Below are 57671 nucleotides of genomic sequence, written 5' to 3'. Positions count from 1 at the left end.
GTGCGGCGGCTGTCGCTGCAGGCGACGCCGACCGAACACAACATCCGCTACCTGCGCGCCAAGCGCGATCGGATGGATCATCAACTCTCCGGCGTCGACGCGGAACCGGCAAGGGTTACCTCGTAGGTACGGATCTTTTCCGATCTTCGGCGACAGCGCCGAGTCGAATGCTGGCTATTTGCCGTGGGATTGCCGACATGTGAGTGTTTCACTGCGTAGATTTTTCGTTCGAGTCATGCGTCGCGGGTCGGTTTGCTTTCCTGATCGAGTCAGGATCGAGAGTCCGCGAGTTGGGTGAGCCGGAAGTCGGGGACAGCGGTGCACCGAATACCGATCAGACAGCGGCACTTCCGTTCGAGGTGGCTGTGGACGTCCATTGGTGTGATGCTCGGCGTGGTGGTATTGGCGCTGTGGATCGCCAGACCCCAGCCGCAGCCGTCCTGCGCTGCCACGCGGTCGCTTCCCGATATCGCGACCACGTCGCGAATGCTGGTGGCCACCAGCAGTACCGACATCGTGAACCGGCATACCGTGGAGGCGTCGATACCCGTGCGGCGGGGGGAGGCGCGGTACTACGCCTTCGGTCCCGGTGTTGCCTGTTCGTTCACCGGGCTGCCGACCGATGGCTTCTATGTGGGGATCTCCACCGCGGAATACGCCCACGCCGATCTGTGTGGCGCCTATCTCGATGTGCACGGCCCACGCGGTGACGTCCGGGTGCTGATCGCCGATCGCTGCCCGGGATGTGCGCCGGGACAACTGGATTTGAGTACCGCCGCCTTCGAACAGATCGCGGACCGGTCCGACGGCGTCGCGCAGGTCCGCTATGCCGTGGTCCGCGATCCCTTCCCCGCACCCGAACTGAACTATGAGCTGAAGCCGGACTCGTCAGCCCATTGGCTGGCCATGTTGATCACCGGATCGGGAAATCCCATCCAGCGGGTGGCATTACGGTCGGTACCGGACAACGGCCCGTGGCTCGAGCTCAACCGCGGCATGGACAACTACTGGACGATCAGCAATGCCGGACCCGGACCGTTTTCGGCGCAGATCGCCGATGTCCGGGGACATCAGGTGGAGATATCCCGGATCTTCCTGGAACAGGGGCCGCGCGACACCGGCCTGAGCCTCTACACCGAGCCGATCCCGGAACCGCCGCCCGCACCGATGACGGCGGTTCCCGCCACCGTGCCGCAGGCGCCATCGAGCGTCGCCGCGACCGGCTGTAAGGGCTAACGGTCAGCCGAGTTTCGCGATGGCTCGACCGGCGGCACGGCCGGAGAAGATGCAACCACCGAGGAAGGTGCCCTCCAGCGCGTTGTATCCGTGCACACCGCCGCCGCCGAATCCGGCCACCTCGCCCGCGGCGTACAGCCCGGGCAGTGGTGTCCCGTCCGGACGCATGACCTGGGAGTCCAAATTGGTCTGCAGTCCGCCGAGGGTTTTGCGGGTCAGGATATTGAGCCGCACCGCGATCAGCGGACCGTGCGCCGGATCCAGGATGCGGTGCGGTTTGGCCACCCGGCCCGCCTTATCGCCGAAGTACTGGCGCGCGTTGTTGATCGCCATCAACTGGGCGTCTTTGGAGTACTTATTGGCGACCTCACGGTCGCGGGCGATGATCTGCCGCTCCAGATCGTCGTGGTCCAACTGCGGACCACGCGCGATCTTGTTCATGCCATCGACCAAGTCGCGCAGCGTATCCGCGACGACGAAGTCGACCCCGTGCTGTTTGAAAGCCTCGACGGGTCCGGGAGCGCCCTTGGCCAACCGGCTCTTGAGCGTCAGCTTGAGATCCTTGCCGGTGATATCCGGATTCTGCTCGGAGCCCGAGAGCGCGAACTCCTTCTCGATGATCGACTGGGTGAGCACGAACCAGGAGTAGTCGTAGCCGGTGGCCAGAATCTCCTTCATCGTCGAGTTGGTGTCGAACCCGGGGAAACACGGTGCGGGCAACCGCTGTCCATTGGCGTCGAACCACAGCGAGGACGGGCCCGGGATGATCCGGATGGCGTGATCCGGCCAGATCGGATTCCAATTGATAATGCCCTCGGTGTAGTGCCACATGCGATCCCGGTTGACGATCGCGCCGCCGGCGGCCTCGGAGATGCCGAGCATTCGTCCGTCCACATGCGCGGGAACACCGGAGATCATGGTCTCCGGCGCGGGGCCGAGCCGTTCGGTGGGCCAGTTGCGGCGGATGAGTTCGTGATCGTGGCCGATGCCGCCGGAGGTCACGATGACCGCCTTGGCACGGAATTCGAAGTCGCCGACCACATTTCGGGAGGAGGCCCGGCCGCGTTCCAGATCGGTCGGCTCCAGCACACTGCCGCGCACACCGACCACCGCGCCGTCCTCGACGATCAGCTCGTCGACCCGATGCCGGAAGCTGAAGCCGACCAGGCCACGCCGCTCGCCCTCGAGCACCGGCTCCTGGAAGACCCGCACCACCTCGGGGCCGGTGCCCCAGGTGAGGTGGAAGCGCGGTACGGAATTGCCGTGCCCGTCGGCGAACGCACCGCCGCGCTCGGCCCAGCCGACCAAGGGGGTTACCCGCAAACCCAATTCGTGCAGATAGTCCCGCTTCTCGGTGGCCGCGAAGCGGACATAGGCCTGCGCCCACTGGCGGGCCCAGAGGTCTTGGTCGTCGCGATCGAAACCCGCCGAACCGAGCCAATCCTGCATGGCCAGTTCGTAGGAATCCTTGATGCCCAGGCGGCGCTGCTCCGGGCTGTCCACGAAGAACAGCCCACCGAGCGACCAGAACGCCTGGCCGCCGAGGTTATTGCGATTCTCCTGATCCAGCACATGCACCTTGCGGCCCGCCTTGACCAGTTCGTGGGTCGCCACGAGACCGGCCAGGCCAGCGCCGACAACGATGACATCCGCCTCTTGCGCGAATTCGGGACTGGGATCGGACATGGTCATCCTTCGGTTTCGGTGCTGTAGGCCAGCACGATGTGGCGGAACAGATCGGTGCGCCGCGTGCGCACCTTGCGGCTACGGGGTTCCATCAGCACCTGAACGGCGGTGCCGTCGTGCACCGCGACCAGGGCCTGACCGAGTCCGACGGGATCGGGAACGGTCCGACCGATGCGCGAGAGTGCGGTGACGATGGTCGGCATGAGTGCCGCGACGATCGCCTCCTCGCGATCGGCCATGACCTGCCGCAGTCCGGGCGTGCGCAGTGCGTGCGTGGTGAACTCCGCGGTGATGCGGTACCAGTCCTCGTCGATCGGCACGGCGCGGTCCAGGCGCTCGACCGCGGTACGGACATCGACGACACCATCGACCGAGAAACCGTCCAGCGTCGCTCGGACACCGGCGATCATGTCGGCCGACCGCTGCTCCCACATGGCCAGGAACAACTCGTCGAGGGAGGTGAAGTTGGAGTAGAACGCCCCGCGGGTGAAACCGGCCCGGTCGCATACGCGCTCCACCGAAGCACGGCCGAAACCCTCTTCGGCGAAGACCTCATAGGCCGCGGTGAGCAGGCGTTTGCGGGTCTCGGTGCGGCGGCGGGTCACCCGGCGCGCCGGGGCGTCCGCATCGGTTGTCGATGCCACTGCGCACCTCCTCGGGCGTCCGTACGGTTCGATACAGAAATGTATTCGATACAGAAATGTATCAGAAGGTCGACTCGCCGTCGGCGAAACGGATGGACCGGTGTGATCGGCAGGGATAATCCGAAAGGACCGTTCCCCTGTCGGTGAGGAGTGATCGGTATGAATGCGAGTGCGGGCACGCGGATGACCGGCTGGCGGGTGCGACGGCCGGGGCCGATCGATGCCGGACCACTGGACGCCGTCCGGGAAGCGGTGCCGGAACCCGCGCTCGGCGAACTTCTGGTCCGGGTGCTGGCGTGCGGGGTCTGCCGGACCGACCTGCATGTGGCCGAGGGTGATCTGCCGGTGCATCGGCCCGGTGTGGTGCCGGGGCACGAGGTCGTCGGGGAGGTGGTTGCGCTCGGGCCTACGGTGTCGGAGTTCGCTGTCGGTGATCGCGTCGGCATCGCCTGGTTGCGCCACACCTGCGGTATCTGCCGATACTGCCTGCGCGGTGCGGAGAATCTCTGCCCGAATTCGGCGTACACCGGTTGGGACGCCGATGGCGGATACGCCGAATACGCCACTGCCCCAGCGGCTTACGCCCATCGACTGCCCACCGGCTACACCGATCTGGAGACCGCGCCGCTGCTGTGCGCCGGCATCATCGGCTACCGGGCACTGCAGCGCGCGGATCTGCCCCAGGGGGGACGACTCGGGATCTACGGCTTCGGCGGCAGTGCGCATATCGCCGCGCAGGTCGCGCTCGCACGCGGCGCCGAGGTGCACGTGATGACCAGGGATGCCTCCGCGCGCGAATTGGCCAGCGATCTCGGTGCCGCCTCGGTCCAGGGTGCGGCGGATCCGCCTCCGGTACAACTGGATTCGGCGATCTTGTTCGCACCGGTCGGCGAGCTGGTGCTGCCCGCACTCGAAGCGCTCGATCGCGGCGGCGTGCTCGCCATCGCGGGCATTCACCTCAGCGATATCCCGTCGCTGAACTATCAGCGGCACCTGTTCCAGGAGCGCGAGATTCGCTCGGTGACCGCCAATACCCGCGCCGACGCGCGTGAATTCCTCACGCTGGCGGGCGAACACCGGATACATGTGACGACAACTGGGTACTCCCTCGGTACAGCAGATCGAGCCCTCGCGGATCTCGCACACGGACGTTTCACCGGCGCAGCGGTTCTCATTCCCTGAGCGCCGAAACTTCCCTGGGCGGAGGGGATTACCTGGACACGATTCAGCGTTGATTAGATCTCGCTTCAGCTGAGTTGCTTGAAGCAACTCTCCATCGTCCTTACCTTGGCGGATATAGCCGGTTGACGCTTGTCACTGACAAGTGTCAACCGGCTTCTCACAACGGCGTGAGAGGTGATCACGATGGAAATCCGGAAGGTAAAAGTCTTCGAGAAGCGGCGGCTGGCGCGGGTATTGGCGGTGCTGTTGCTCGTGGCCGGGGCCGGGGCGGTGACCAGCACGGGCGCACAGGCACGGGCGGCCTGCGCCGATGTCGATGTGGTCGTGGCCAGGGGCACCGGGGAACCCGGGTGGCTCGGCTCCGTCGTCGGCGATCCGCTGTACGACACACTGCTGCAGGCACTTCCGGTCAGTAGCAGCGCCTATCGGGTGGACTATCCGGCGGACCTGCTCGACCCCACCTCGCTCAGCCGGGGCACCCAGGATATGACCGACCATGTCATCCGGCAGTCGCAGATGTGCCCGGATCAGCAGTTCATCCTGGTCGGCTACTCACAGGGTGCGGCCGTCGTGCACGGCGTGGTCGGCACCGGCATCGTGACCGCATTGCCCGGGATCTACGTGCTTCCCGGCGATCTCGAATGGAAGGTGTCCGCGGTTCTGTTGTTCGGCGACCCCCTGCGCCTGATCGGCTGGGGCGTTCCCGGCAACTACGCCTGGAAGACCGCCGACTACTGCACCGCCGGTGATCCGGTCTGCGGCGGCGGCTTGGACCCGAGCCAGCACGGGAACTACGGCTGGGCATTCTGGCCGGCCGCGGACTTCGCGGCGAGCCGGGTGTAGGCCGGGAAATCCGCGCGGCGGGGTCGCAGATCGGCCCCGCCGCCGGTGTGTTCGCATGGGATTCATGCCGATGGCACCCGGGCGTGGGAAAGTCGGAAGCATGACAGCGCACCATCGCATCGGCACGATCATCGCGGGACTCGTGAGCATCGCCCTGGTGGCGGGGTGCGGTACCGCATCGGAGGGTGGCTCGGCCCCCACATCGGTGCCCGGGGTGATCCCCCTGATCTCGACCAACGATCTGCGCGGGGCGCAGTCGAACGAGGTACATCTGTTCGGGCTCAACGATTTACACGGCAATCTCCAGCCGCCCGCCGGTTCCACCGGCAAGATCGCCGGATACGACGCGGGCGGCGCCGCGTACCTGGCCACCCATCTGGCACGGTTGAAGCAGGCCTATCCGGCCAGTGCCGTGGTCGCGGCGGGCGACAATATCGGCGCGAGCCCACTGGTCTCCGGACTGTTCCACGACGAGCCGACCATCACCTTTCTGAACTCCATCGGCTTGGCCGCATCCGCGGTGGGAAATCACGAATTCGACAGCGGCGTTATCGAATTGGCGCGGCTGCGACAGGGTGGTTGCGCGCTCGCGGGATGCTCGCCGGGTGCGCCGTTCACCGGTGCGAAGTTCCCGTATCTGGCCGCCAATGTCGCCGACGCCGACGGCAAGCTGCCGCCGACGCTGCGCCCGTGGACAATGCTCCAGGTCGGCGGACACAAGATCGGTGTCATCGGCACGGTGACCCCGGAGACCGCGAGTATCGTTCTCCCCGAAGGCATTCGGGGCTACACCTTCGGCGATGAGCTCGCGGCCATCAATCGGTACGTCCCCGAGGTGAACGCGGCCGGCGCGGAAACCGTTGTCGCGCTGCTGCACGACGGCGGAGTGCAGAAGCCGGCCCAGAACGCCGCGGTCGACTACAACGGCTGCGCGAATATCTCCGGCGAGGTCACCGCCTTGGCCACCGGCGTGGATCCGGCGGTGCGGGTGCTGCTCACCGGACATTCGCATCAGCCGTATGTCTGCACTATCGACGGCAAGGTGGTCACCCAGGCCGCCTCCTATGGTCGGCTGATCACCGATATCACCCTGCGCTTCGGCGCCGACGGCGTCCAGGCCTCGGCGGTCAACCGGGTGGTGACCCGCGATGTCACCCCGGACGCGGCCACCACCGCCCTGATCGACTTCTATGCCGAGCAGGCCAGGCCCCGCGCGGATCGGCCGGTCGGCATCGCGGCCGCGTCGCTGCCGCACGAACCGGCGGGCTCCGGCGAATCCCCGCTGGGCGATGTGATCGCCGACTCGATGCTCTCGGTCACCGCGGCCGCACCCGCCGCGGCGGTGGCCGCGTTCATGAATCCGGGCGGGGTGCGCACCGACCTGAAGTCCGGTGAGATCACCTACGGCGATATCTATACCGTCCAGCCGTTCGGCAATCAGGTGGTCACCGTCACACTGACCGGCAGTCAGATCCTGCGCCTGCTCGAACAGCAATGGAATATCGCGGGCAAGCCGACCGTCCTGTCACCCGCCGGGCTCACCTACACCTATGTCGAATCCGGTCCGAAGGGCGGCAAGGTGGTGGCCGACAGCGTGCGCGTCGGCGGCCAGCCGCTCAATCCGGTCGCCACCTACCGCGTCACCACCAACAGTTTCCTGGCCTCCGGCGGCGACGGCTTCACCGTCTTCACCGAGGGCGCCGACAAGACCGTCGGCCCCATCGATCTCGACGCCTTCGAGTCCTATCTGCGGGGCCGCCCGCCGCTGGAATCGCCGCCTGCCCGCGCCGAGAAACGCTGAGCCGGTGGCGGTGGTCTCGAGTTGGTAACGGCCATCGCGCACGGGGATACGATCGGAGACAACGACGACGTTCCTCCGATCATCAGGGGGCACCAGATGGATCCCTTCGCTGCCACCCCGAATTTCCGCGCGGCCGACGCCGATCGGGAAGATGTCGTCGACGCGCTGAAGCACAACTTTCAACTGGGTCGTCTCGATGCCGACGAACTGAGCGATCGAATCGGACAGGCCCTGTGCGCCAGGACGTTCGGTGATCTTGCGGTGGCGATGGAGGGGCTGCCGCCGATCCAACGCGCCGTGCCGCAGCCGGTCTATCGGCCCTACCCGCGCGCGGTCAATCGGGCCAATCCGTTGGCCATCGCATCGCTGGTGCTCGGTCTGCTCGGTGTGTGCTGCGGCCTCTCGGCGCCGCTCGCGCTCATTCTCGGCATCGTCGGGCTGACCGAGGAGCGCAAGAACCCGGATCCGCGTCCGGCGACCGCGATCGCCGGTATAACGATCGCCGTGACCTTTGGCATCGTCTGGTTGATCGTGTGGGCAAACGCGCTGTCCTGATTGGGGATTCGCGTCCGGGTATTATCTGAAAACTGTTGTAACACACAATATTCGCGACGCCCGTTGGTGACCAGTCACACATCGCATTCGGCCGCAATTCGCTTGCCGGAGGCTAGCTGTGCCGATTAAAGTTACCGATCAGTAGGCGTGAAGACGTCCCTACTCCGGCCCGACCATTGTTGTCCGGAGGCCGAATCAATGATGTCCGCATTCACTGCTGCATGCCGGGCGCGCATGTGTGACAACTCAATTCGAGTGCGACAGCAGGAGGATGTGCGATGACGACTTTCATCGTGACGGGCGGAACCGGGTTTTTGGGCCGGCGGGTCGTGCAGGGACTCCTGGAGGCCGATTCCGAGGCCATTGTGCATGTGCTGGTTCGCACCGCGTCGGTGGCGAAATTCAGTGAACTCGCCGCCGGCTGGACCGGCGGCGAGCGCGCCTTTCCGATGCTCGGTGATCTGACCGCCGATGGCCTCGGACTGATCGAGGACGCGCCGAAGGCCGATCATGTGATCCACCTCGGCGCGGTCTACGACATGACCGCCGATGAGGAGACGGCGCATGCGGCCAATGTCGCCGGCACCCGCTCGGTGCTCGAACTGGCCCGCGAACTGGGCGCGGTACTGCACCACGTCTCGTCGGTGGCCGTGGCCGGTGACCACAAGGGCAAATTCTTCGAAGAGGACTTCGACCTCGGCCAGCGGCTGACCTCGCCGTATCACCGCACCAAATTCGCGGCGGAGAAGATGGTCCGCGAATCCGAGGGCGTGCGCTGGCGGGTGTATCGGCCGGCGATCGTGGTCGGCGATTCCCGCACCGGCGAGATGGACAAGATCGACGGCCCGTACTACTTCTTCCCGGCCATTTCGCGCCTGGGCGCACTCCCGGCCGAACTGCCGATGCTGCTGCCGGAACTGGGCGCGACGAATATCGTGCCGGTCGACTACGTGGCGGGCGCGATGGTCGAACTGGTGCGCCGCACCGGACTCGACGGGCGCACCTTCCACCTGGTCAACCCGGAGCCGCAGCCGTTCGGCGACATCTACGGTGCACTCGCCGCGGCGGCGGGCGCACCGACCGGCATCGGCACGGTACCCGGTAGCGGGCTCGCGATGAGCACGCTCTCGCATATCCCGGGTGTCGCGACGGTTCGTGATTTCCTGTTGGAGCAGATGGGAATTCCCGCCGAAGTCGCACCGCACGCCTCGTTCTCCGCGGAGTTCGTCGCCGACTCCACCCGGGCGCAGTTGCGCGGAACGGGTTTGGCCGTGCCGTCCTTCGACAGCTACGCCGATCGGCTGTGGCGGTACTGGGCCGAAAACCTCGATCCGAATCGGGATCGGCCCGGCGACAGCGGTGACCCGCTGGACGGGCGCGTCGTGCTGATCACCGGTGCCTCCTCCGGCATCGGCCTGGCCACCGCGCATGCCGTGGCGCAGCGCGGTGCGACCGTCATCATGGTGGCGCGCGGCGTCGATGACCTGGTGGCCGCCGCGGAGTCGGTGCGCGCCGGAGGCGGTGTCGCACACGCCTATCCGTGCGATATCACCGATTCCGACGGTGTCGAGGATTTGGTCGCGGCGGTGCTCGCCGATCACGGTCATGTCGATTATCTGGTGAACAATGCGGGCCGCTCGATCCGCCGTTCGGTGGTGAATTCCACCGATCGCATGCACGATTTCGAGCGGACCATGGCGGTGAATTACTTCGGCGCGGTCCGGCTCATTCTCGCGCTGCTGCCATCGATGCGGGCGCGGCGTTTCGGGCATATCGTCAATATCTCCTCGATTGCCGTGCAGACGAAGGTGCCGCGATTTGCCGCATATGTGGCGAGCAAGTCGGCGCTGGACAACTTCAGCGAAATTGCCGCCGTCGAAAATCGCGATGCGGGAATCACTTTCACCTCGGTCCGCATGCCGCTGGTGCGCACCCCGATGATCGCGCCCACCGACATCTACCGCTCACTGCCGGTTCCGGATCCCGATCGCGCCGCCGAAATCGTGGTGCGTGCCATCGAGGATCGCCCGCACCGCATCGACACCCCGGTCGGCACCTTCGCCCAGGCGGTCGAACTGCTGATGCCCTCGGTCAAGCGGACGATCATGCACCAGGGATTCCGGTGGTTCGGCGAATCGCATGCGGCACAGGGCAAGCCGACGGAGGTGGCCGCCGCCGCCGAAGAAGAAGCGGAGCAGGAATCGGAATCGGGCCGCGGCGCCCTGTCCTACCTCGCACCGGTGGTGCTGCCCCTGATGGCGTTGCCGAGTCCGGCCGCCCGGGTGACCCGCGTCATCCCCGGCCTGCATTGGTGATGACGACCTAGGGGCTGACGACCGAGGAGACAGCCGTTCGGCACCAGGGCGTGGGACGTTCGGCCCTGGTGTGGACGAGGGGTGTTTCGTATTCTGGCGGTGCCGACCCACCGTATTCCCGTGGCGTAGTGGCGGTCCGGTGCCGCAACGGTGACGAATCCTGGGACAGGGGGACCGTCGAACTCGTGGCAGGGGTAACGGTCGTGAGAGTTCCTAGGATTAGCGTGGGGCAGTTCGATCAGTTGACCGATGAGTTCTTCTCGGCCCTCGAGTTTCTGACGAAGCTGTCGGCCGACGGCGGCGGGATGGCCGCCCTGTGCGGCGCCTGTGTTCGGGTGCTGCCGGTGCAGCGTGCGGCCATCCTGATCCAGGAGCGCGATGCCGGACTCCAACCGTGGTGTGCCAGTGATGCGGTCGCGGCGCGGGTGGAGGCGGTGCAGTCCACCGCGGGGCAGGGTCCGGCCGTGGACGCGGTCGCCACGGGGGTGCCGGTGCTGGTCGCCGATCTGGGCGCGACCGCCGAACGGTGGCCGGGCTTCGCCGATGAGTTGAACCGGGTGGCGGCGGCCGGATCGATGGTCGCGGTGCCATTGCAGATGGGGGTGGTGCGCTTCGGTGTGCTCGATCTGTATCGGGCGCATCGCGGGCGGCCGGAACCGGCGGTGATCTCGGCGGGGCTGCATATCGCCGATCTCGTCATCGCCCAGCTGATCGCCGGATCGACGCGATCCGCCCCCGCCGCGCAATGGTGGGATCGGCCGCTGACCAGCCGCATCATCCACCAGGCCGCCGGAATCGTGATCGCGCAGTTGGGTATCGGCGCGCCCGATGCCTACGCGCGGCTGCGCGCGTATGCGTTCGCGCACGGGTTGTCGCTGGCCGAGGTCGCGCAGCTGGTGGTGGACAACCGGATTCGCTTCGATACCTGAATCAGTCCGTCGCCTCGGCGTGCAGATCGACGCGGCCCTCGACGATGTCGGCGGCGATATCGGTGAGACGGCGGCCGGTGGCGCGGGCATGCGCGCGCATGAGCTGGAATGCGAGATCCACATCCCGGCTGCCGTGCTCGGCGAGCACGCCCTTGGCCTGCTCGATGGCGATGCGGGTATGCAATGCGGTGGGCAGCTGCGCGTGGATGGTCGCGCCTTGGGCGAGCAGGACATGATGCGCGATGCCGATCGCGGCGATATCGGCGAGGATCTGTCCGATGCGCAGACCCAGATGGCCGAGCGCGGCGGTGGGGGCGGCAAGGATCGTGAGCGCGCCGATGCTGTCGCGGTGCAGCCGCAGCGGCACGGCGTAGGCGCAGCGGTATCCGGCGGCCAGCGCCGCACGGGCGAAATCCGGCCAAAGGTCCTGGGCGTCACGCAGATCGGGCACGGTTGCCGGACTCTTGCTCTGATAGGCGCGCAGGCCAGGGCCCTCGAAGTGCAACAGCTCCAGCAGTTGCGGAGCTTCGGTGGTCGAGGCCAGTACGTGGAGCTCACCGCGCTGGTCGGCCAGCAGTATTCCGGCATCGGCCGCATCCGCGACCTCGATACCGGCCTCCAATAACTGTTGGCACAGTTCGATCACGTCGAAATCGCTGGCGAGTGCGTCGATCGCGCGCACAAGTAGCCGTAACAGCTGTGTCGACTGCGCTAGTGGCTCAGCGGATCGGTCCAGCTGCCGCTCGTCGAATGCGCGCCCCATTGCAGTCTCCCCGAGTCGGTCGCGGTGCATGCTGCTCGCCGCATTGTCGACACATTTACGCGGAGAGAATTCCGCGAAAATAAGCCCTATCGTGTACCTCGATGTGCTCGATAAGGTCGAGCCTGTCGTCCATGGTGGCATCCGGATAGTGGTCATGTCGACCAGCGTGCGCCGCTCTTGTCCACGGAATCCACAGGGTAGCTGGACATTTCATGACACGACCGCCGCGCCGAATTCCTGGTGTGCGAGTTCGCATAGCCATACCATGGAAATGTCAGCAAGTGCAGCGTGGGACTTGACGGGGACGATCGGCTTTCGCGCGCGCGGGGTGATTCGGGTGGCTGACAATGAGATGCTGGTTGCGGCGCGACTCGCCGAACTACTCCCCGCGATCGGTGATACGGCGGAGATGGTGCGACAGCTGATGCACAGTGCCATGGCCGCACTGGATCTGGCGGGCTGCACCGTCATGTTGATGCCGGACGAGACGCTGACCTCCGATGAACAAACCCGCTTCGCGGCCGCCGCGCCGGAAGATTTCGTGGAGATCGAACTCTGCCAGCACAGCAGCGAACGCGGCCCGAGTGTGGACGCGTTCCGAACTGGTGATCCGATCGCGGTCGACGATATCGGTCGGCGCCGGGCGCGCTGGCCAGAGTTCTCCGCCGAGGCGGTCCGGCGCGGGGTGGCGTCGCTGGCCGAGATTCCGATGCGTGTTGGCGGGACCACCGTCGGCACGCTCGGCCTGTACGGTCCGACGCCGCGGGTCTGGACCGATCGCGACCTCTCGGTGGGCGGCCTGCTGGCCAGCATGGCGACCGGGCACATCCTGAACGCGAATGTCCTGCGCCGCCAACAGCGTTTGACCGCTCAGCTACAGCAAGCGCTGGATTCGCGGATCGTCATCGAACAGGCCAAGGGCGTGATCGCCAATGCCAGGCGGACCACCCCGGAGGCCGCCTTCGAGCTGATCCGGACCCATGCCCGCACGAATCGAGTGGCGGTGCAGGCGGTGGCGAAGGGCATCGTCGAACTCGGCCTGCGCATTTGATCCGATCGATGGCGAAAGTGTATTGGCACATGCGCGTGGCGCGGTATCCTGGCTGACGGCGGATTCCCGGCCCGAGCCCCCGGCCGGATCCCATTCTCCGACAGGTCCGTCCATGCCCTCGACGGTCTGCTTCGACGCATCACTCAACCGTCGAATCACTATCGCTTGTCGCATCATCTGTTCCTCTGGGGGCAAACGTGATCCTGCTCGTATCGCAACGGTCCGAACGAATTCCAAGCACTGTGCGACCCATCGCGCGCTCGGTTCGCGATCCGGTCGACACCGCATCCGGCGAGGTCGATCCCGAATTGGTGCACCGCATCGGCGGCGGCGATCGGGAGGCGTTCGCGCAGCTGTACCGCCGTACCCACGGTCTGGTCTACCGGCGTGTGCTGTCGATCGTCCGTGATCGCGGGTACGCCGAGGAGACCTGTCACGACGTCTATCTGGAGGTGTGGCGCTGTGCGGTCGGCTTCGACGAGCACCGCGGCTCGGTGCTGACCTGGTTGCGCATGCTGGCCCACCACCAGGCCGTGGACCGGGTCCGCCATGAGCGCGCCACCCTCGACCACAACCACTCCTGGGGCAGCCGGGACTATCAGCCGCCCACCGATGTGGTCGCCGAGGAGGCGCTGCGTCGCGACGAACGGGAGGCGCTGCGCAGAAGTCTCACCAACCTGACCGCACTGCAACACGAGTCCATCTCCCTCGCTTACTATTCCGGTCTCACCTACCCGCAGGTGGCCGCCCGCCTCGGCGTCGGCCTGCCGACGGTCAAATCCCGGATCCGCGCGGGGCTCGAACACCTGAAGACCGACCTGGTGGAACCGCAGAACCCGATCACGCCCTAGATCAGGACTTCCGCACACTGCCGGTCCCTCGAGGCTCGCGATATCGAACTGCGCCAGCGTCGTCGGTCCGGTGTCGCTGCTGTCGCTGTCCAAGGCGGGCCATATCCCCGGTGACACAGTCGGTTCGGCCGGCGTCATGACCTGGCTCGATGGATTCGACGACCTACTCATCTGCGAAGTCGTCCCGGGTATCAGGCCTTCGACATGCTGAGCCGGGTCGATCGTTCGCGCGAATCCGGTCAGGCGTTGTCCAGTGTTGTGGCGACGGTGTCGGCGATGTTCGCGCGAAAGGCCTTGGGGGAGAAGGTCATGGCGTGGCTGCGGATGGCGACCGGGTCGTAGGCCGTTGGATCGAAGCGGCGCATTGCCTCGGCGAGGCCGTCGATGACATGTTCATCGCTGCCGTGCGCGACGTACTCGCCGGTTGTGCCCGCCCGCACGGTATCCAGGGCGCCGCCCTGGTCGACCGCGAGAACCGGTGTGCCGCAGGCCATTGCCTCGACTGGGACGATGCCGAAGTCCTCGATGCCCGGCATCAGCAGGGCGCGGCAGCGGCGGTACATATCGAGCAGGACGTCGAACGGGGTCGCGCCGAGGAAAGTCGTCTCGGCGCCCGCGATCGCGTCGAGTTGGGCGCGGAAGCGGCCGTCGCCGAGGACGATCAGACGCACGCCGGCGCGCTGGGCGGCGCGAATGGCGAGGTCCGGGCGTTTGTAGGGGACCAGGCGGCCCGCGACCAGGAAGAAGTCCTCGCGGGCAATGGCCGGGTCCGGGGTGAAGTCGTCGACCTGGACGGGCGGGTTGATGACCGTCGAGGGGAGTCCCCACCAGTCGCGGATGCGGGCGGCGACCGCGTGGGAGTTGGCGACGATATGGGTGAGCCTCGGTGCGGCACGCAATTCGGCACGACGGGCCAGGCGGCCGAGGGCGGTGAGTGTGAGTTGTCCCGCGCGCCCGCCCGCCTCCTGGGCGCGGAACTCGGGATCCCAGGCCCACCGTGCCGGACTGTGCACGTACACGATTGTCGGTGCGTCCGTGGCGAATACGGCCTGGGTGGCGAATGCGTGATGGCTGATCAGCACCGCGTCGAACCGTCCGCGCAGCGGGAGTCGGCGCAGTGCGCGGGGCGCGAAGGGCAGCAGCGGGGCATGCGATCGACGACCGGTCGCGGCGTGCGCGCGGTTCAGCCACGTGTCGTGCACCGTGGTCAACGGTGGCCGAACGCCCGCCGGATCGACAATGGGCGCGAATACCGTTGCGTCCGGCCAGGTTTCGAGGAATTCACCGACCACTGCCTCGGAGCCGCCGAATTCGGTGAACCGCTCGTGCACGATCCCGATTCGCGGCGATCCTGTCCCGTTGTGCGACAGGCTCATTCGGGCACCGAGTCGATGCGGCGCGGCGCGGCCGTGCGCCGGATGGCCGGTGCCACCGGACGGCCGTCGAGCAGCCCGTCCACCGTGCCCTGCTCGATCGCCTTGCGGTACACGCTGGCCGCCTCGCGACAGGCGGTAATGGTCTGCGCGATATCGGATTCGGTGTGCGCGGCCGAGGTGACAAAGGACTGACCGAGGATGCCGCGGTCCAGCAGTTCCTGCAGGAACAGGGTGCGGAACTCCTGGGACGGCTGGCCGTTCGGATCGCGGGTCACGAAGATCAGGCAGGAGGGGCGGCCGAGGACCTCGAGGTAGTCGGCGATGCCGAGATCGGCGGCGACCGCGTTCACCCCATCGGCGAGCAGGCGACCGGCCTGCTCCATCCGCGCGATCGGATCGCCGGTGGTGTACTCGTGCGCGACGGCGCGAAATGCGGCCAGCGAGGCCGACTCCGGGCCGTGTGTGGTGGACAGCAGGAAGACGCGATCGCGGTCGGTGCGCAACCCGCCGAGTTCCATGAACTCGCGCTTGCCCGCCAGTGCCGAGATCGGAAAGCCATTGCCCATGGCCTTGCCCCAGCACGACAGGTCCGGGATGACCTCGTAGATGGCCTGCGCCCCGCCGACCGACCAGCGGAATCCGGTGATCATCTCATCGAAGATGAGCAGGGTGCGGTGCCGATCGCAGAGTTCGCGCACACCCTCCAGAAAGCCGGGTTCCGGTTCGTGCAGTGCGGTGGCCGCCTCCATGACGACGGCGGCGACCGCGCCGGTGTTCAGCACGGCGGCCAGTGAGGGCAGATCGTTGTAGCGGAACTTCATGGTGCCCGCGGTGGCCTCGGTGGGGATGCCACTGGCCATCGGCGTGGTGCCGATGAACCAGTCGTCCACCGAGAAGAACGGTTGGTCGCAGACCGCGATGACGGCGCGCCCGGTGGCAGCCCTGGCCAGCCGCACCGCGGCGGTGGTCGCATCGGAGCCGTTCTTGGCGAATTTGACCATATCGGCGCCCGGTACCAGCGACAGGAAATCCTGTGCGGCGAGCAGTTCCAGTTCGGTCGGCCGACTGAAGCTGACACCGTCGGCGATGGCCCTGGTCACCGCCTCCAAGACCGGGCGGTACCCGTGGCCGAGGGTGACCGAACGCAGCCCCATGCCGTACTCGATATAGCAGTTGTCATCGGCGTCCCAGACCCGGCAACCCTCCCCGCGCACCAGGATCGGGGCCATGAACTCCGGATATTGGTCGGGGCCACGGGCATAGGTATGCGCGCCACCGGGTACCAGATCGTGCAGCCGCGCTTGCAGTTGATTACTGCGCGCGAAACGGTTGCGGCGGGCCGCCGGGCCGTCGCGGTCAACGTGGTCCATCATGAGCTCCTGGGCAGTGATGAGGCACGCGCACACAGCACCCCCGGCACGAATCTGCTTGCGCGCGAGGGGTTCTCCGGTTCACTGTACGTCGGGCGGGCCGCCGTGTCCGCGCAACTCCGTCACCCCCGGTCGATTGGGGCAGTAACCGCCCACAGGTCGTGATCGGCCCTACGTCCGGTGGCGCCGACGAAGCAGCGCATCCGCCCCTCGCGCACCATGCCGACGCGCGCGGCGATATCGGCGGAATCGATATCGCCGGGTTCGATGGCGGTCGCCACCCGGCACAGGCCGAGCGTGCTGAACGCGTGGTCGAGCAGCAGTCGGGTGGCCGTGATCCGGACGCGGTCACCGCCGACGGCCGGATCGGTCCACACGAACATCCGCGCATTGCGATCGAACATGTCCAGATCGAATAGTCGGCATTCACCGGCGTAGTCGCCGTCCACCTCGATGGCCAGCGTCAGCCCGTACGCCGAGCGCAAGCCCGGACGGGCGCGCAGGAATTCGCGCAGCCAGGGTAATCGGCCGTGCTTACGCTGCCATGTCGCAGCGGGTGCGTTCGGATCCGGATCCAGCGCGTCGCGAGTATGGACGCGGGCCGCGCGCCACCGCGCCCAGTCCAGCAGTCGCCGACTGCGCAGCACCACCGCTGGATCCTCCGGATCGGTGAGCCGGACGGTGGGCGGCGCGAGCAGCGGATCGATCAGATGCAGTGCCCGGCCCGCGTAGTACCTGGCCGTGGCGACCAGTACTGTGGCCCGGCTCAGCGCGGTGTCGGCGCTGGTGTCGGCCTCGGCGGGCTGGGGGGTGTCCGGATGCTGGGTCGAATGGTCGTCGATCCAGGCCCGCGCGAAACCGCCCGGCGGAATCGCCGCCTTGGTGATCGCCCACAGCTCGTGGTCGCGCCGGGCCCCGCCGACGTCGAAATACCTTGTCATCATTGCTTCGCGCTGGAAGCCGATCAGGGCGGCGCCCCGGGCGGTGGCGATATTGGCCGGTGAGATCGGGGCGGTGATGCGCTGCAATCCGGCCGGTCCGAATCCGAAGTCCAGCACCAGCGAGGAGGCCAGGCCGCCGATACCGTGGCGCGCCACCGCCGCGTCCACCCAGATTCCCATTTCGGCGGAACCGGTTTCGGCCTCGATGGAGACGAGTTCGATCTGGCCGGCGAATCGCCCGTCGACCTCGATAACCAATGACAGCATGCGGCCCGTCCGCGCCTCGGCGCGCACACCGAGACATTCCCGGACCCACAGTTTCCCGGTGTGCCGCGCCTTCCAGTCCAGCGGCGAACTGGACCAGAAGGGTTCGATACAGCGCTGATCGCGCAGCCGGATGCGCCGCCATTGCGCGTAATCGTCGACCCGCGGCGGGCGCAAGAGGACCGTCGTGGCGTGCAGTGTCATCGGCCCGAGCCGGATACCGGATAGCGAACTGCTCGACATGTTCACTCCCGGGGTCGCTGGTGACCGAGCGAGGCCGTTTTGACCGCGCCGTCCGTGCCGACCGACAGGCGCCAGTAGCCGCCCGCCGCGTCCTTCAGCACGATTCCGCTCTCCGGACGATCGGAAAGCCATGCGCCGCTGGACAATATGGCCGATCGCACGGTGCCGTCGACGGCCTGGGCCTGGAAGATATCGGCATCGCTGTGCCCGGCGCGTCCGACCATGGTGCCGCTGTACTGCGGCGCGTGCATGCCCTCGCGGCCCATCACCTGCCACTTCTCCGGGAACATGCCGGGCGCGAGATCGTCTGCGGCACTGGAGATCAGATTGATCGCGGTGCCCTCCGGACAGCCCTTCGCATCGATGCGCAGTTCGATCGGCGGCTGTTCGGAATCCTTGTCGAACTGCACATTGGCCAGATAGGGCTGACGACAGTAGATGAGGTCGAGGCCGACGGTGCGGGCCGCGACCTTGCAGTTGATCATCCCGAACTGGGCGGGTCCGCCGCGATCGCGCTGACCCACCGACAGTGCGGTATCGGCGCCCTCGAACCAGACATTGGTCAGCCACCAGTCATTGGCCGCGCCGTCGATGGTGATGTGCCGATCGGTGGTGCGCGGATTCTCGTCGGAGACGAATTCGACATTGGTCAGCGACAGTCCGGCATTGTGGTCGTTGCCGGTGCCGAGCACTCCGATGTAGTTGCTGGTGAGTTTGGACGAGGTGACGTAGTTCTGGATGCAGGAGGTGATGATGCCGTAGCCGAAGTTATTGATATCGCAGTTGACGAAGGCCGTTCCGCCGGTGTTGCTGTCGAGTACGACGCCGCGCTGCTGCAGATAGCGCGGATGGTTCTCGCTGAGGTGGTTGCCGCGGATCACCACCCCGTCGAAGGAGCAGCGGAACGACTCCGACAGCTGTACGGCCGTCGAGCGGGGACCGGTCAGGAAGAAGCCGATGCGGGAGAACCGCACGCGGTTGCGCTTGCGCAGGGTGATGAGCGTGACGTCGGCATCGCAGGTGACCAGCGTGACATCGCCGCCATCGCCGAGAACCGTTGCGTAGTCCGGCAAATCGGGCCAGGAACTCACCTTGTACCGGCCCGCGGGCAGATACAGCACGAGGGGTGCGTCTCCGACGGCGGCCGCCGAGCGGATCGCCGCGGTGTCATCGGCGACACCGTCCCCGACGGCACCGAAGTCACGGACATTGCGTGCCGCGGGCGCGTCGGTGACATGTGGTGACCGGAATTCGATATCGGGGGAGTCGTCGGAGGCACAGGCCGCCGCCAGTGGTAGCGCGGCCGCGGCACCGAGGGATGCGGCCAGCAGTCGTCGTCGACCCACGGCCTCGTGACGCCCACTCGCTGCCCGACTGTCACCCTCCGCCGAATCGCTTCGTGATGCAGAACGCCCACCCCGCTCCCGACCGCCACCCCTCATCGAATCGCTTGGCGATGCCGAACTCATATGCGCAGCCCCCCCACCAGCCGCTGTAATCCCGTGCCCAGCTTGCTGTACGCTACCGCGCCGGTGAGCGGGTTGTCCCCGAAGGTGGCCAGCGCGCCACGTATTTGCGGTGCGGTGGTCGCACCGAGTTCGACCACCGCTAGGGTGTGCTCGCACAACGGGGCCAGTGCGATCGCATCGGCGGCATGTGCGACCGGCGCGGCCTGGATCACCACATGGTCGTACTCGGTTCGCAGCTTGGCGACCACGGCCGCGAAGCGGTCGGAGGCCAGGAGATCCACGGTGTGAAGATCGACCTCGCCCAGCGGCAGCACCGTCATTCCGGCCTCTGGCCAGCCGGTCAGCGCGTCGGTGACCGGTATCGACCCGCGCAGCACGCCAGCCAGTCCGGGCACCGCCCCGCCGACGACCTGTTGCGATCCGCCGTGACCGGAGGTGTCGGCGTCGATGTAGACGACGTGGTGGCCGGTATCGGCGAATGATTTCGCCAGTGCCATCGCGATCTCGGGTTCCGATCGCGCCGACAGACTGGACAGCAGCACCGTGGTTGCCTCGCCGTTGCGCTGCAAACGCGTGCGCAGCCTTCGAGTTTCGTTGACGGCACCGGGACGGCCGATATCGATGATGCCGAGGATCGGCACCGGCGCACCCGAACGCGACGAACCCGGAATCGGGGTGGCCAGTACCGCTTCCAGATCGTTGGACGTGCGCAACGTGCGGTCGATGCGATCGCGGACGAAGGCGGCGAGCCCGCCGAGTGCGAGTCCGGCCAGCAGGCCGAGTGCGAGCAGCCGGGTCGACTGCGGGCCGCTGGGACCCGATGGCAGCTCGGCGCGGTCGACGACCTCGGCCCTGGCCGCGGGTGCCGCGTCCTTCTCGATGGATTCGAGTTCGGCGATCAACTGACGGAATTGCGCGACAACGGTATTGGCGATATCGCGAGCGCGTTCGGCGGTGCTGTCCTTGACCGAGAAGACGATCAAGGTGGTGGCGGGCGGTGAGGCCGCGGTGATCTTGCCGCGCAGTTCGTCCACCGACATCTTCAGGCTGAGATCGTCGATGGTGCGCTTGGCCACATTGGCGCTGGTGGCCAGATCGAGATAGGAACGCACGCGCTGCTGGGCGGCCAGTCCACCCTGATACGAATCGTTCACCGAGGTTCCGGTCGCCATCGAGACGTACACGCTGCTCGTCGCCACAAAGTTTTTCGGCTGACTGCGGGTGTAACCGACCGCCGCGACCAGGCACAGCACCAGCACAGCGAGGATCAGCAGCCAGCGGCGCCGCGCGATATGCCAGTAATCGATCAGTCCCATGATTCGGATCCTCTTTTCGCGATAGCGACCAATGGCTGTGGCGGCGGCTGCGCCGGGGCCCGCGGATTCGGTGCCGAAGCCTTTGGCGCGCGCGGTTTCGCGCGGCGCCGGTACTCCTTGACCGCCAGATAGATCAGCATCGCGAGCACGGCTGCCTGCAGGAATTTGCCGAGTGCCTCCATGCTGCCCAGAATTCCGCGCTCGAACAGCGAGGAGGCTCCGGTCAGCGCGAGTGCCAGCACCACCACCGGGAAGTATCGGGAATACAGGGCTTTGGCCCAGGCGAGCAGCAGCACGAAGGTGAATCCGACGCTGATGACGATGCCGGTGTAGCCGCCGATGACGTAGCCCTCGTTGACATTTCCCTCGGCCAACGACACCTGGACCCGAGTCATATCCACCGACGCGCCGCGAATGTCGTCGGCCCATGCGGTGCCGGATTGGAATTTCGGAGCGCCCAGCAACTGAGTGGGGATCAGACTCAACGCGGCGTGCCGGAACTCCTCGGCGGGGGTGAGCCAGTACCCGGTGCCGTGATAGTACGCATCGGTCGCGGCCTCGAGCAGATCGAAGCGCCGCAGAATGCTCAGGAACGGCCGCACCGTCGGCGGATAGGCCGAGCTGATCATGACCGCCTCGGCCTTCCCGGATTCGGTGGTCTTGAACGACTGCAACCAGCCGAACCCGCCGATGCCGAGCACAGCGATCGCCAGCACACCGACGACCTTGGCCTTGGTCCAGCCCAGAATCGCGAAGCGGACCGCCACCGCGAGCGCGGCACCGAGGATCGGGGTTTTCGATTCGACGACCACCGTCCACATCAATTCACCGGCCAGTAGCGCGCCGATCAGCAGTGCGGTGGTCCGCGGCTGGGTCGGCCGGATGAAGATGATCAGTCCCAGCGCGGCGACGGTCGCGAGGATGCCGACGAAGTTGAGTATCGGATTGGCGCTGTCGACATCACCGGCATGGCCGATGGATCCGGTGGCATAGGATGCGCCGCGCCCGAGCAGGCCGATGACATAGATGGTGGCGAGCGCGGGTACGAAGTCCGGGTTCGCGCTCATCGCGGGCGCGGCCGGGATGGGATGGTGTCGCGACCAGATCGCATATCCCACAATGAGTATCGCGTACACCCACAGGCCGAAGACGACATGGTGCAGGACCAGTGCGATGCCGCGGTCGTAGCCGAGTTCGGCCAGTCGCGGATCGGGCACATTGTCGCCATAGTGCGGTTCGGGTTGCACCGCCAGCAGCACCAGGGGACGCGCGAGGTAGGACAGCGACCAGAACGCCGCCTGCGCGATGATGAAAACCCGTGCGACACTGGGCACCCACGCCGCGGCCACCGCCACGGTGAGCAACGCGCATGCGATGGCGACGATTTCGGTGTAGGCGGTCATGGCCGCGCCGCCCCCAACGCGTCCATGATCTCGCGCGCACGATCGACATAGCGGTGCCCGCCGTCGGCGATCCGCCGGTATCCTGCCTCGGCCATCGCATCCGCCTGCTCCGGATGTCGGGCACACCAGTCCAGGATCTCGCGCAATTCCGCCTGTTCGGTGAACAGGAAGCATTCGACGGTATCGCGCAGCAGTTCGGCGTGCTCGTCGGTGCGCTCGCCGACGAAAAGCCCACCCGCGGCGGGCACTTCGAAGGTGCGGCAGGTGTGGGTGTCGCGATTATCGGAGTTGAGCAGCACCAGATTCGCGGTGATTTCGGCGACCACCGCCGAATATCGCGAGCCGTACACCGGACCGCCCACCGCCGCCCGGGTGGTGCGCAGCTCCGGAACCCGCCGCCAGCCCGGACCGCGCACCAGCGCCCGGTCACCGTAATCGCGGGCCAGCGCGACCATTTCGGTGCGGCGATCGGGGCGGCAGACGCCGATGAAGCCGACCAGGTATCGCGGCGTGCGTCCGCGCGCCGCCGGGTAGTGCCACGCCGGATCGTAGGCACTGCGGACGAAACCGACCGCCTTGGCGCCGCGTTCCAGCAGTTCGGGCACATTGTGTCGCTTGGTGGTGACGATCAGATCCCAATCTGGTTCGTGCGCAAGGTATTCCGGGCTGATGTTGTCCGGATTGGCGACATCGTCCGGGCTGTAGTGCACATGCAGCCGTGCTGGAAGATCCAAGAGCCGGCGCTGGTCGAGATGGACGGCCTTGAAGGCGAAGACCATATCCGGACGGAATTGCGCTGCGGCACGGTCGATCTCGCCGTGCAGCTCGGCGACGGTCCAGGGGGCGCGCCGCCGTGCGAACTTGGTGTAGATCCATGGCGGCGATAGCCGCGTCGGCAGGGTGATCGGGGTGGAGTCGATCAGGACCACCTCGTGTCCCGCCTGCCGGAAGCCATCGGCGAGCGAGCGCGCATTGCTGCCGACCCAGTCGTCCCCGATGAACAGGATCTTCACGAGTTACCCTCCTCGCGCATCAGCACCACCGCCGGTTCCACGGACACCAGTGCCGTGCGTTCGCGCACGATGAGCGTGCGAACCCGCACGAGATACCAGATCGCCGTACTGAATTCGACCAGCACACTGCCGTAGACCAGCGTCCACACCGAATGCGTGCGAAACGCGATGAACAGCGCGATTCCCGCGACGAAGGTGCCGAGGAGCGCGCCGATCAGCACCCCGGTGGTGTCCTGACGCACCGGCAGCAGTGCCGTGGTGACGAACGAGGTGATCGTGGTCGCGGGCAGCATGAAGATCTCGACCCGCAACAACCCGACGGCCCCGGTGAATTCGTCGCCGAAGACCAGTCGGATCAGCAGTGGCGCGGCCAGCCACACCGCCACGGCCGCGACCGTCGCGACACAGACGCATGCCGCCAACGCCATGAGCGCATGCCGCCAGAACCGGTGATCGGTACTGCGGCGCGCCATGCGGGGCAGCAGTGCGAACCCGATGGGGTCCAAGGTGGATTGGATGGCGCGCACGAGCCGGTCACCCGCCGAGTAGAGGCCGAGTGAAACCGTGTCCAGCACAGCGGAGTACACCGCCGCCGCGCCCTGACCATAGGTGGTCACCAGCACACGCGAGGCGAGAACCGGTGCGCCCGTGCGCAATACGCTCTTGTAATGGCGCGGCCGGGCCGGTGGTCCGAAGGTGCGCAGTGAATCCCACCAGGTCAGCGCCACGGTCGGCACCGAAGAGATGAGCAGGCACAGCAGCGCGAGCTGAGCGCTGGGCATGCGGGGGAGCAGCCCGACGAGCAGGATCAGATAGCCGACCCGCCCGACTGCTTGGTAAGCGGTGCTGGCCCCGAACCGGCCCTGCCCGATCAGCAGCCAATCCTCCGAGACGGACCAGAATCCGCCCGCGAACAGACCCAACAGGATCATGTCCACCTGCACCGGCGCGCTCGCGACCAGACTCAGCAGCAGCGCGATCCCGATGACGCCGAGAGTGGTCGTGCGGATGGCCAGATAGTCGCCGCGCAGCTGATTGATGCCGCGCAATTGCGCGCTATCGCCCTCGCGTGCTCGCGAATCGTGCACGCGCGCAGCCAGAAACGAGGTGATGCCGAGATCCACCAGCAGCGAGCCGATGAAATACGAGGACATGCCGATCGCCAGCAGGCCGAGTCCGTGGGCGCCGAGCACCCGCGCGATCAGCGGAACGGTGACGATGGTGATGACGTACTGCCCGTACTTGCCGAAGGTGACATAGCCGATATCGCGCAGTACCGCGGCGAAGCCGTGCGATCGGTGCAGGCCGCCGCCGGGCGCGCCGCGGTCTGCTCTGCGGTGGGCGCCGCCGCTGGCGGTCGGTCTCGGTGGGGTGGTGGGCGGCGGCTGGCCCGCGGCATGTTTGTGTTCAGACATGCGGAGTCCGTTCCTGCGGGTTCTGCTGGCCCCCCGCGGTGGGAGCGATGGGCGCGGAGGAGGTAGCGGAGCGTAGCCACGTTGGGACCCGCGAGCGCCGCCGATTCAACACAGCGTTGTTGCGTTGGGTGGTTATGGAGTCGAGGAAAGCGGCGACGGTGCGCGCCGATTTCTCGATGTCGAAGTCGCCGGCTCGAGTGCGGCCGGCCGTAGCGAGGCGGGTGCGCAGAGCCGGGTCGCCGATGAGGGTGTCGAGTGCGGTGGTGAGCTGGTGCTGGTCGCCGCCGTCGACGAGCAATCCGTTGACGCCGGATTCGACGATCTCGGCGGGTCCGCCCGGACCGGACGCGATGACCGCGCAGCCCGCGTGCATGCCCTCGACCACGACCTGTCCGAATGGTTCGGCGAGCACCGAGGAGTGCACCAGGATATCGGCGTCGCGCAGATAGTTGCCGGGATCCTCGACGTGTCCGGTGAAGGTCACCGGCAGCTCGAGTTCGGTCGCCATCCGTTCGAGTTCGGCGCGGTAGGGCTCCTCATCGAAGAAGGTGCCGCCGATGACGAAGACCTGCCGCGGTGGCACTTTCGCCGCCGCGATCGCGCGCAGCAGCACGTCCTGGCCCTTCCACGGCGTCAGCCTGCCGACGGCGGCGAGCACTGTTTCGGTCGGTGCGCGTTGTGGTGCGCGCTCGGTGTCGTCGCCGAATTCCACACCCGGGTAGGCCACTACCGCGGGGCGGCGTCCGATCCACAAGGTGTGCAATGTGGTTCGACTGTTGGCAATATAGCCGCGCGCCATCAGTCTGCCGAGCAGCTGGATGACCATGGTCGGCAGTCGCCCGAAGTAATCCACCGCGATCCGGTCGTGTACCTGCCATACCAGCGGAATGCCCGCGCGCCGCGCCGCCACCGACCCCATCACCAACGCCTTGGTGCTCTCGGCGACGAGCACGTCGGCGCCGAGTTCGCGGGCGGTCGCGCCGAGCGTCCAGCCCAGCCGCAGCAGTGCCACGAATCCGGCGAGCAGGCGCAGCGGTCCGGACCCGATGGTCATGGCGCGGCTGTCGAAAGCGCCACGCAGCATACGGGTATCGACCCCGCGCGCCCGCATGCGTTCGACCATCGGGCCGTCCTCCGTATAGATCTGTGCCACGTCGATGAGCCGCATCGCGCGCAGCGCGGCCAGCAACCGCAGCGTCGCCAGTTCGGCACCGGAGGGCGCCGCGGTATGCGCTAGGAAGAGGGCCTTGGTCGTCCTCGATGGGGTCATCGCCTTAATTCCTGATACATCGTGAGATGGCGCTTCGCTGTGACATCCCACGAGAAAGTTTCTGCGTGCGAGCGGCATTGCTCGGGCGTGGGCAGCGTGGCGTTGAGTGCGGCCACAATTCGCGCGCCAAGTGCGTCGGCATCGCGAGCGGGCACGATCAGTGAAGGATCCAGTCCGCGTACCGAATCCGGCAGTCCGCCGCAATCGGTGACGATCGGGGCCCGCCCTGCGGCCAGGGATTCCAGGGCGATGAGCCCGAATCCTTCCAGCGCCGTGGTCGGGACAACGGTGAATTCGGCCTGCTCATAGTGCCCGGTGAGCTGCTGGTCATCGACATTGCCCGCGAAGGCGACCGAATCGCCCAGTCCGGCGCGGGCGGCCTGGGCACGCAATTCGGCTTCGGCGCCACCGGTTCCGACCAGGACCAGGCGGGCATCGGGATGTTCGGCGACCACGCCCGGCCAGCAGCGCAGGAGGGTATCGATGCCCATACGGCGTTCGAGCCTGCGCACACACAGGACGGTCCGATGGGTACCGGCCGGTATCGGCGAGGCGCGGAAACGCGTCAGATCGACACCGGGCGGGATGACCCGGATCCGGTCGGCGGGCACCCGATAGTCGAGGCTGAGCACGTCGCGAAAGTGGCTGGACAGCACCACGAATCGGTCCGCGCCCGCGTAGCGGATCCGCTCGATCATGTACTTCGCCCGCGCGCCGAGTTCATGCTGTCCGGTGAGTCTGCTCTCGGCGGCCCATGGTCCGTGGAAGTGCACGACCAGCGGCACCCGGCCGCCGCGGGTTCGGGCCGCCGGACCGTAGAGCGCGAAGTGTCGATCCAGCACATCCGCGCGGTGCAGTTCGGCCCGCTCCATAAATGCGGTGCGGGCCCGAGCAATGGTCGAACCGCCGGTTCGCCCCCATGATCGCGCGCCGGGCGGGTCGTCGGGGGCGACCGCACCGAACGCGGCCGCCGATACCGCTGCCCCCGGTTGCCGCGCGAGTGCGTGAAACAGTTCGGTGAAGTACCGATTGAGTCCGCCGGGGGCCGCGGAGAACCATTCGGATCCTGTCATATGCACACGCAGTGCCCCGGTTGCTGCCGTCATCGCGGCCCCCTACTCCTGGCGATGATGGGGCGAGTCCGCCACCTGAACTCGCTTCCCGCGCAATAGTGTAGGCGCTTCGGGTGCGCTGAGTCGGTCGACGAGATCAACTTTGATCAGGGCGAATGACCAGTTTGCCGGCGGTCGGCCGACACTTGGACCATCGCCGGCGGTCGCTAGCCGAGATCGAACAGATTCGGTTGCCCGGCCCGGTAGCGCGCGGCATCCAGTTGCCGGAACGGTTCGAAGGCCGGAATCGAATCGCGGGTGAATAGCTCGGCGCGGGTAGCGCCGGAGCCGGATGCGTCCAGCAGTGCGTTCACCGCGGTGCGGCCCGCCTCGTTCGCGCCCTCCATGGTGGCGAGATCGAAATTGGTCCGAACGTAGTCGGCGGCGAGGAAGAGATTCGGAATCCGCGTCTGCGCGGTCGGTCGATCGGCCCAGGACCCGATCGTATTCACCAGCAGCGGTTCATCATTGACATTCCGGCCGTCAACCCACGTGATGCCGGGATCGAGCATCCACTCGCGAACGATGCCCTCCGGCAGCTGAATTCTGCCGTCATCGTTGAGTGCCGCGGTCATCTGGGCCCAGGTCTCCTGGTAGATCTCCGCCCGGGTGCACTCTTTGGCCGTCTTGCCGAACAGGATGCCCGGAGTGTCCCAGTCGGCGATATCGATGGTGAGACCGTCGACGATCGATCCGTCGCCGTATTTCGCGGCGTAGTCGACATTCCAGAACGCGCGCTGGGTATAGGAGGTCAGCCGCCACGGTGCGTCGAGGTAGATGTTGTAGCCCTTGCCGAGGTCCAGCTTTTCGGTGACGAACATCTGGATGCCGTTCATCCAGTCGACGGTGAGCGCGTCCATGCGGCCGAGTCCCGGATCCAAGGCGCGGATCTCCGGTGACCAGAGCCGCCGCGCCCGATCGGTGGGTACCGCGCACACATACCAATCCGCGTCGAACAGCTCCGTCGCACCATTCGGGCGGCGGATGCGCGCGCCGCCGATGCGACCGCCGGTCACCACGAATTCCTCGAGTGCGTGTCCGGGCCGGAATTGCACACCGAGGCTTTCCAATAGCGCGATCCACGGATCGAGCCAGGCCTCATTGGTCGGGCCGTTGAGCACCTCGTAGACCTTCGGGCCGCCGGTCAGTTCCTGCAGCAGTGCGATGAAGAAGCCCTCCATCATGTTGCCCATGGTCCTGGTGCTGGCCACGTACTCCTTGGCGGCCACCAGCGCGCGCGTCAGACCGGTGGCGGCCAACGCTTGGAACTGCGCGGATCGCTGTGCCGCGCCCACATAGTCCCACCAGCTGACGTGCTCCCACTGGCCGAAGCGGCGCTCCTCACTCGAGGTCAGATAGGTGACGACGCGTCCGGCCATATATATAGCCTCGGGCAGCGGAACGAGGTTGTTCTTCATGAACACCTCGACCAGGATGCGCTGCAATCCCTCCGGCGTGAGCGCCTGCGCGGGATCGAAGTAGAACCCGAACATGAGCGGGAAACCATCGGGCAGATCGCCCGAGCGCGGATAGCGGGGATCGCTCACCGAGAATGGAATCAGGTTGTCGTACACCGATTTCCGGGTTTCCGGCAGCGGAATGCGGCGCATCGTATCGTGCACGTGGTGATAGAACGAGGTGAACCCGCGCGCGCCGTGTTCGCCCGGTAGTGGCGCCCGGCCGCCGACGCCGGTGCCGGGCAGCGGGATCGTGCGGGATTTGCCGCCGAGTTCCTTGCGATCGAAGACGGTCACCGCGAATCCGCGCTCGGCCAGTTCGTGGGCCGCGGTCAGACCGCCGATGCCAGCGCCGAGCACCGCGACGGTATTGCGCGCCGGGCCGTTTCGGCGGCGTGGTGCGGACAGCGCCGTGGCGTTCGCGGTCGATGCCGCCCATCCCGCGGTGCCCGCCACCATGGCCGCGCCGCGCAACAGTGTGCGCCTGCTGACTTGGTTGTCCCGATCTCGAGTTGTCACTGCGCATCCCCTAAATCTGACGATCCTGATCGTCATATTTAGCAGATCGCCGGTTCCGCATGGGAGACAATGCGAAGATGACGATGCAGCGACGCCCGGTGCGGACCTACGGCGGTGTGGGTGCGGAGGATCGAGTCGCGGCGCGGCGCGGCAAACTCCTCGAAGCCGGACTGGAGCTGTTCGGCACGCGCGGGTACGCGGCGACGGGCGTGAAGGATCTGTGCCGCGCGGCCGGGTTGACCGACCGGTACTTCTACGAATCGTTCGCAGGAAATAGGGAACTGTTCGCCGCGGTCTTCGACCAGGTCATCGACGAGTTGTTCGCGGCGGTGGCCGCCGCGGTCGAGGCCACACAGGCACGCGGCACCCGCAAGCTGCGCGCCGGTATCGGCACCTATCTCAGTGCGCTGGCGCAGGATCCACGCAAGCTGCGCATCGTCTTCGTCGAACCGGCCGCGGCCGGGGCCGAACCTCGGATGCGAGAAGCGCTGTGGCGCTTCGCCCGTTTGGTCGCGGCCACGGCCACCCAGGCGCGTCCGGATGATCGGCCGCCCGCGGAGATCATCGATATCTTCGCGCTGTCGGTGGTGGGCATGCTGGAGCGGGTGATCGTCGAGAAACAGGGCGGTCGTCTCGACGTGCCGATCGACGATCTCATCGACTATTGCGCCGACTTCGCCGGGGCATCTTTGCGTGCGGTCTATAACGGCCAGATAGCCAAGCGCCCAACGGATTAGCGAAGTGGCCGACATCCCTCGGGTGCGGTAGATTTCACATCGAGTTCGTGCCCGGCACGGACCGACCCGCGGGGGACTAGCGGGAGGGACTAGGACAGTGGGGACCACGGGGTCTGTGGCTGAGCGCGTTGATATCGCCGAGCGCGAGATACGGGTACTGATCGAGAACGGCGAGTACTGGCTACGCAATCGCGGCGATATCGCGATGATGGTCGTCACCGTCGAGCGCATCCGCGAGCGTTGGCCGCGGGCGCGCATCGGCGTGCTGACCCATCAGCCGGGCGTATTGCGGGCCTCCGTGCCGGAGGCCGAGCCGATCTGCGGGCCCGAATGGAGCTGGGGTTCCGAGGGCTGGCAGGGATTGCTGAACCGAACGGCCGGAACGAAATTGGTCGGCCCCGCGGCGCTCTGGTGGCGGGCGACCACCGACGGCCCCAAGGACCGACTGCGGGCGATTCGCACCCGTGGTCGCAGCGAGACCGCGGCACCGGAGGAACACGCGGTGGCACCGGAACTCGAATTTCCGGTGGAGATTCCGGCGGCGGTCGAACAGGCGTCGCTGGTGCTCGCGAACGGCGGCGGCTATATGACCGATGTCGACCGCTACCAGGCCCATCGCACTCTGAATCTGCTGGAATACGCATCCGCGCTCGGCATTCCGACGGCGCTGATCGGGCAGGGGATGGGACCGATACGCGACCCATATTTGGTACAGAGAGCTACCGAGGTACTGCCGAAGGTCGACGTCGTGGCCTTGCGCGAGGGGCGGCGCGGCCCGGAACTGCTCGGCACATTCGGCGTCGCGTCGGACCGGGTGCTGGTCACCGGCGATGACGCGGTCGAATTCGCCTATCGCAGCCGTGATGCCAGGATCGGCGCCGATATCGGAGTATGTCTGCGCGTCGCGGAGTACGCGCAGGTCAGCCTGGAGGCACAGGGGATTGTCGGGCAGGTGGTGCGCACCCGGGCAGCAGAATTGGCTGCCGGACTGGTGCCGCTGATCATCTCCGAATACGCCTCCGAGGATCGGCTCTCGACGCTGCCGCTGCTGGTTGGCGCGGCCAAGCCGCTGCCACCGGTCGGTCGCGGCGGCACCCCCGCTGATGTGGCCCGGCAGGTCGGGCAGTGCCGGGTGCTGGTGACCAGCGCCTATCATCTGGCGGTCTTCGCGCTGTCGCAGGGCATTCCGGCCGTCGGCATCACGGCCTCGGAGTACTACGACGATAAATTCCACGGGCTGGCGCAGATGTTCGGGACCGGTCTGCGGGTAGTGCACCTGAATGATCCCAAACTGGAACAAGAACTGACCATGGCGCTGGACGAGCTGTGGGACGATGCACCTGCGCTCCGGGATCCGCTGCAACAGCGGGCCGTCGACCAGATCGACGCGGGCCGGAGCGGACTGGAACGAGTCTTCGGATTGGTGGAAAACGGACCGGTTCGGCCGGTGCAACGATCAGGGGGATGATTGTCGTGACGACGCTGTCGGTGTGTGTGCCCGCCTACAACTCCGGCCGGACGCTCGCCACCACCCTGCGTTCGATCCTCGACCAGGACGCGGAATTCGAACTGGTCGTCCTGGACAATGCGAGCACCGACTGCACCGCGGAGGTCGCGAAGTCCTTCGACGATCCACGAATCCGGTTATTGCGCAATGACACCGTGCTGAATATCGGTGACAACTGGGATAAGGCGATCCGCGCCTGCACCGGCGAACTGGTCAAGGTCGTCTGCGCCGACGATGTGCTGCGCCCGGATGCGCTCACCACGCAGCTCGCGGTGATGGCGGAAGCATCGATCGCCATCTGCTCCAGTCGCTTCGAGGTGATCGATGAGGACGGGGCGGTGCTGGAGACCGGGCTCGGCTTGGCCGGTCTGCTCGGCAGGCAGACCCCGCGCACATTGGCACGGACCATCGTCCGCCGCGGCCCCGCGGATTTCGGCCCGACCGCCGCGGCGATGTTCTACCGCGAGCACTACGACCGTGTCGGCGGGTTGCGCGGTGATCTGGTGTTCCCCATGGACGTCGATTTGTTCGCGCGGGTCTCGTCCTTCGGCGTCTTCTTCGGCATGACCGATATCCTGGCCGCTTGGCGCAATTCATCTTTCAACCTGTGCAGCCAAACCTCCACGGTCAGCAAGCTGACCGATATGTACCGCTTCCATCACCGCATCGCCAATGACTACCCGGATCTGGTCCACCGTGGCGACGTGCTGGCCGGTGACGCCCGGCTGGCGAAGGCGGCACTGCACCGCCTGCGGGTCCGCACGGTGGCCACCGTCCGCAAGCGCCCGGATCTGCTGGTCTGATATCGAACTTCGCGTTGCGGCGCGGTGTATGACGTATCCACTACCTAAAGAAACCGTTAACTAATCCGTTGCGGGTGCGCGCGATCCGGCGAGACGAAGTAGAACAAGGGGGCGGGTCTCGCGGTAGGAAGCGTTGGTGTGGATGGTTATTGATCATGTATCGCATGACACCCTGCTATCGGGCCGACTTCCGGACGGGCGGGGGCGTTTCGGTGAATTCGGCGGCAGGTATGTTCCCGAAGGCCTGATGGTCGCGCTGTTGGAGCTGGAAGAGGCGTATGCGCTCGCGCGCGCCGATGCCGGATTCCGCACTGAGCTCGACGAATTGCTGCGCACCCGGGTGGGTCGTCCGACGCTGTTGCACCAGGTACCGCGTTTCGCGCGAGTGCTGGCGGTGCCCGGGGTGCGGGTGTATCTGAAGCGCGAGGATATGACGCATACCGGTGCGCACAAGATCAACAACGCGCTGGGACAGGGTTTGCTGGCCAAGCGGATGGGTAAGACGCGGATCATCGCCGAGACCGGTGCCGGTCAGCACGGTGTGGCGGTCGCGACGGTGTGCGCGATGCTCGGCCTGACGTGCGTCATCTATATGGGCGCCCACGATATGCGGCGACAGGCCTCCAATGTCATGCGAATGACCCTGCTCGGCGCCGAAGTACGTCCGGTGGAGACGGGCAGTCGCAGGCTCAAGGAAGCGATCAGCGAATCGGTGCGCGACTGGGTTTCGAACCTCGGCACCACCCACTACCTGTTCGGCACCTCGGCCGGACCCGCGCCCTACCCGATGATCGTGCGCGATCTGCAAACGGTGATCGGCAAGGAAACCAGGACCCAGATCCTGAAATCCGAAGGCCGGCTACCGGATTACCTGGTGGCCTGTGTCGGCGGCGGCAGCAATGCCATCGGCCTGTTCCATCCCTTCATCGACGATCCGGCGGTCCGCTTGATCGGTGTCGAGGCCGCGGGCCTCGGTGTCGAAACGGGTCAGCATGCCGCCACGCTCAGTATGGGCAGTCCGGGCGAAATGGACGGCGCCTACAGCTATCTCCTCCAGGACGACGACGGCCAGGTCACGCCGACGCACAGCATCGCGGCGGGCCTGGACTATCCCGGCGTCGGCCCCGAACTCAGCTACCTCAAGCACACCGGTCGCGTCGCCTACCGCGCGGCCACTGATGCCGTGGCCCTGCGCGGCCTGCACGCCCTTACCCGCACCGAAGGCATCATTCCCGCCCTCGAATCCGCCCATGCCGTCGGCCATCTGCTCGAATTGGCCGAACTCGGCGACCTTCCGGCCGACTCGATCGTTGTGCTCGGCCTGTCCGGGCGTGGCGACAAGGATCTCGCCATCGCAGCGGAACGGTTGGCCGGATAGGCGGGTTCGCAGATCGGCCGCCGCATGCCAGGATGGCCGAATGACCAACGGGGTGAGCCGCATTGCCGAGCATACGGTCGAGCTGATGATGGATTATGGCCAGTTCTACCTGAACGGCGGCTTCGGAGATCCGGATTCCGAACTGGCCCTGCTCGAACAGGCGCAAGCCGCGCAACCGTGCGCGGGAGACGGCGCCATGCTGGTGATATTGAGCCCGCATCAGAACAATTTCGAGATGTCCATCGCGGTGCAGGTGTGGACCGGCAGGCCGCCGCATGATCGCGACCAGTGGCAGCAGGTATGTGAAGTTCGGCTGCGAGTGGATTCCGATGGGGCATCGAGTATCTCGTCACCGACCGATGGTTGGGCGGACTGTCCGGTTCCGCCGGGGGACTATCTGATCGAGGTCAGTGGTCGCGGATTCGTGAATTACGGATGGCCGGGTTCGACCACGCCCGGCGATATCTGGCGGATTCGGTTGTGGCCCGATGACGGTGGCGACCTCCTGCCGCACCAACAGTGGGATATGCCCGGGTATGGCGTTCCCGAAAATGTGCCGATACCCGAGCGAACCGATACCGAGGAGGACCCGGAGTCGCAGTGGGTCGCCGTCATGGATTCCGAAGGCACGCGATATCTGACCGTCGGCGAGCTGGCGGCGGAGCGAGTGGCGGCCGAGCGCGCGCAATGGGGTGGTGATCCGATACCGGAACTGCGCGAATACTTTTCGGCCCCGGAGCTGGCCGGTTTCGATCGCCCGCTGGTCGAGGCGATCGCCGCGATGGACGAACCGACCCTGCGGCGGCTGGCTCATCGGTGTGCGGTCAAGGCCTGCGAACTGGCCGAGATCGCCGAAAGACCCTGGGTGGCACCGGCATTGGTCGCACTGCGGGAAGGATGGTCGCTCCCCGCGCCGTTCGATGACATGCCGACCGCATTCGACCGACTGCAGGAGGAGGAGTTCGGCGCGGCCGAGGACGAACCGCGCCAGCTCGTCGCGACGATCGGCCCGTCAACGCGGTCGGCGTCGAATCCCTTCGACAACGGGCCCATACATCGCCCCTTCTTCGCGCTCGGCGCCATTGAGCACGCGACCGATCCCGACCCCTTGGCCGCGGCGATAGAAACACTGCACACCGCCGCGGTTACCTTCGGTGCCGATGCCCGCGTACTGTTCGCCGAGATCGGCGACGAGTTCTGCTGATCGGAGCGTTGTGGTAACCGAAGTTCGGGCACCACAACGCTTTTCGCCGCTCGATCAGATCGTCCAGAGCCTGCCGTAGGTGTAGACCGCATCACCGTTGGCGCTGACCACCCGAACGAACGGGCGAATCGTGGTCTGCCCGACGACACCGGTGACGGTGCCGTGGAAGCCCGACATCCGAATGAAGCCCTCCGCGCCGAAGACGTCACCGCCCGTGCACTCGAAGGTCTGGATGCCCGGACCGAAGCCGACCTCGAGTTCGACCCCCGCGCGCGGGATCAGCCCGCCGAGCTTGAGGACCGCGCCGTCGGCGCCACCGAGATCGACGCCGACATCCGGTGTGTACCACTGGAATCTGAGCCGCCCGTTCAGCGTGGCCGGGTATCCGACCTGATAGCCGATGGTGATGTGGCCGGACCAGTCCTGGGCGTTCGGCCCGGTGACGTGGTAGGCGGCCTCGCCGTTGTGGAACCACTCGCGGGTCAGCGGGTTGCCGTCCAGCGGTGGCACGAAATCGATCCGGGTATCGGATTGGATCGCTTCGACCGTGCGATCCTGCCGATCGACTATCTGACTGCTGCTGTCGATCGCCGCGGATGCGGCACCGGTGGTAAAAGTCAGCCCCGATGCCATTACCGAGGCCAAAACGAACGCGCGCAGACTCCGACTACGGAGTGTGTTCTCCCTCATCAGGTATTTCCCCTTGTGTTCCCCAATAACAGATGTCTTGACAGCAAAACGCGCGGCGCCGACGACGAACCGCACTGCGGCGCAGCGAACTCACGGCATATGTCACCGCCCTTCCGAGGGGCCGGCCGGGTCATCGACGATCCAGCGGCCGTCGAGTTCGGGAAACCTGGCACGGACCTCCGGGAGCAGATCGCGCAAGGTCAGCAGCACGAAATCCGGTTGGGCGGAGACGAGTTCGGCGGGCGAGATGATCGGTATATCGGTGCCGGGCATCCGGCGGCCCTGTTTCGCGGGTGAGGCATCGGCGACCGCGGCGACGAGCCCACGGTGCACACCGGCGAGGCTGAACAGCGCGACCGCGCGAGAGGCCGCGCCATAGGCGTAGACCCGCCGGTGGCGCGCCGCCATCGCGTCGAGCCAGCGTCGCAACAGCCGAGCGTGCCGGTCGGTCGTCTGCTGTAGGTCCTGTAGTGCAGCGAGGTCGGTGTGCTCGGACTCCGTGGCGCTGATGGCGCGCACAGCTGCATCCGGTTCCACCGCGCCGTGCACCGCACCGATGAGTACGGTGCCGCCGTACAGATCGAACCGCCACGCCGTCGCCACACTCATTCCCGCCGCCTCGAGCAGCCGCCGCGACGACTTCAGCGAGTAGTACGCGAAGTGCCCGTGCCGCAACGCATTCCACTGACCGGCCGCGACAATGGTGGCCAGCGAGTGGTATTGGAGCAGCAGCACACCGCTCCGCGCGGTGGCGGCGGCCCGTTGCGCGAAGGCGGCCCGCTGATCGGGTTCGTGCATGATGCCGAAGCAGTCCAGCACCACATCGGCGACCCCGTCGATGCCTGCGAACCCACGCTCGGCGAGTAATGGCAGCCAGGTCCCACCGTGCGGACTGCCGAATTCGCGCACGGTGCGCCCGCGCAACAATCCGGCCCGCGCGACCCGCGCGACGGCATCGGCGGCCTGATCGCGCAGCGCCTGCGGTTCGATACCGCGCGGCTCCTCGGTGCGGGTGTCGTCCTCGGCCAATTGCGCGAGCCCGCAGTCACGGCACATATCCATGCGCAGCGGATGCGCGGTCTCCGCGACGTCGATCGCACTTCCGGCGAGCGGAAAGTGGTCGGCGGCGGGGACCTTGCCGAGATCGAGCACCGGGGTGAGTTGGGTACCGCGGCAGCCGCGGCAACCGCGACCCATGACCGTGTCGTTCATGTCACGATGGCCTGGTGCGCATCGAACAGACCGATCTCGCCGATGTCCTGGTGCTGGTGCCCGAACCCTTCCGGGACGAGCGCGGCCTGTTCACCCGCACCTTCGACGCCACCGAATTCGACGCCCACCTCGGCGCACCCGGAACTGCCGCCGCGTTCGTACAGGATTCGCAATCCCGTTCGGCGCGCGGGGTGATCCGCGGCATGCACGGGCGGTCCGGGCGGGGTGAGGCGAAGCTGGTGCGCTGCGCGCACGGCGCGGTGCACGACGTCCTCGTCGATATCCGGCCCACCTCGCCGACCTTCGGACACCAGCAGGCATTTCGGCTCGACGACACCGAGTTCCGGCACCTGTACGTGCCGCCGGGCTTCCTGCACGGCTTCCAGGCGCTGACCGCCACCGCCGACGTCTGCTACCGCATCGATCGCCCGCACGATCCGGCCGAGGATATCGGCGTCGCCTACGACGATCCGGATCTGGCCATCGCATGGCCGCTGTCGGCTACCGTCGTCTCCGCCCGCGACCGGGCCGCGGGCAGCTGGCGGCAGTTGCTCACGAAGGTGCGGGCAGCTCGGCCGCCGGGGCGCTGATCCGGCGCATCGACGCGTCGAGTACTCCGGTCTGTCGCAGTTTCTCGAGATGCGGCAACCGGGTGTACCGGTGGAAGAAGTCGTCACTGGTCAGTCCCCTGGCGGTGTATTCGCGACACAGCTGCTCGGCCCCGGCGGCCACCGTCCACGTCGCGTGGTAGCCGAGAGCCGAACGGGCAGCGGAGAAATCGACGCGGTAGGACCTCGGGTCCGCGCCGCTCTCGCCGGTGATGGACAGCCGCGAGCCCGGCACCGCGTCCACCACGGCCTTGGCGATATCGGCGACGGTGAGGTTGTTCGCCTCGGTGCCGATATTGAACGCCCGACAGTTGATCGCTGCCACCGGCGCGGTCAGACAGGCCACGAAGGCGTCGGCGATATCGGCGGCATGCACCAGCGGCCGCCACGGTGTCCCGTCGGAGAGCACCTTGACCTCGCCGGTGAGCACCGCGTACCCGACCAGATTATTGAGCACGATATCCGCGCGCAGCCGCGGCGAGAAGCCGAATGCCGTTGCGTTGCGCAGGAATACAGGTGTGAAGTCGTCATCGGCGAGTGCCGTGACATCGTCCTCGACGCGCACCTTGCTCTCGGCATAGGGCGTGATCGGGCGCAGCGGGGCGTCCTCGGTGACGAGTTCGTCACCCGCTGCGCCGTACACCGAACAGGTCGAGGCGTACAGAAACCGCCGCACCCCGGCGTCCTTCGCCAGCCGAGCGAGCCGCACCGACGCGTGATGATTGATGGCATAGGTGATTTCGGGATCGAGTGCGCCGAGCGGATCATTGGACAGCGCCGCGAGGTGGATCACCGCGTCGAATCCGGTGAGCTGCTCGACGGTCACATCACGTAGATCGACCGCGAGCCCGGGTGGATCACCCGGCAGTCGACCGAGAACGCAGTCGGCGAAGAATCCCGCATCGAGTCCGACCACGTCATGTCCCGCGGCGCGTAGCACCGGAGCCATGACCGTGCCGAGATAACCCTGATGTCCGGTGAGCAGAACGCGCATGCCCGTGTCTCCAGTTTTCATGACAGCTCGAAACCGACGACAACTTTGTCGACAATGAATGCTTCGGCATGCTGAGCCCGGCATTGCACCCCACGCAGCCGGGACAGACCGGTGAACGACTGCCCGTCGAACCAGTCCCGCCCCACTTGTGAAGGGTAGTGCTTCTGCAGCAGCCGCGCCTTTTCCTCGGCGAATTCCGTTGATATCGGAACGAATACGGTCGGGTGTGGCGTATCGGTCTCCCATTTGAGGATCTCGTAGCCGAGCGTCAGATGGTCGCGAAATTCGGTGGGCACGAGTTCGGCGAGGAGCCGATGATCCTGGTGCGCGTCACCGCGCTGCGGTGCGAAGACCAGATCCGGCTCGGTGCCGGCGCGAAAGGTGGCCAGCGCCTGTTTGATCCGATCCCAGTGTGCCGGCGCGCGACCATCGGGTAGGTCGAGCACCGTCACTTCGAGTTCGGCGCCGGGGCAGAAGGCGGCCAGTGCGGCGCGTTCCTCGTCCTCGCGCACCGTGCCCGCGCCGGAGAGCACCAGCGCGCGCACCCGAAGTCCGCGGTGCCGGTGCGCCAGCGTGAGCAGTGTCGCGCCCATTCCGATCGCGATATCGTCGCAGTGCGCGCCGAGTACCGCGATCTCGTGAAATGGCCCGGTGGTCAGGGCGATCATGCGAACTGTTTCTCCCAGAGCATCCACGGCCGGATGCCGGACCGGTACGCGGCGTCGAGTTCGGCGCGTTCCTTGAAGGTGTCGGCGGGCTTCCAGAAGCCGAGATGCTGATAGCCGTAGAGCCGTCCCTGCCCGGCCAGCCTGCCGCAGGCGTCGGCCACCAGATCACCGCCGGGCGGCAGCAGATCGAGCACCTCATGGCTGAGCACGAAGTATCCGCCGTTCTCCCACAGCGGCATCGACGACACCGGGCGGATCTCCTTGACCTCGCCATTGGGCTTGATATCGACGCAGTGGAACGACTGCTGCGGCGGCACCACCATCATCGAGGCGGCCGCGCCGGAGGCGGTGAAGCGCTCGATCATCTCGTCCAGCGGTGCGTCGGTGAGCACGTCGGCGTAGTTGGCCAGGAAGGTCTGCTCGCCCTCGAGATACGGGCGCACCCGGCGCAGCCGCTCGCCGATGGCAGAGTCCAGGCCGGTGTCGACAAAGGTGATCGACCAGTCGCTGATATCGGTGCGCAGCAGCTCCACCGAGCCGTCGCGGATGACGAAGTCGTTGGAGACCGACTCCTGGTAGGTCAGGAAGAAGTCTTTGATGTGCTCGGCGCCGTAGCCGAGGCACAGGATGAAATCCTTGTGGCCGAAGTGCGCGTAGTAGCGCATCACATGCCAGAGCAGCGGCCGCGGACCGACCAGCTGCATGGGTTTCGGGAGCATGTCGGAGCCGTCGCGCATGCGCATCCCATAGCCGCCGCAGAACAGCACAACCTTCATCGTGCGTGCCTTCCCCTCGTATCAGCGTTATTCGATTCCCCGAGCACCGCGCTGTGCAGAGTTGGTAGTGGATAGACCAGTTCGCCGCCCCACTCGGCGATATGGCGCAGTTGTGCGGAGATCTCGGCTTCGAGGTTCCACGGCAGGACCAGCACCACATCGGGTCGATCGAGATCGATGCGTGCGGTCGGGTAGATCGGGATCCGGGTGCCCGGGGTGAATCGCCCGTGCTTATAAGGATTTCGGTCGACCGTATAGCTCAGCAGGTCAGGACGGATCCCGCAATAGTTGAGCAGTGTGTTGCCCTTGCCGGGCGCGCCGTAGCCGACCACCCGCTTGCCCTGCGCCTGTGCGTCGAGCAGGAAGCGCAGCAGTTCCTGACGCACCTGCCGCGCGCTGGACTCCAGCTGCCGGTAGCCCTCGACCCGGTGCAGGCCCGCGACCTGCTCGCGCCGCAGCACCTCGTGCACCCGGGGGCTCGGCGCGTCCGCGACCGCCTCCGGGCGGGCCCACAGGCGGATCGAACCGCCGTGCGTAGCAAGCAGTTCGACATCCACAACGGCCAATCCGGCCGTTGCCAGGGCACGCTGGGCCGAGAGCACCGTGTAGTACTGGAAGTGTTCGTGGTAGATGGTGTCGAACTGGGCCAGTTCCATCAGGTTCAGCGCGTGGTGCACCTCGATCGAGAGCCAGCCGTCATCGGCCATCAGCTCGCGCAGTGCGCGGGTGAAGCCGCGCAGGTCGGGGACGTGCGCGTAGACATTGTTGGCGACCACCAGATTCGCGGGCCCGTGCTGGCCGCGGATCCGCTTGGCGAACTCCTCGTCGAGGAACGCCGTTTCGGTCGGCACGCCGATCTTGCGCGCGGCCGCGCCGACATTCACCGAGGGCTCGATGCCGAGGCACGGTATGCCCGCGGCGACGACGTGGCGCAGCAGGTAGCCGTCATTGCTCGCGACCTCGACCACGAACGAGTCGGGTTGCAGGCTCAGCCTTTCGACGGCCTCGGAAACGAAAACTTCCGCATGCCTGACCCAGCTATCGGAATATGATGCGAAATATGCGTATTCGGTAAAGGTTTCCTCTGGTGTGATCAATGCGGGGATCTGCAACAGCAGGCAGTCATCGCAAAGCCTCAGATGGAGGGGATACGTCGGCTCCGGAAGATCGAGTTCGTCCGCCGCGAGAAACTTCTCACACGGCGGTGTGGCCCCGAGGTCGAGCACGCTCGAAAGACGCTCGGATTCACAAAGTCGACAACGCATCCTGGCCCCTGCCTCCTGCCGCGTGGGTCGTCCGGCGAATTACCGGCATGCCCAGCACGTCGCTGCGATCAAGTGAGACGTTACAACGAATCGCTTGCGTATTGCCCCCCGAATCGATTGGGGGGTAGCGGTTTCCGGACGATTTTGCAGCCATTCCGAGGGGTAGCATTCAAGTGGCAAACAATTCGGTGGGGGGTGGAGCACCCACCGTCACTTCCGGATGGTCGGGCTGCGGGTGCGCCACCTGCCGACTTTCCGCATGTTGCCTTTCGATTACGGGCCCAAAAAACCGACCGTCCGAATGTTGGCTACTGCGTGGAATACTTTGCGGCCCTTTCGGTTCGGTAGATGAATGGGATTGTGTTCTGTAACAATCGCGTTCTGACCGCCGACTGAAGGAACACCCCGAGCGGTCAGATTGCATCGAGGGGACCGGTCGACGGGGATCGGGGGCAACAAAATACTCCCAGGGGGAGGTGCGTGTTCAATGAGCTTCGAGCTCACCGATGATGACGACCTGGACGTGACGGGTCCGTCCCGAACACTGCCGCGCTCGGAGCGCGAACGCTGGCAGGCAGAGTATGTACGGCGCTTGGCCACAACGGATTTCGCGGTGATCGCCGCATCGGTTGGCCTGGCGCAGCTGATCCGATTCGGCGGCCCCGTCGCGCCGCCGCTGGCATGGCCGATGCCGTACGAGGTCGGCTACACCGTGGTTTCGGCATTGCTCGCGCTCACCTGGCTCGCCTTCCTGGCCGCGTGCAATACCCGATCGCCCCAAGTGGTCGGGAGTGGGACAGAAGAATACCGCCGGTTGGTTTCGGCCACCCTGCGGCTGTTCGGGGCATTGGCGATCATGTCGCTGATATTGCAGATCGAGTTCGCGCGTGGATATCTCGCGATCGCGCTGCCGCTCGGTCTACTCGGATTGATGTCGAGCCGATTGCTGTGGCGGCTGCACACCCGGCAGCGGCGGCTCCGCGACGGTGAGTACCGGACCTCGGTGCTGGTGGTCGGCTGTGCGGAGGCGGCGCAGGCGATGGCGGCCGCGTTCTCCCGCGATCCGGCCTCCGGATATCAGGTTGTCGGGGTGTGTATTCCGGATGGCGGCACCGATACCACCGAATACGCGATCCGGGCGTCGGGAAAATCGTTCTCGGTGGTCGGCGACGATCGCTCGGTACTCGACGCGGTGCGCCGCAGCGGTGCCGACACCGTCGCGGTCACGGCGACCGATCACCTCGGGCCGGTCGAATTGCGTCGAATGGCTTGGGATCTGGACCCGCTCGGTGTCGAGCTGATCGTCGCGCCCGGTGTCGTCGATATCGCGGGCACCCGATTGACGAACCGCCAGGTCGCGGGCATGCCGATGCAGCACATCGCCAAACCGCAGTACGACCGCGCGAAGTCGACCGGTAAGGCGGTATTCGATGTGTGCTTCGCCGGTGGCGTGCTGATCGCCATCCTGCCCGCGTTGCTCGCCATTGCGATCCTGGTCAAGCTGACCAGTCCCGGGCCGGTGTTCTACCGTTCGGAACGAATCGGCCGTGGCGGCAAGCCGTTCCAGATGATCAAGTTCCGCAGCATGTACCTCGACGCGGACCGTCAGGTCGCCGCACTCATCGAATCCCATGGCGGCAATCCGGTGTTCTTCAAGATGAAGGACGATCCGCGAATCACCCCGATCGGCAAGATCATTCGCAAGTTCAGCCTGGACGAGCTGCCGCAGTTCCTGAATGTGCTGCGCGGTGAGATGAGCGTGGTCGGGCCGCGCCCGCAGGTGCAGCGCGAGGTCGACACCTATGACGGCGATATGCGGCGCAGGCTGCTGGTGAAGCCGGGCGTCACCGGTCTGTGGCAGGTGAGCGGACGATCCAACCTGTCGCTGGAGGATTCGGTGCGCCTGGACCTGTCCTATGTCGAAAACTGGTCCATGATCCTGGATCTGCTGTTGATCGCCAAGACCATCGGCGCCGTCGCGCGCGGCGAGGGGGCCTACTGATCACGGAATCGACCGGGGCGAGCGCGGTATCCGCTCAGGAGGGGCGGCGGGCCGGGAATTCGGCGGCGAGTTCGGCGAAGACCGCGGTATTGAGTGCGAAGGCCTGCTGTCCCTCGTCGAGTACCCGACGGCGCTCGAGATCGTCGAGCGGCAGTTGGTCGAGCAGTGCGCGGTATTCGCGTTTGAAGGCGGCCGGATTGCCGACGCCGTCGAAGACGTAGAAGCGGACGCCGTCGCCGCGATGCGGCAGGTTCCAGAGCTTTTCGGCGGTGCCGCGGATGACCTGGCCGCCGGAGAGATCGCCCAGGTACCGGGTGTAGTGATGGGCGATATATCCCGCGGGCCAGTCACGGGCGCATTCGTCGATGCGCTCGGCGTAGGCGGCGGTCGCGGGCAGTGCTTCGAGCGCGTCGCGCCAGTGCGGGCCGATGAGGTGGGCGAGGTCGCGCTCGAGCTCCGCGGTCCTGGCCAGTTCCGGCCGAATGAACGGAGCCGCGACCGGGTCATCGGCGAGGGTCTTCCAGCGGCCCTCGAGTGCGCGGTAGATGAACCAGAGCTGGGTGGTGTAGCGATGGTAGGAGTCGATGCCGAGCGAGCCGCCGAGCATGTCACTGATGAACGAGGAGTTCTCGGCCTCGTCATGCTGCTGTGCGGTGGCGGTGCGGATCGCCGCGGAGAACGGGACGGTGTCCGACATTCCTGAACCACCTCACTATCGCCAAGTGCTTCGGGCACCCTTACCAGCCGGTACAACCATACCGGCTCACCACTTGTCCGTCGCTCGAGATCGAGTGGTGTCCCGACGTGCGGGATGGCGCGGTGGGCGACGTCGGCGCACGATGACCGGCCTGCGGATCGAGCCGAAGCGGCTGAGGATCGGCGGCCTGCGCACGGACCGGTCGATCCATTCGCCGAGGGTTACCCCCGCGGCGAGCGCGCAGCCGACGCCGACCGCGGCGAGCACCTGATTGGCTCCGATCAGCAATTCGTCATTGAGCAGTGCGTAGAGCCCGCGATACACCTTCAGACCCGGTAGCAGCGGGGTAATGCCCGCGACCGCGACGACCAGCGGAGGCGTCAGCGACCGGCGTGCCATCAGACCACCGGCCAGGCCGACCAGTGTCGCGGCGACCGCCGACGCGATCACCGGGCCGAAGCCGAGATGCTGCACCAGCAGAAAGCAGATCGTGCCCGCCGCGCCACCGAACGCGGCGGCGGCCAGTGCCCGGCGCTCGGCATAGCAGGCGAGTGCGAAGGCCAGCGCGGCCACCGCACCTGCGGCGATCTTGATCGGCAGATCGGTGATATCGCGGCCGGAGGTGAGATAGACCGGTGGCACCGTGGCACCGGCGAACTCACCGACCCGCAGTGCCAGCGCGATGCCCGCGATGATGCCGCCGGTCATCATCAGCACCTCGAGCATGCGCGCGGTCGCGGTGATCGGTGCCCCGGTTATCGCGTCCTGCACCGCACCGACCAGTTGCAAACCACTGAGCAGCACGGTGATTCCGGCGGCGATGATCAGCGTCGGGTCGACATCGATATCGATGGTCGCCGCGAGCGTCGCCAAGAGCAGCGCCGGTGTCGCCGCGATCGCGCCGCCCACCACATGCTGGAAGAAGAACGGCAGACCGTAGCGGTTCAGGACGCGATTGGCGCGATCGATCGCCAGCGTGGTGCCGAAGCTGACCGCGGCGGCGAGCCAGCCGCCGCCGAGCAGCGCCGCGATCGATGCGGCCAGCAGTGACCAGCCGAAGGTGGCGATCCACCGGTGGTAGGGATGCGGCGCCGAGGTGATCGCGTCGAGCTGTGTCCGAGCCACGTCCGGTGGTACGACCTCATTGCGGATGCGGCGGGTGAGCCGGTCGACCGCGGCGAGGCGGGTGAAGTCCAGGGACCGATACTTCACCACGCGCATGGTGCTGGCCGGTGGCAGCTGCGGGCCGCGGTCGGCCCAGATCCTTATCGCGTCGTAGGTGACATCGATATCGCAGCGGGACAGGCCATAGGTGGCGGCGATGAAGCGCACCTGGGTGGTCGTATCGATGACACCGGTACCCGAGGCGAGCACGACCTCACCGACGCGCACTGCCAGGTCGAGGACCTCCGCGACCCGGGCGTCGTCGGTGAGATCGATCGGCTGCAGCGGCGTCGGCGCGGCCACGATGGTGTCCGCGGTCGCCGGACGGTCGGCGACCAGCAGGTCGACCGCCTGTTTGACGACCGGGATGCGGGGCGCTCGGAAGAAACGTAGTCGGGGCCGCTTGCCCAGGGGGTCTTCCGGGGTTGCGGCGTCGTCTCCTCCTGAGAATGTTTCCGGACCCATGTGGGCGACCGTAGTCATCCGGTGCCGGTGTCGCATCTGCGGTGGTCGCGCCGCACGTCGATGGCTAGACGGTTGTCCGGACACTTGGTCGGATCTAGCAAAAGTGGTAGAACTTGTTCTAATTTGCTGATACATCGAGCGGCCGGGCAGCAGTCGCGAGCGAATGGGAGCGGGTACGGTGCGGTACGGAATTGTGTTGTTCACCAGTGACCGGGGCATAACGCCCGCCGATGCGGCCGCGGCCGCCGAGCAGGCCGGATTCGACGCGTTCTACGTGCCCGAACACACCCACATCCCGGTGGTCAGGGCGGCCGCGCATCCGCGCACCGGGGATGCGAGCCTGCCCGACGACCGCTATCTGCGCACGCTGGACCCTTGGGTCGCGCTGGCCACCGCCGCGGCCGTCACCAGTCGGATCACGCTGTCCACCGCGGTCGCACTGCCCGCCGAACACCATCCGATCACCCTCGCCAAAACCCTCGCCTCACTGGACCATCTGTCCGGCGGCCGGGTCAGCCTCGGCGTCGGATTCGGTTGGAACACCGACGAAATGGCCCATCACGGGGTCCCGGCGAACAAGCGCAGGACGGTGCTGCGGGAACACCTCGATGCCATGCGCGCGCTCTGGTCCGATGAGGAGGCCAGCTTCGCGGGTCAGTTCGTGAACTTCGGACCGAGCTGGTCCTGGCCCAAGCCGATGCAGAAACGGATTCCGGTGATCCTCGGCGCGGCCGGGACCGAGCAGTCGTTCACCTGGCTGGCCAAGAACGCCGACGGCTGGCTCACCACCCCCACCGAGGACGGACTCGGTGAGAAGATCGAACTGCTGCACCGGGTTTGGCGCGAGCACGAACGCGAGGGCGCTCCCGAGATCATCGCACTGGCCGGACGCCACGATGCCGCGCAGCTCGCGCAATGGGCCGAATTGGGCGTTACCGAGGCGGTCTTCGGGCTGCCGGATCGTGATGCCGATGATGTCCGCGCGTATTTGACTCGCCTGGCTGGGAAGCTGGGTATCGCAGCGGCAGGTTGAGCGCTCGGTCGCAAGCCCGCTGACATCGCGGTATCAGCGGGCTTTCGCACGGCACTAACCGAGTCGCCGCCGTGCGACGACGAATCCGATCATCGCGCCGACCGCGCCGATGACCACGACGCCGATCAGGGCGATCACGATCTTTCCGGTCGACGAACTCGATTCGGAAGCAGTCGATTCCGCTGCCACGGCCGTGGTGCCGCTGCTCGTCGGCGTCTTCGTGCCGGTGGAATTCTCGCCGAAGACACCACCGCCGACGGTGGTCTCGTACCTCGGGCCGCCCTCCCGGGTGTCGGTGACGGTGAGATCCAACTGCACCGGCACCGGACGGGCTTCGCCGTGTTCGAAGCTGGCGCCGAGCTTGACGGCGATGTAGTACCAGCCCGCCACGGCCTGTCTGCGCGGTGGCAACTGGTCGGCCTTGCGGTTGCTGTAGCGAATCGGCACGGTGGCCATTGCCTTGTTCGTCGGCAGCACACCGTCGGTGCCGGTGTAGGCCGAGAAGTCCGAATCGATCTCCTCGCGGATGGGGCTGTAGAGGGTGGTGCGGATATTGGACAGACTATCGAGTCCACGACCGCCATTGGCCCCGAAGTGAACCCGATACGCCAGGCCCTGACCCCAGTCGAGTCTGACTCGATAGAACACGAATTCGCCTTGTCGGAGCGTATCCGTGTAGCGACCGCTGCCGCGCAGCGTGCTGGCCACGGTGAAGGACGAGCCGCCGGATACGGGTGTGCCGCTGCCGCTCGGTTCGACGAAAGTCGTCGGCGGTGCGATCGCGACCGGACCGGCGTCGGTCACCGCGGGTTCGATGCCGACCAGCAATTCGATCGGAAGTCGTTCCGGCACACCGGCGGAGACCTTGTCCCAGTTCAGTTGGAAGTAGTAGCGTCCGCCGCCCTTGCACTTATCGGAGTTGTCGCCGCCGGTGCGTTCCTTGGTCGCGCCGTCGAAGGCCTTGGCCACCGTGAGTGCGACCCCGTCACTGGATTTGGTCGAGATCGCCGATTCGAAGACATTGCAGTCCTCGCCGTCGGCTCCGTAGACGCGCAATTGCAGTGAGTTGATGTCCTCGGTCGAGGAGATATCGGGCAGTCTCGGGAAGGACAGCGTGCCGCTGAAATACGCGGTCGCGCCCGCCGGGACATCCACTGCCCAGTAACGCTTTTCCTTCTGACCGACGGTGTCCAGATACTGACCCGGCGTTACGACCGGCGCCGCCGCGTAGGTCGCGGTACCGGTGATCGGGGTGCCGACCGCCCGGTAGTTGCGCAGCGCCGCCGACGATATCCGCGGCAGGGTCCGTTCGAGGGCGGGGCCGTCGGCGGCGTCGCTGTAGGTGCCGCCGGTGGCCTGGGCCATGCAGGTGAGTTGGGCGCGGGCCTTGGCGTCGACCGCGAAACCGATGGCGTGCACCACGAGGTCGAGGCCCTGCTGCTTCAATTCCCCTGCTACCGCACAGGGATCGGGCGGCGAGCAGGTGTCGTCGCCGTCGGAGACCAGCACGATGGCGCGTGGTCCGGATTTCGGCAGGGTTTCGGCCGCGCGTCGCAATGCGGTGCCCATGGGGGTCCAGCCACTGGCCTTGATCCCGTCGACGGCGCTGGTGAGCGCGCCGCGGTCCAGGGTTTCGGGTTTGTGCAGGATCTGGACGTCACGGCAGCCGGATGCCTTTTCCGCCTCGCTGTTTCCGGTTCCGGTGCCGTAAACGGTCAGTCCCACTTCGGCCTCGGCCGGTGCTGTGCTGACGAATGAACGGACGGCATTCTTGGCGGCGTCCATCATGGTGCCCGCCGGATCCGGTCGCTGCATGGAGCCGGAGGCATCCAGGATCAGCATGGTCGGCGCATACTGCGGTGATTGCGGACTCTGCTGTGCCTGCGCGGGTAACGCGGCTACGGAGAGTCCGAGCAACGCTGCTGCGGTCGCTGCGGCCAGTCGGATAACGCGGTGAGAAAATCTCGACATTGACTCATCTGCTTGTTTCGCTTTGATAAGCAGCAGAGGTTACCCATCGAATGCCGGTGTTCCCATTGCTGAAAACGCCCATCGACGTGACCGATCGTCCGAACCGGCGGGTCACGCGACAGCGGGAATAACAGCCCCGTCACGAGCTGAAACTCGTGACGGGGCAATGGTTTTATCGATGGTCAGCGCAGGTCGCGGCGGCGGAAGGCCGCGATCCCGACTCCGAGTAGCACGACCGCGATGCCGAGTAGCCACAGGATCGGCGTGGCTTGGAAGGACGATCCGGGAAGCTTCGGCGGATGCACGAAGGGGACCAGGTCGCGGATCCACTGCGGCAGTCCGTCGAGGGAGCCGATGACGAAGATGGTGATCATCGCGCTGAGTACGCCCCAGGCGACCGGGGTGTAGCGGGGCGCGACACCGTAGATCGTCACGGCAATGCCCGTGAGCACCCACACGGCGGGCACTTGTACCGCTGCCGCGCCCAGGCAGTCACCGAGCTTGCCCGCGAGATCGTCGTCCGATATCCCGTAGATGATGCCGACCGCCGCGCCGGCTACGAGCAGCAGTACCACCGGGCCGACCAGTGCGATGCCGATGTGGCTGAGCGCGTAGCGCACTCGGCTCACCGATCCGGCCAGGGTGGCCTCGGCGCGCTGGCTCGACTCCTCGTCATGCAATCGCAGCACGGCCGAGATGGAGTAGGCCGATGCCGCGATGGCCAACATGCTCAGGGCAAAGGTGATGAAGGAATTCTGCAGCACATCCGTGCCGCCCATCCGGTTGATCACATCGCGGATCTGCTTGCTGTTGTCGAGCATGTCGCCGACGCTGTTGATGGCGCCGCCCATCAGCGATCCGTAGAGCAGGAAGCCGATGGACCAGGCCAGCAGCGAGCCGCGCTGCAGCCGCCACGCCAGCCCCGAGGGACCGGAGAGCATGGGTGCCGCGACCGGCGCGCCGGGCCGCTCGGCGAGCAGGCCCGAGCCCGTATCACGTTGCCGCAGAAGCATATACGCCGCCACGGTGGTCACGATGCCGACAGTGAGCAGCGGGATCAGTATCCACCAGCGCTCATCCGCATACGGCCGCATATTGATGCACCAGCCGAGCGGCGAAAACCACGACAGCACACCATTTCCCGCATCGCCGACCGCGCGCACGGCGAAGGCCGTGCCGAGCGCGCCGAACGCCACCCCGCGCGCGACCCGCGCACCCACGCTCACCTGTGCCGCGATGGCCGCGACCCCGGCCCAGGCCAGACCGGAACCGCCGAGCGTCGCACCGTAGGCCAGCGAACCGGCGGCGGGCAGGTCACTGCTGTAGAGCGCGAGGGCGCTCGAGATGGCGACGACCAGACAGCCGGTCGCCGTCATGATCATGGCGGCGGTCAACCCCGCGTAGCGGCCGATGCTGGTGGCGCCGACCAACTCCGCGCGACCGGTCTCCTCCTCGACCCGGGTGTGCCGGATGACGGTGAGGATCGTCGCGATCGCGATCATCGCGTAGAACGGCCCGGCCTTCCACAGTCCTACCGAGCCGAGGTCGGTGCTGAAGACCGGCCCGTACATGGCAACGAGCGCCGGGCTTTCCATGACCGACTTCGCCGCATGATCGAGGTCGGCCTGCGTGGTGTAGACGGCCTTGGCGCTGCCGACATAGAAGGCGGGCAGCAGTCCGAAGGCGAATACCCACAGCGGCAATACGATTCGGTCGCGCCGCAGGAACAGTCGCAGCATTCGGGTGGTACCGGCGAAGTCGGCCGACCCGCGCGCGGCGGGCGCGGTGTAATGCCGGCCGCCCACGGTTGCGGTTGTCATGATCCCACCTTCTCCATCGTCGCGCCCGCCTGCTCGGACGTCGCGCCGTCGACGTGGTAGTGCCGCAGGAACAGCTCCTCCAGCGTCGGCGGCGCACTGGTGAGGCTGCGCACCCCGACATCGCCGAGGATCCGGATCAGCGCACCGAGATGTTCCCCGTCCACTTGGCAGCGCAGCGTCGAACCATCGCGTTCGATGTCCTCGACACCCGGGATACGGCTGAGATCGCCCGGGTCGCCGAGCAATTCGGCGGTGATGGAGGTGCGCGACAGATGCCGCATATCCGATAGCGATCCGCTTTCGACCGTGCGCCCGGCCCGGATGATGGTCACCCGGTCGCACAGCACCTCCACCTCGGAGAGGATATGGCTGGAGAGCAGGACCGTGGTGCCGCGCTGGTTCGCCTCTTCGACGCATTCGCGAAAGACCTGCTCCATCAATGGATCCAGGCCCGAGGTCGGTTCGTCGAGCAGCAGCAGGCGCACGTCGGAGGCGAGCGCGGAGATCAATGCGACCTTCTGCCGGTTGCCTTTCGAGTAGGTGCGCGCCTTCTTGCGCGGATCCAGGTCGAAGCGCTCGATGAGTTCGGTGCGACGCTGCGGGTTGATGTCACCGCGCATCCGGGCGAGCAGGTCGATGGTCTCACCGCCGGACAGCGACGGCCACAGTGTGACATCGCCTGGTACATAAGCGATTTCGCGATGCAATTCGACCGCATCGGTCCACGGGTCGCGCCCGAGCAGCCGGACCTCGCCGGAGCTGGCGCGCAGGATTCCGAGCAGGATACGGATGGTGGTCGACTTCCCCGCGCCGTTCGGGCCGAGGAAGCCATGGATTTCGCCCTCGCGGACCGCGAGATCCAGCCCGTTCAGGGCGGCGAAGTGGCCGAAGTTCTTGTGCAGATCGCGAACTTCGATGATGTCGGACATCAGGTCTCCTTGGTAAGGGTGTCCAAAATCGTTGGGTCGGTCAGGAATCCCTGGGCGTAGAGCTCCGCGGCGGGCAGCATGAACTCCTCGGTCATGGTGCGAACGAGCTTGCGGTAGTCGAGCTTTTCGCCGCGTTGTTGCAGCAGGGTGAAGTACAGGACGGTCGCGCCGACATTGACTGTCGTGAGATATCTGGCTCGCGCGGCCGGATCGCGGCTCGGCTTGATGGTGCCCGCCTCGACGCCTGCCTGGATGTACTCCTCGGCATCCGAGATCATGTGCTCGAGTAGGGATTCGGCCAACGGCCCCCCCGCTTGCAGGCTGCGCACCATATAGGCGACCAGTGGGCCGTATGCCTCGATCTCGGACATCGCGGTGAGCATGCTTTTCGCGACGTTCGTCTCGGTGGCGGTCTTCCACTTCTGGTCCCGGATCAACTCCAGCACCCGCTCGTCGCAGGCGGCCCGCAGGCCGTCCTTGGAGCCGAAGTGATGGTTGACCAGTCCGGGGGAGACACCGGCCGCTGTGGCGATCGCGCGCACTCCGACCTGGAATCCGTTGTCACCGAATACCTCGATCGCGATATCGCGAATGCGTGCGGCGGTGGTGAGATCCGAATTCGGGGTCGGCGTCACGCTGCGCCTCCTAGCTCGGCGGGTCCTTGCGGTACGGCTCTCTGGTTGAACACATGTTTAGTATATTAAACACGTGTTCAATCGCAGGGCAAGGGCTCGGCGAAGATGTCATGTCACGATATTTGTGAAGGACGAATCCGCAGGTCAGCGCTTTGCGGGCGGTCACTGAGGGGAGTGTGCCATCAGCGCGGGCCCGTCGCGGGACGTTGGTGAAACGCTAGTGTCGGTGCCATGGCTGACACCGAGACTCCCTCGACATCGGACCACCTGCGCGATGCGCTCGACGGCCCATGGCGCGCGGTGCGCGCCGAAGCCCGGGTACAACTGGCCGACGACCGATTTTCCGGAGACCCCTATCTCGACTACCACGCGGCCAGGGCCCGGGTGCTCGAGCAGATGCGGGTCATCTCGACGATGGGCTACGCGGAGGGCGGTTTCCGGCGCGAGCACGGAGGCACGTGGGAGCCCGGGGCGGCGGTGGTCGGGTTGGAGATGCTGGCCTATGCGGACCTGTCGCTGTGGGTGAAATCCGGTGTGCAGTGGGGCCTGTTCGGCGGTGCCGTGGAGAACCTGGGGACCGAGCGGCATCGGGATGTGGTCGAGCGCCTGATCTCGCTGGATCTGCTCGGCTGCTTCGCGATGACCGAATCCGGGCACGGCAGCGATGTCGCGAATCTGGAGACCACGGCGACCTATGATCCCGCGACCCAGGAGTTCGTCGTGCATTCGCCGACACCGTCGGCGCGCAAGGACTACATCGGCGGCGCGGCCGAACATGCCAGGATGGCAGCGGTTTTCGCGCAGCTGATCACCCAGGGGACGAGCCAGGGCGTGCACTGTTTCCTGGTGCCGATCCGCGATGAGCACGGCACCGATCTGCCCGGCGTGACCAGCTACGACGATGGCCTCAAGGGCGGTCTGCCCGGCGTCGACAACGGTCGCATCGTCTTCGATCAGGTCCGCATTCCGCGCGAGAACCTGCTCAACCGGTATGCCGATGTCGCACCCGACGGCACCTACAGCTCCGATATCGAGAATCCGAGCCGCCGATTCTTCACCACGCTCGGCACTTTGGTGCGCGGGCGGGTCAGCGTCGGTGGTGCGGCGGCGGCCGGTGCGCGGGTGGCGTTGAGCATTGCCACGCGGTATGCGCTGAAGCGTCGTCAGTTCTCCGATCCGGACAGCGGTCGGGAGACCCTGCTGCTGGACTACCGCAGTCATCAGCGGCGGCTGCTGCCATTGATCGCCCGGTCGTACGCACTCGCGTTCGCCCAGAACGATCTGGTCCGCAGGATGCATCTGGTGCAGACCGGTCAGGATCTCGAGCCCGGCGCACAGCGCGCCCTGGAGAAGCGGGCCGCCGGACTCAAGGTGGCGCAGACCAGATTCGCGACACGCGCGATCCAGGAATGCCGCGAAGCCTGCGGCGGGGCGGGCTATCTCACCGAGAACCGCCTGGTCACGCTCAAGGCCGATACCGATGTGTTCACCACCTTCGAAGGCGACAATGTGGTGCTCACCCAGCTGGTGGCCAAGGAACTGCTCACCGCCTATTCCGATGAGATCCGCGATCTGGACGCGCTCGGCTGGGTGCGCTTCGCCGCGACAATGGCCGGTGATGTGGTGCGCAAGCGTTCCGGTGTGCGCCAACTGATCCAGACGCTGCGCGACCGCAGCGACGATACCGTCGACGACGGCGACCTGTCCCGCCGCTCGGTGCAACTGCAGCTGTTCGCCGACCGTGAGGACTATCTGGTGCGCACCGCGGGGCACCGGCTGCGTGCCCGCGCCAAGGACACCACCCCGTTCGAGGCATTCAATAACGCGCAGGACCACATCCTCGCCGCGGGCACCGCGCATATCGACCGGCTGATTCTCGAGGAGTTCATCGAGGGCATTGCCGGCATCGAGGATCCGGCGGCGCGCGAGCTCGCCGAAACCGTCTGCGACCTCTATGTCTACTCGATGCTCGAGGAGAATCAGGCCTGGTTCATCATGCACCGGTTCATGTCGGTCGAACGCGCGAAGGCGGTGCGCCGCGGCGTCAATGAACTCGTCGACCGGCTGCGCCCGGACGCGCTCACCCTGGTCGAGGGCTTGGGTGTGCCGGAGAGCATGCTGCGGGCGGAGCTGCTCGACGATGCCAGCGTCTTCGATCGGACGACCGTCCGGACGACCGTATAGCGTTGCGGCACACCGCGATCAGCGCGGGTAGCGGCTGCGAGCGGCCGGGTGAACTCGTCCGTTCGGCTCGAGCAGGCGGTCGGCCGGTCGCCAGCATGCGGTGACCAGCGCGATCGCCGCGGCCGTGCCGCCGAGGATATCGGTGGGCAGGTGGTAGCCGAGTCCGATCATGCCGACCGCGGCGCAGAGCAGCGCGACGGTGGCGGTCACGACAGAGCTCACCCGGGCTCGCACCGAGTCGGTCAGCAGCACGAATGTGGACGCTATCGCGACCAGATGCACCGTATGGCCGCTCGGATACGCGAGATAGTCGTGCAGCGGTCGATCCCAGAGCGGTTTGAGCACCCAGCTGTTGAGCCCGACCACGACCTCCGGAAGCACCACCATCGTCGCGGCGCGGCGCCACTGCCCCCGATAGCCGAACCAGGCGGCGGCCGCGAGCAGCAGCGGGATCAGGATGTAGCCATTGCTCGGGATCACCAGCGCCTGGTAGATGCCGGGACGGTCGTCCATCGCCGAATGGATCGGCTCGGCGAGCGCGCGATCGAGATCGGTGGAACCGCCATCGCGGGGAAAAGTCAGCGGCAGCGTAACCGCGATGCCGAGGCCGATGAGCACCACACACAGCGCGATGAGGTGCGCTCGGACCCGGCCGAGCCACCCGACCACCTTCCACTCCACGATCACCGCTCGACGATAGGGCACCCGCGCATCGGCGCCATCGGTCGCGGGCTCACCCGCGATCAGGTCCGTACGGATCGAACGCGATCAGGCCTCGTCGGACTCCAGCAGCGTCTTGGCCGCTCGAACCGGCGACCTCCGCGTCCATGGTCCGCTGCACCGCCGCGGCCATGAGCAGCTTCTTCAGATCCGTCAGCGACGCGGCCAGCGAGAATGTCACCCGGGTTCCGCCATCGATAGCTTCGAAGGTGTACTCGACGATCGGTCGCAGCGGTCCCGAGATGCCCTGCAGGACGATCTTTCGCTCGGGCTCGAATTCGGTGATCCGCACATCGGCCGATACGGTCCGGCCGCCCGGTCCGGCCACCCGCTGTCGATACACGGTGCCCACGAGGGGCGGGGCATCGGCGGTGATCTTCTCGACCCCCGCTCGCCAGCGGGTGCTATTGGCGGCATCGGCGAAGAAAGCGAACACCTCGCCGATGGACGGGCGATCGTGACGGTACACGTGGCAGCAGGCAAAGCGGAACCTCCTCACGCTATCTCGACGCACCCGGCCGATGCGCCGTCGCGTCCTCAGACCGAACGGACCGGATCGGACGCAGGATCCGACGCGCACGACGCAGATGAACTGCGCCTGCGGCCGCGATGAATTTCCTACGGTGTCAGCCGAAGTCGTCGGATACTGTGGGATCGCGACAACCTGCGAGGGGGCCACCATGGTTGACCACAGCTCTGCGCTACCGCCATCGGGGAGCTACCGGCTGCCGAGCCTCGTCGGCAGGGATGCCGAGCACGTCGAGATCGGACGACTGCTGACCGATCCGCGGGTCCGCCTGCTCACCCTCACCGGCACCGCGGGCGTCGGCAAGAGCAGGCTGGCCCGAGAAGTGCTGGCGGACAGTGAGTTCCGTTCCTGTCTGGATTCGGTCGCGGACCTCGGCGAGGCCGTTGATCGCGCGGGCGCGTGGCACGCGGTGCTGGACGCATCGGGGCAGCGGCCGCTGGGGGTGGTCGAACGCCCGCGCACCGATGCGCGGACCGCACTCACGGTACTGGCGGCCAGGATCGACTCCTGCCGGGCACTTCTGCTGCTGGACAACTGCGATCGCGTCGCCGCCCAGCTGGCAACCGATATCGCCTGGCTGCTCGAACGCTGTCCGCAGCTGGTGATCATCGTGACGAGTCGGGTGCCGCTGCACCTGTATCACGAATGCGTGCTGTGCATTTCGCCGCTGCCGACCGGTGACGGCACCGGCGATTACTATCCGGCCGCATCGCCCGGCGCGCAACTGCTGCTGGCCAGCATCGATAGCCACTACCTCGAGGCCGCCGCGCTCGCCGACCGTTTGGTGCTCGACGAGATCGTCCGCGCACTCGACGGCGTCCCGCTGGCGCTGGAACTGGCCGCCGCCACCATCTCCCGGCTCGGACCGGTCGGCACGCTCCAGCGCATCTCGGCGGGCCAGGATCTGCTCGAGTCGCCCTTTGTCGATGTGCCCGCGCGGCATCGGACGATGCATGCCGCGGTTGCGTGGAGTCTGGCCGACCTCGATCCCGACGTACTCGATCTGCTACTGCGACTGTCGCTGTGCGAGTCGACGATCGATACCGAAATCGCCTGCCTCCTCGGCACCGCCGATGCGGAGCGAACCGGTGTCGCGCTGGCCGAACTCGTCGATCGCAGCCTACTGCACCATACGGCGCTGGAAACCGGTGCCGTCGGGTATCGATTCGTCAGTACGGTCCGCGCCTGCTGCCGCACCGCGCTGCACATGGATTCGCGACGCGCCGAGGGAATTCGACGTGAGCACGTCGATCGGATCTGCGAACTGGCCCAGCTGCTCGGCGCCCGCATGCACCAGCGCGAGTACCGCGCCGACGCACTGGCGCTCGCGGGTGATCGGCTGCGCGATGTGCTCTCGGTGGTGCGGCATCTGATCGCCACCGGCGACGCCGAACGTGCCATCGGCACCGCGTCCGCGCTGCAATGCGCGTGGATTCAGCACGGCTATCTGATCGAACTCGAGACCGTGCTCGCCAACGCGCTGACATCGGGGGACCGGGGCCCGGGTACGCCCGGCGAGGCGGCCCCCCGATGTCTGGAGTTGCTGGGCAATTTGGCCTTGCGGTCGGGGCGGATCGCGCGGGCGGTCGAAATTCTCACCAATGCCGTTGCGGCATATCAGCGATTCGACAATCCAGTCGGCGCGGGGCGGTGCGCGGTACTGCTGGCACCGGCGCTGCGGCTACGCGGCGAGCACGCGGCCGCGGCACACGCACTGGCGACCGCACGGGCCGCGGATCTGGCGTCGCCGTGGTCCTGGTGGCTCGATGTCAGCGCCGCTCTGCTCGAGCTCCCGGACCCGCCGCGACCCGACGACACAACCTGGTCGACACTGCGAGATCGGCTGCGGCAGTTCGATACTCCGATCCAGCTGGAGGCACTGCTGATGCTGGCACGGACCCAACTCGGGCCCGAGACCGCCGCCCGCGCCCAAGAGCTGTATCGCGAGGTGCTCGCACACGATGAGCTGGCCGCTCAGGTGCTCTGCGCGATTACCGCGCTGGAGGGCTGTGCTCGTGCCTACTACCGCGCCGGTGTCGGTGGTGAGCACGCTGCGACCCTCGCGGTCGCCGCCCGGCATCTGCGTGCGGCACACGGCATTCCGCAACTGGACCGCGATCAGCGCCTCACCGAGCACCGAAATACGCCGGACGAGTCCGGGTTTCGCGATGCGACGGCCGCGGGTGCGCGAATGAGCCTGTCGGATGCGGTGGCCTACGCGCGCACCGCGCCCACGCTGACCGAACCAGTCGAATCGCCGCTGGACGCGCTCACCAATCGACAGCGGGAAATCGCGGTGCTGGTCGCGACCGGCATGACGAATCGGATGATCGCGACACAGCTGCGGATCTCGGAATGGACGGTGGTCAACCATGTCCGCCAAGTGATGCTCAAACTGGACTGCCCCTCGCGACTACATGTCGCACTGCTGGTCGAACGCGGACCCGGCGCCCAGCCGATCGACGAGCAGCCGACCGCCATCGGACCCGCGCGACATCACCCCGGCCCGTAGGTCAATACCGCGGTGATCACGAACCAGATCACCCATGCGAAGGCGATCAGCATGCCCGCCGCCAGGGCAATGCGCATGAACGCGCGTCCGAGGTCCATATCGCCCGCCTGCCGCGGATACAGCTTCCACGGGCTGTACCAGGGC

At 66.6% G+C, this 57671-nt stretch carries 48 protein-coding genes and 1 pseudogene (2 of these 49 cut by a window edge); 20 read left to right on the top strand and 29 right to left on the bottom strand.

The window, feature by feature from the left end; genetic code table 11:
• Together ACQP2D_RS26345 and ACQP2D_RS26340 are read left to right on the top strand one after the other, a co-directional pair.
• On the top strand, positions 1-126 hold the 3' end of the coding sequence (locus ACQP2D_RS26345) for a bifunctional 3,4-dihydroxy-2-butanone-4-phosphate synthase/GTP cyclohydrolase II (protein WP_433678589.1). 1143 nt of this gene lie to the left of the window's left edge; the window shows 126 of its 1269 coding nt (coding positions 1144-1269); its start codon lies beyond the left edge, outside the window; it ends in the stop codon at positions 124-126.
• Positions 127-384: 258 nt separating this feature from the next.
• Entirely contained in the window at positions 385-1236 is an 852-nt protein-coding gene (locus ACQP2D_RS26340; RefSeq protein WP_433678588.1) for an expansin EXLX1 family cellulose-binding protein, read from the top strand.
• A gap of 3 nt (positions 1237-1239) precedes the next feature.
• On the opposite strand, the gene ACQP2D_RS26335 is transcribed toward ACQP2D_RS26340, so the two are convergent.
• Both ACQP2D_RS26335 and ACQP2D_RS26330 read right to left on the bottom strand, forming a co-directional pair.
• Entirely contained in the window at positions 1240-2928 is a 1689-nt protein-coding gene (locus ACQP2D_RS26335) for an FAD-binding dehydrogenase (RefSeq protein WP_433678587.1), read from the bottom strand.
• Positions 2925-3566 carry a TetR/AcrR family transcriptional regulator gene (locus ACQP2D_RS26330; protein WP_433678586.1) on the bottom strand — a complete coding sequence of 214 codons (642 nt, stop codon included), beginning with the start codon at positions 3564-3566 and terminating at the stop codon, positions 2925-2927. Before ACQP2D_RS26330 ends, ACQP2D_RS26335 begins: the two co-directional genes overlap by 4 nt.
• Positions 3567-3749: 183 nt before the next feature.
• Between ACQP2D_RS26330 and ACQP2D_RS26325 the strand changes: the two genes are divergently transcribed.
• From ACQP2D_RS26325 to ACQP2D_RS26300, 6 genes are all read left to right on the top strand, one after another.
• Positions 3750-4748: a zinc-binding alcohol dehydrogenase family protein gene (locus ACQP2D_RS26325; RefSeq protein ID WP_433685771.1), complete on the top strand. Its 999-nt coding sequence runs from the start codon at positions 3750-3752 to the stop codon at positions 4746-4748.
• Positions 4749-4931: 183 nt separating this feature from the next.
• The gene (locus tag ACQP2D_RS26320) at positions 4932-5591 is read left to right on the top strand and encodes a cutinase family protein (protein WP_433678585.1); all 660 of its coding nucleotides are present in this window, start codon (positions 4932-4934) and stop codon (positions 5589-5591) included.
• 100 nt (positions 5592-5691) lie between these two features.
• Positions 5692-7392, top strand: coding sequence for a bifunctional metallophosphatase/5'-nucleotidase (locus tag ACQP2D_RS26315; RefSeq protein ID WP_433678584.1), 1701 nt, complete (start codon positions 5692-5694; stop codon positions 7390-7392).
• Positions 7393-7488: 96 nt separating this feature from the next.
• Positions 7489-7947 (top strand): DUF1707 and DUF4190 domain-containing protein, encoded by a 459-nt coding sequence (locus ACQP2D_RS26310; protein WP_433678583.1) that lies wholly within the window; start codon positions 7489-7491, stop codon positions 7945-7947.
• Between the two features lie 278 nt (positions 7948-8225).
• Complete coding sequence (locus ACQP2D_RS26305; RefSeq protein ID WP_433678582.1) at positions 8226-10262, top strand: SDR family oxidoreductase; 2037 nt, start codon at positions 8226-8228, stop codon at positions 10260-10262.
• Between the two features lie 224 nt (positions 10263-10486).
• Positions 10487-11191, top strand: a complete 705-nt coding sequence (locus ACQP2D_RS26300; protein ID WP_433678581.1) for a GAF and ANTAR domain-containing protein — start codon at positions 10487-10489, stop codon at positions 11189-11191.
• Between the two features lies 1 nt (position 11192).
• On the opposite strand, the gene ACQP2D_RS26295 is transcribed toward ACQP2D_RS26300, so the two are convergent.
• Complete coding sequence (locus ACQP2D_RS26295; RefSeq protein WP_433678580.1) at positions 11193-11954, bottom strand: GAF and ANTAR domain-containing protein; 762 nt, start codon at positions 11952-11954, stop codon at positions 11193-11195.
• Positions 11955-12291: 337 nt separating this feature from the next.
• Between ACQP2D_RS26295 and ACQP2D_RS26290 the strand changes: the two genes are divergently transcribed.
• Positions 12292-13005 carry a GAF and ANTAR domain-containing protein gene (locus tag ACQP2D_RS26290; protein WP_433678579.1) on the top strand — a complete coding sequence of 238 codons (714 nt, stop codon included), beginning with the start codon at positions 12292-12294 and terminating at the stop codon, positions 13003-13005.
• Positions 13006-13247: 242 nt separating this feature from the next.
• Positions 13248-13856, top strand: coding sequence for a sigma-70 family RNA polymerase sigma factor (locus ACQP2D_RS26285; protein ID WP_433678578.1), 609 nt, complete (start codon positions 13248-13250; stop codon positions 13854-13856).
• 239 nt (positions 13857-14095) lie between these two features.
• On the opposite strand, the gene ACQP2D_RS26280 is transcribed toward ACQP2D_RS26285, so the two are convergent.
• The 11 genes and pseudogenes from ACQP2D_RS26280 to ACQP2D_RS26230 all read right to left on the bottom strand — a co-directional run bounded on the left by ACQP2D_RS26280 (position 14096) and on the right by ACQP2D_RS26230 (position 29024).
• Positions 14096-15232, bottom strand: a complete 1137-nt coding sequence (locus tag ACQP2D_RS26280) for a glycosyltransferase (protein WP_433678577.1) — start codon at positions 15230-15232, stop codon at positions 14096-14098.
• The gene (locus ACQP2D_RS26275; protein WP_433678576.1) at positions 15229-16602 is read right to left on the bottom strand and encodes a glutamate-1-semialdehyde 2,1-aminomutase; all 1374 of its coding nucleotides are present in this window, start codon (positions 16600-16602) and stop codon (positions 15229-15231) included. The genes ACQP2D_RS26280 and ACQP2D_RS26275 overlap by 4 nt, the downstream gene beginning before the upstream one ends.
• 122 nt (positions 16603-16724) lie before the next feature.
• Entirely contained in the window at positions 16725-18050 is a 1326-nt protein-coding gene (locus tag ACQP2D_RS26270) for a GNAT family N-acetyltransferase (RefSeq protein WP_433678575.1), read from the bottom strand.
• A 2-nt stretch (positions 18051-18052) separates the two neighbouring features.
• Positions 18053-19381, bottom strand: coding sequence for a glycosyl hydrolase family 28-related protein (locus tag ACQP2D_RS26265; protein ID WP_433685770.1), 1329 nt, complete (start codon positions 19379-19381; stop codon positions 18053-18055).
• Positions 19382-19515: 134 nt separating this feature from the next.
• Positions 19516-20835 carry a Wzz/FepE/Etk N-terminal domain-containing protein gene (locus ACQP2D_RS26260; RefSeq protein ID WP_433678574.1) on the bottom strand — a complete coding sequence of 440 codons (1320 nt, stop codon included), beginning with the start codon at positions 20833-20835 and terminating at the stop codon, positions 19516-19518.
• Positions 20826-22238, bottom strand: coding sequence for a hypothetical protein (locus tag ACQP2D_RS26255; RefSeq protein WP_433678573.1), 1413 nt, complete (start codon positions 22236-22238; stop codon positions 20826-20828). Before ACQP2D_RS26255 ends, ACQP2D_RS26260 begins: the two co-directional genes overlap by 10 nt.
• Positions 22235-23251, bottom strand: coding sequence for a CgeB family protein (locus ACQP2D_RS26250; protein WP_433678572.1), 1017 nt, complete (start codon positions 23249-23251; stop codon positions 22235-22237). Before ACQP2D_RS26250 ends, ACQP2D_RS26255 begins: the two co-directional genes overlap by 4 nt.
• Positions 23248-24666, bottom strand: coding sequence for a lipopolysaccharide biosynthesis protein (locus ACQP2D_RS26245; RefSeq protein ID WP_433678571.1), 1419 nt, complete (start codon positions 24664-24666; stop codon positions 23248-23250). The genes ACQP2D_RS26250 and ACQP2D_RS26245 overlap by 4 nt, the downstream gene beginning before the upstream one ends.
• Positions 24667-24757: 91 nt before the next feature.
• Positions 24758-25936, bottom strand: a pseudogene (locus ACQP2D_RS26240) (glycosyltransferase family 4 protein); the annotation flags it as partial.
• A complete protein-coding gene (locus tag ACQP2D_RS26235) occupies positions 25933-27009 on the bottom strand; it encodes a glycosyltransferase family 4 protein (protein ID WP_433685769.1) in 1077 nt (358 codons plus the stop codon). The gene ACQP2D_RS26235 and the pseudogene ACQP2D_RS26240, both read right to left, overlap by 4 nt.
• 206 nt (positions 27010-27215) lie before the next feature.
• Positions 27216-29024 carry an FAD-dependent oxidoreductase gene (locus ACQP2D_RS26230; RefSeq protein WP_433678570.1) on the bottom strand — a complete coding sequence of 603 codons (1809 nt, stop codon included), beginning with the start codon at positions 29022-29024 and terminating at the stop codon, positions 27216-27218.
• A 77-nt stretch (positions 29025-29101) separates the two neighbouring features.
• Between ACQP2D_RS26230 and ACQP2D_RS26225 the strand changes: the two genes are divergently transcribed.
• The 5 genes from ACQP2D_RS26225 (at position 29102) to ACQP2D_RS26205 (ending at position 34653) form a co-directional block, all read left to right on the top strand.
• Positions 29102-29761 (top strand): TetR/AcrR family transcriptional regulator, encoded by a 660-nt coding sequence (locus ACQP2D_RS26225; RefSeq protein WP_433678569.1) that lies wholly within the window; start codon positions 29102-29104, stop codon positions 29759-29761.
• 115 nt (positions 29762-29876) lie between these two features.
• Positions 29877-31229 carry a polysaccharide pyruvyl transferase family protein gene (locus ACQP2D_RS26220; protein WP_433678568.1) on the top strand — a complete coding sequence of 451 codons (1353 nt, stop codon included), beginning with the start codon at positions 29877-29879 and terminating at the stop codon, positions 31227-31229.
• Positions 31226-32071, top strand: coding sequence for a glycosyltransferase family 2 protein (locus ACQP2D_RS26215; RefSeq protein ID WP_433678567.1), 846 nt, complete (start codon positions 31226-31228; stop codon positions 32069-32071). Before ACQP2D_RS26220 ends, ACQP2D_RS26215 begins: the two co-directional genes overlap by 4 nt.
• Before the next feature lie 142 nt (positions 32072-32213).
• Positions 32214-33449: a tryptophan synthase subunit beta gene (gene trpB / locus ACQP2D_RS26210; RefSeq protein WP_433678566.1), complete on the top strand. Its 1236-nt coding sequence runs from the start codon at positions 32214-32216 to the stop codon at positions 33447-33449.
• A 40-nt stretch (positions 33450-33489) separates the two neighbouring features.
• Positions 33490-34653, top strand: a complete 1164-nt coding sequence (locus ACQP2D_RS26205; RefSeq protein WP_433678565.1) for a hypothetical protein — start codon at positions 33490-33492, stop codon at positions 34651-34653.
• A gap of 54 nt (positions 34654-34707) precedes the next feature.
• Here the strand turns inward: ACQP2D_RS26205 and ACQP2D_RS26200 are convergent, their stop codons facing one another.
• Both ACQP2D_RS26200 and ACQP2D_RS26195 read right to left on the bottom strand, forming a co-directional pair.
• On the bottom strand, positions 34708-35343 hold the full coding sequence (locus tag ACQP2D_RS26200) for an MspA family porin (RefSeq protein WP_433678564.1): 636 nt from the start codon (positions 35341-35343) through the stop codon (positions 34708-34710).
• Between the two features lie 102 nt (positions 35344-35445).
• On the bottom strand, positions 35446-36555 hold the full coding sequence (locus ACQP2D_RS26195; RefSeq protein WP_433678563.1) for a class I SAM-dependent methyltransferase: 1110 nt from the start codon (positions 36553-36555) through the stop codon (positions 35446-35448).
• A 14-nt stretch (positions 36556-36569) separates the two neighbouring features.
• On the opposite strand from ACQP2D_RS26195, the gene rfbC reads away from it, so the two are divergent.
• On the top strand, positions 36570-37145 hold the full coding sequence (gene rfbC / locus ACQP2D_RS26190) for a dTDP-4-dehydrorhamnose 3,5-epimerase (RefSeq protein ID WP_433678562.1): 576 nt from the start codon (positions 36570-36572) through the stop codon (positions 37143-37145).
• Here rfbC and ACQP2D_RS26185 read toward each other — a convergent pair.
• The 4 genes from ACQP2D_RS26185 to ACQP2D_RS26170 are packed head-to-tail and all read right to left on the bottom strand — an operon-like array spanning position 37108 to position 40866.
• Positions 37108-38157: an NAD-dependent epimerase/dehydratase family protein gene (locus tag ACQP2D_RS26185; RefSeq protein ID WP_433685768.1), complete on the bottom strand. Its 1050-nt coding sequence runs from the start codon at positions 38155-38157 to the stop codon at positions 37108-37110. The genes rfbC and ACQP2D_RS26185 overlap by 38 nt on opposite strands.
• Positions 38158-38174: 17 nt before the next feature.
• Entirely contained in the window at positions 38175-38825 is a 651-nt protein-coding gene (locus ACQP2D_RS26180) for a PIG-L deacetylase family protein (RefSeq protein ID WP_433678561.1), read from the bottom strand.
• Positions 38822-39601: a glucose-1-phosphate cytidylyltransferase gene (locus ACQP2D_RS26175; protein WP_433678560.1), complete on the bottom strand. Its 780-nt coding sequence runs from the start codon at positions 39599-39601 to the stop codon at positions 38822-38824. Before ACQP2D_RS26175 ends, ACQP2D_RS26180 begins: the two co-directional genes overlap by 4 nt.
• Positions 39598-40866, bottom strand: a complete 1269-nt coding sequence (locus ACQP2D_RS26170; RefSeq protein ID WP_433678559.1) for a class I SAM-dependent methyltransferase — start codon at positions 40864-40866, stop codon at positions 39598-39600. The genes ACQP2D_RS26175 and ACQP2D_RS26170 overlap by 4 nt, the downstream gene beginning before the upstream one ends.
• 487 nt (positions 40867-41353) lie before the next feature.
• On the opposite strand from ACQP2D_RS26170, the gene ACQP2D_RS26165 reads away from it, so the two are divergent.
• Positions 41354-42868 (top strand): sugar transferase, encoded by a 1515-nt coding sequence (locus ACQP2D_RS26165; protein WP_433678558.1) that lies wholly within the window; start codon positions 41354-41356, stop codon positions 42866-42868.
• A gap of 34 nt (positions 42869-42902) precedes the next feature.
• Here ACQP2D_RS26165 and ACQP2D_RS26160 read toward each other — a convergent pair whose 3' ends face one another.
• Both ACQP2D_RS26160 and ACQP2D_RS26155 read right to left on the bottom strand, forming a co-directional pair.
• Positions 42903-43565, bottom strand: a complete 663-nt coding sequence (locus ACQP2D_RS26160; RefSeq protein ID WP_433678557.1) for a heme oxygenase (biliverdin-producing) — start codon at positions 43563-43565, stop codon at positions 42903-42905.
• Between the two features lie 66 nt (positions 43566-43631).
• A complete protein-coding gene (locus ACQP2D_RS26155; protein ID WP_433685767.1) occupies positions 43632-45098 on the bottom strand; it encodes a threonine/serine ThrE exporter family protein in 1467 nt (488 codons plus the stop codon).
• A 274-nt stretch (positions 45099-45372) separates the two neighbouring features.
• On the opposite strand from ACQP2D_RS26155, the gene ACQP2D_RS26150 reads away from it, so the two are divergent.
• Positions 45373-46227 (top strand): TIGR03619 family F420-dependent LLM class oxidoreductase, encoded by an 855-nt coding sequence (locus ACQP2D_RS26150; protein ID WP_433678556.1) that lies wholly within the window; start codon positions 45373-45375, stop codon positions 46225-46227.
• A 54-nt stretch (positions 46228-46281) separates the two neighbouring features.
• Here ACQP2D_RS26150 and ACQP2D_RS26145 read toward each other — a convergent pair whose 3' ends face one another.
• The 4 genes from ACQP2D_RS26145 to ACQP2D_RS26130 all read right to left on the bottom strand — a co-directional run bounded on the left by ACQP2D_RS26145 (position 46282) and on the right by ACQP2D_RS26130 (position 51582).
• Positions 46282-48198 (bottom strand): vWA domain-containing protein, encoded by a 1917-nt coding sequence (locus ACQP2D_RS26145; protein ID WP_433678555.1) that lies wholly within the window; start codon positions 48196-48198, stop codon positions 46282-46284.
• A 182-nt stretch (positions 48199-48380) separates the two neighbouring features.
• Positions 48381-50018: an ABC transporter permease gene (locus ACQP2D_RS26140; RefSeq protein ID WP_433678554.1), complete on the bottom strand. Its 1638-nt coding sequence runs from the start codon at positions 50016-50018 to the stop codon at positions 48381-48383.
• Positions 50015-50947: an ABC transporter ATP-binding protein gene (locus tag ACQP2D_RS26135; protein WP_433678553.1), complete on the bottom strand. Its 933-nt coding sequence runs from the start codon at positions 50945-50947 to the stop codon at positions 50015-50017. The genes ACQP2D_RS26140 and ACQP2D_RS26135 overlap by 4 nt, the downstream gene beginning before the upstream one ends.
• Entirely contained in the window at positions 50947-51582 is a 636-nt protein-coding gene (locus tag ACQP2D_RS26130) for a TetR family transcriptional regulator (RefSeq protein WP_433678552.1), read from the bottom strand. The genes ACQP2D_RS26135 and ACQP2D_RS26130 overlap by 1 nt, the downstream gene beginning before the upstream one ends.
• A gap of 231 nt (positions 51583-51813) precedes the next feature.
• Between ACQP2D_RS26130 and ACQP2D_RS26125 the strand changes: the two genes are divergently transcribed.
• Positions 51814-53766, top strand: coding sequence for an acyl-CoA dehydrogenase family protein (locus ACQP2D_RS26125; protein WP_433678551.1), 1953 nt, complete (start codon positions 51814-51816; stop codon positions 53764-53766).
• An 18-nt stretch (positions 53767-53784) separates the two neighbouring features.
• Here ACQP2D_RS26125 and ACQP2D_RS26120 read toward each other — a convergent pair whose 3' ends face one another.
• A complete protein-coding gene (locus ACQP2D_RS26120) occupies positions 53785-54453 on the bottom strand; it encodes a phosphatase PAP2 family protein (RefSeq protein ID WP_433678549.1) in 669 nt (222 codons plus the stop codon).
• 46 nt (positions 54454-54499) lie between these two features.
• A complete protein-coding gene (locus ACQP2D_RS26115; RefSeq protein ID WP_433678548.1) occupies positions 54500-54955 on the bottom strand; it encodes an SRPBCC family protein in 456 nt (151 codons plus the stop codon).
• A gap of 211 nt (positions 54956-55166) precedes the next feature.
• Between ACQP2D_RS26115 and ACQP2D_RS26110 the strand changes: the two genes are divergently transcribed.
• The gene (locus tag ACQP2D_RS26110) at positions 55167-57527 is read left to right on the top strand and encodes a helix-turn-helix transcriptional regulator (protein ID WP_433678547.1); all 2361 of its coding nucleotides are present in this window, start codon (positions 55167-55169) and stop codon (positions 57525-57527) included.
• Here the strand turns inward: ACQP2D_RS26110 and ACQP2D_RS26105 are convergent.
• A protein-coding gene (locus ACQP2D_RS26105) for a nuclease-related domain-containing protein (protein ID WP_433678546.1) crosses the window boundary here: on the bottom strand, positions 57512-57671 show its 3' end. The gene runs 743 nt beyond the window's last position; the window shows 160 of its 903 coding nt (coding positions 744-903); its start codon lies beyond the right edge, outside the window — the gene reads right to left on this strand; the stop codon is at positions 57512-57514. The genes ACQP2D_RS26110 and ACQP2D_RS26105 overlap by 16 nt on opposite strands.

The sequence above is a fragment of the Nocardia sp. CA-119907 genome, from assembly GCF_050955995.1.
GTDB lineage: Bacteria > Actinomycetota > Actinomycetes > Mycobacteriales > Mycobacteriaceae > Nocardia.
This window is presented reverse-complemented; position numbering and strand designations above follow the sequence as displayed.

Bases quoted from the DNA above. Each gene is read 5' to 3' on its own strand.
- ACQP2D_RS26215 (WP_433678567.1), top strand. From the start codon at position 31,226: ATGATTGTCGTGACGACGCTGTCGGTGTGTGTGCCCGCCTACAACTCC.
- ACQP2D_RS26325 (WP_433685771.1), top strand. From the start codon at position 3,750: ATGACCGGCTGGCGGGTGCGACGGCCGGGGCCGATCGATGCCGGACCA.
- ACQP2D_RS26160 (WP_433678557.1), bottom strand. From the start codon at position 43,565: ATGTCGGACACCGTCCCGTTCTCCGCGGCGATCCGCACCGCCACCGCA.
- ACQP2D_RS26295 (WP_433678580.1), bottom strand. From the start codon at position 11,954: ATGGGGCGCGCATTCGACGAGCGGCAGCTGGACCGATCCGCTGAGCCA.
- ACQP2D_RS26270 (WP_433678575.1), bottom strand. From the start codon at position 18,050: ATGTCGAGCAGTTCGCTATCCGGTATCCGGCTCGGGCCGATGACACTG.
- trpB (WP_433678566.1), top strand. From the start codon at position 32,214: ATGGTTATTGATCATGTATCGCATGACACCCTGCTATCGGGCCGACTT.
- ACQP2D_RS26305 (WP_433678582.1), top strand. From the start codon at position 8,226: ATGACGACTTTCATCGTGACGGGCGGAACCGGGTTTTTGGGCCGGCGG.
- ACQP2D_RS26135 (WP_433678553.1), bottom strand. From the start codon at position 50,947: ATGTCCGACATCATCGAAGTTCGCGATCTGCACAAGAACTTCGGCCAC.
- ACQP2D_RS26280 (WP_433678577.1), bottom strand. From the start codon at position 15,232: ATGAGCCTGTCGCACAACGGGACAGGATCGCCGCGAATCGGGATCGTG.
- ACQP2D_RS26165 (WP_433678558.1), top strand. From the start codon at position 41,354: ATGAGCTTCGAGCTCACCGATGATGACGACCTGGACGTGACGGGTCCG.
- ACQP2D_RS26260 (WP_433678574.1), bottom strand. From the start codon at position 20,835: ATGGGACTGATCGATTACTGGCATATCGCGCGGCGCCGCTGGCTGCTG.
- ACQP2D_RS26255 (WP_433678573.1), bottom strand. From the start codon at position 22,238: ATGACCGCCTACACCGAAATCGTCGCCATCGCATGCGCGTTGCTCACC.
- ACQP2D_RS26320 (WP_433678585.1), top strand. From the start codon at position 4,932: ATGGAAATCCGGAAGGTAAAAGTCTTCGAGAAGCGGCGGCTGGCGCGG.
- ACQP2D_RS26245 (WP_433678571.1), bottom strand. From the start codon at position 24,666: ATGTCTGAACACAAACATGCCGCGGGCCAGCCGCCGCCCACCACCCCA.
- ACQP2D_RS26110 (WP_433678547.1), top strand. From the start codon at position 55,167: ATGGTTGACCACAGCTCTGCGCTACCGCCATCGGGGAGCTACCGGCTG.
- ACQP2D_RS26195 (WP_433678563.1), bottom strand. From the start codon at position 36,555: ATGAACGACACGGTCATGGGTCGCGGTTGCCGCGGCTGCCGCGGTACC.
- ACQP2D_RS26125 (WP_433678551.1), top strand. From the start codon at position 51,814: ATGGCTGACACCGAGACTCCCTCGACATCGGACCACCTGCGCGATGCG.
- ACQP2D_RS26175 (WP_433678560.1), bottom strand. From the start codon at position 39,601: ATGAAGGTTGTGCTGTTCTGCGGCGGCTATGGGATGCGCATGCGCGAC.
- ACQP2D_RS26145 (WP_433678555.1), bottom strand. From the start codon at position 48,198: ATGTCGAGATTTTCTCACCGCGTTATCCGACTGGCCGCAGCGACCGCA.
- ACQP2D_RS26315 (WP_433678584.1), top strand. From the start codon at position 5,692: ATGACAGCGCACCATCGCATCGGCACGATCATCGCGGGACTCGTGAGC.
- ACQP2D_RS26275 (WP_433678576.1), bottom strand. From the start codon at position 16,602: ATGGACCACGTTGACCGCGACGGCCCGGCGGCCCGCCGCAACCGTTTC.
- ACQP2D_RS26140 (WP_433678554.1), bottom strand. From the start codon at position 50,018: ATGACAACCGCAACCGTGGGCGGCCGGCATTACACCGCGCCCGCCGCG.
- ACQP2D_RS26180 (WP_433678561.1), bottom strand. From the start codon at position 38,825: ATGATCGCCCTGACCACCGGGCCATTTCACGAGATCGCGGTACTCGGC.
- ACQP2D_RS26170 (WP_433678559.1), bottom strand. From the start codon at position 40,866: ATGCGTTGTCGACTTTGTGAATCCGAGCGTCTTTCGAGCGTGCTCGAC.
- ACQP2D_RS26185 (WP_433685768.1), bottom strand. From the start codon at position 38,157: ATGCGCGTTCTGCTCACCGGACATCAGGGTTATCTCGGCACGGTCATG.
- ACQP2D_RS26235 (WP_433685769.1), bottom strand. From the start codon at position 27,009: ATGACAGGATCCGAATGGTTCTCCGCGGCCCCCGGCGGACTCAATCGG.
- ACQP2D_RS26340 (WP_433678588.1), top strand. From the start codon at position 385: ATGCTCGGCGTGGTGGTATTGGCGCTGTGGATCGCCAGACCCCAGCCG.
- ACQP2D_RS26205 (WP_433678565.1), top strand. From the start codon at position 33,490: ATGACCAACGGGGTGAGCCGCATTGCCGAGCATACGGTCGAGCTGATG.
- ACQP2D_RS26310 (WP_433678583.1), top strand. From the start codon at position 7,489: ATGGATCCCTTCGCTGCCACCCCGAATTTCCGCGCGGCCGACGCCGAT.
- ACQP2D_RS26200 (WP_433678564.1), bottom strand. From the start codon at position 35,343: ATGAGGGAGAACACACTCCGTAGTCGGAGTCTGCGCGCGTTCGTTTTG.
- ACQP2D_RS26335 (WP_433678587.1), bottom strand. From the start codon at position 2,928: ATGACCATGTCCGATCCCAGTCCCGAATTCGCGCAAGAGGCGGATGTC.
- ACQP2D_RS26225 (WP_433678569.1), top strand. From the start codon at position 29,102: ATGACGATGCAGCGACGCCCGGTGCGGACCTACGGCGGTGTGGGTGCG.